Genomic DNA, 57,671 nt, shown 5'->3' on the forward strand with positions numbered 1-57,671 from the left:
AATACCTCCTGAAGAAAAATCCAAAGCTTTTGCAATAGCATTTAAAACATTTTCTTGATGCTCTTCTACAATAACCTTTGTGGCATCATCTAAGTCTACTTCCTGGTCAGCACTTAAACCAAACCATTCTTTTAAACGGATATTAGCTGAAAATTTATTAGTTATTGGATTATAATCAAATGTTCCTAGAGCTGCAGTTTCAATTACAAATTCTAATTCTTTTTTACTATCTTCGAGCGCCTGCTCTACAGCTTTTTGAGAGGTAATATTTGTGTTCGTACCGAACCATGTAGTAATTTCTCCCTCCTCATTTTTTACAGGAAGAGCTCTAGTTAAAAATTGCTGATAATTTCCATCAGCGCCTTTAATGGCATAACTCATCTCAAATGGTATCCCTTTTTCTAAAGAGAAGTTCCATTCTTGCAATATCTTTACCAATTCCTCTTCACGATAAACGGACTTCCATCCCCAACCTTTCATTTCTTCAAAAGTTGTTCCCGTATAATCATACCATTGTTTGTTATACCAGTATAGCTCCCCTTTTTCGTCTGCCATCCATGCCAGATTAGGAATATTATCAGCAATAGCTTTAAATCGCTTCTCGCTTTTATTTAGTTCCTCATCTGCTAGGTTCTTAGCGGTAGTCTCAAAAATGGTTATTAAAATTCCTCCTATGGATCGATCCTGCAAAAAAATAGGACTGTATGCTAAATCAAAATAACAGTTTTGAATCGAGCCCTCTCTTAATAATGGAAACATAAAGTTTGAAAAACCTACAGATTCTCCTCGTTCCACGGCTTTAAAAATAGGTTCAGTAATATGCCACACCTCTGAAAAGGTTTCAGAAGTACTTTTCCCTAAAGCATCTATCTCCTTTTGATGTCCTAAAATGGGCACATAAGCATCATTAAAAATTTGTCGATATTCCTTTCCCCATGCGATATACATTGGAAAAGGATTATTTAGTATGATAGAAACTGCAGATTGTAGGTTTTGAGGCCAAGTATCTGGACTTCCTAGCGGAGTTTGTGTCCAGTCTTTGTTGCGAATTTGAAGTCCCATTTCCCCTCCACCTTCCAGAAAATAATATGGATTGTTCAAATTGAAATGATTAAAAATGTATTAGCACTGAATAATAAATTTACTTCTTTCGGGTTGATTAATTTTGTCTACAGTTAATAATACTGTTGCCTGATTAATTGCCTTTTTTAATATGCCAAAGTCACCTGGCTTTCTAATATAATAATGGGCTCCCATTTCATACAGTTTATTTACCATATCAATATCCATAGATGTAGAGAATATAACAACCGGTATGAATTTTAATTCTTCATTACATTTTATCTCTAATAGACATTCACAACCTGTTTTACGCGGCATATTCAAATCAAGGAAAAGAACGTCAGGTAATTGATCTGTATTATTTGTCAAGAACTCCATTAGTTCAACTCCGTCACTAACGGTAGATAAAGTAGTGGTCGAAAATAAATCTTCAACAGCATCTTGAAAAAAAAGACGATCATCCATATCATCGTCGGCAAGCAATAAATTTTCCATAAGAATGACTATTCAGAATATTACTAAAGTAAAATCTTAGGTTAAGAAAAAATTTCATCTAAATCAACCCAAAAGTAAGAAAAATTAATTATAAAAAAGCAATTTTAAATTCGTGTAATTTGCAATAACTATGTAAATAAAATTGTTCCATTTAAAACCATGAATTTTTAATAAACTTGTTTAAAAACTGAAGATAAATTGAGAATAAATTAAAATTTATTCGAATGAAAAAATCATGTTATGATTAAACTACATGCATTTACTTGTATCACTACAAAGCGATTTTAAACCTAACGTAGATTTGCAGTGTTCAAAAGGAACAAAAAACAAAACACAAGAAATCAAACATATAGTATCATGAAAAAACAAATCGTTATCATTGCACTAGTTCTTGGAGCATTCTTCTTTGTAACATGAAACGCACAAGTTCAAGCTACTTAAAATGCGGCAAGCACAACAATTAATTTTATAATATCTGACCTTATTTCATTTGATGCTAGTTCTGTAGTTAGTAATGGAATCTTATCTTTTAATTATGTGACATCAGCTGACTATAACGCAGCAAAAAATGTAATAGTAGCAAATAGCTTGATTGTAACTTCATCTAAAATTTTCGATGTAAAAGTAAAATCTGGAGGTACTAATTTTTCAGAAGGTACAAATAAAATTCCTGTAAACGTATCGAAAATACAAGCGGTAATTGAAATGAGTATGGTAGGAATTTTAAATACTATCACTTTATCTACAACTCATCAAAAATTAATAACTAATGCGACTTCAGGGTTCAAAAATCACTGAGTATTGATTATTCTATCTCAGCTCTTAAAGCAAAAACCGTACTTCTTGGTAAGCCTGCAGGAACATATAAGCAGACCGTAACATATACTGCGACTGCTCTACAAATCGAAGAAAAAGTACTTTAGTAAGAAGGCCCTCAACCATTATGGTTGAGGGCCTTCTTAATTTTAAATCCCGTTATACTTTACTCTTCTTCGCCTTCATCAGCTGCGTCAAAATTAATTGTATTGTATGCTGCTTCTGTTAGCGTAACATCAGCTTCTTTTTCTTCAGCAAGTGTAACACTTAACAATTCAGCTGCTTCATCTTCTCCTAAAGTTTTAGCGAATGCTACTAAAGTACCATAAGTTGCAATTTCATAATGCTCAATTTTTTGAGAGGCAGCGATTATACCTGCATCACGTACAGCACCTATTTCTGTTTCCTCCATTATGCTTGCTCCCTCTTTAATTAAACCGTCCATAGCATCACATTTTTTTGCAACTGCTTTTTCTCCAATGATTTTAAAAACTTGTTCTAAACGGTCTACTTGAGTATTTGTTACATCTAAGTGATCTTCAATTGCTGCAATTAAATTTTCATTTGTTGCATTTTTCTGCATTTTTGGTAAAGCTTTAGTCAACGCTTTTTCTGCCCAGTAAATATCCTTTAGAGAATCAAGAAATAATTCGCGTAGTCCATCTGCGGCAGATGATTTTGCTTTTACTTTTCCAGCTGTAGATTTTTTATCAGAATCCGTTTTTTTCTCACCTGTACTTTTTGTGGCTTTTTTACTTTTAGTATCTTTTTCAGTAGTTTTCATAATATAATGTGTTTAATTTGATTGCTTTACAAATTTAAAAATATTTTAATATTTGAATGTTATATAATTCCTAGCTTATTTTTCAGAATTTTTTTAATTAACTTTCGTTTATAATTCTATAAAATTTACAGCTATAGATATAAATTTTATTTTGCAATAATTTTTAACTTTGATTATCACCAATAATTAATTTGAAGTATGGATTTGTTGAAGAAACGTATAGAATATAAAGTAGGCCAGAAGGTTAAATTACAGCTTAGAGATCAGGTAATGGAAATAATAGGATTTGAACCTGAATTTATTGAAAATGTAATAACGCAATGGGAAAATGAAGATGGCTCGATTGCTACTGGTAAGTTTATGGAATTAGAATTAGAACCTGTTAAATAATAGTTATTTCACTTTAATGGCCTTTAAATATCATCCCTATTATGAATCTGTGGATAAATGCACAATTAAATAAATTTAATAATTTAAATAGAATATCATGAGAGCAATTTGGACAGGAGCAATTAGTTTCGGACTTATAAATATCCCCATCAAAATTTATTCAGCTATTGAAACAAGTACTTTAGATCTAGACATGCTTGACAAAAAAGATCATTCTAATATTAAATTTAAGCGTGTTAATGAAGCTACAGGCAAAGAAGTTGCCTATGAAGACATAGTGAAGGGATTTAAAATTGAAGAAAAATATATTGTTTTAGATGACGAAGATTTTGAAGCTGCAGATGCAATTAAAAGTAAAACTATAGATATTTTAAGTTTTACTAATGAGCAAGAAATCGATAGCTTGTATTACGAACAACCTTATTATTTAGAGCCTGATAAAGGTGCGGCTAAAGCTTATGCGCTTTTACGTGATGCAATGCAAAAATCAGGCAAAGTAGGTGTGACTAGTTTTGTCATGCGTAGTAAGGAAGCTCTTGCTATTCTAAAGCCATACAAGAATGTTATTGTTTTAAATAAAATTAGATTCCAGCAGGAAATCAGAGATACTAAGGAATTAAAGTTGCCAGCCGTTTCCAAGAAAACTACAGAAAAAGAATTAGACATGGCAAATAAGTTGGTAGAGCAACTTACTGAAAAGTTCGACATTTCAATTTATAAGGACGAATATTCTGATAAATTAATGGAAATAATTAAAGCTAAAGCTAAAGGCACTAAAGCTAAAGCTCCTGCATTAAAAGTGGTTCACAAGCAAAATGATGATTTAATGGCAATGTTAAAGGCAAGCTTAGAAAAGAAAAAATCTTCTTAACTATTATACTTTTCAATAACTTTAATGATGTCGATTCCTGCACCAAGAACGGGTTTCCAAAGATCTCCTTTCCTTTCAAACCTTTTCAATGCATTCTTGATGGTAAAGTCACTAGGACGCATTTTAAGTTGAACTTCACTCCATTCTAATGGAGTAGAGACTGTTGCACCTGCATGTGGCCGTACGCTGTAAGGCGCAGCTATAGTTTGTCCTTTTCTATTTTGAAGATAATCAATATAAATTTTATGATTTCTCTTCTTTATACTTCTTTCTAAAGTAGTAGTTTCTGGTAATTTAGATTGAATTTCTCTCGCGATTATTTGAGCAAATATTTTTACGGATTCATAATTATACTTTCCTCCTAAAGGAACATAAACGTGCATGCCGGTAGCTCCAGAAGTTTTACAGTAACTTTCTACTTCTAAATTATCCAACACTTCACGAACCATTAAGACAGTTTTAATTACTTCTTCAAAATTACCATCATCCGGATCAATGTCAATAACCATCCAGTCGGGATTTTCAAGATTTTTAATAGTGGAATTCCAAGGATTGAAATCAATACATCCTAAATTTACCATGTAGATTAAAGTCTCTTTATCATTACATATTAAATAATCAATTTGTTTTTCGTTGGAATCAGAATATACTTTTTCAGTTTTTAACCATTTTGGTGATTTGTCAAGATTAATATCCTTTTGATAGAAATTAGTACTCTCAATACCATTTGGAAATCTATTTAGAGATTGCGGTCTATCCTTCAAATAGGGTAATATATAGTCACTTACTTCACTATAATAATGTATAAGCTCTCCCTTTGAAATCATATCACCTGTAAAATATATTTTATTTAAGTTTGTTAAAATGAGGTTTTGTTTGCCTATTTTAACTTTTAAATCTTCTTCTAAATTTTCAAACTTATTTACTGAAGAACTATTTTGTTGCTGCAACGAATTATCTTCCCTCACTACTGTTTTAAGCTTTTTATCATCACGAATTCGCAAAAAAACAGGATGTCTTAATCGCTTATCAGTAGTCCACTCTGAAAATTTAACTGTACAAATAAAGTGCGGTTTCATCCACTGGATAGTTTCGCGGAGCTTTATCTTTTCTGCTATGGGAGATTGATTTAAGAGGTAATCTTTAAACTTGTTATACAATGTTTTCAAACTTTCATCGGTAAAACCGCTTCCACATTTTCCTATATATCGTAAAACTCCATTATCATATTGTGCTAAGAGTAAAGCACCAAAGTAAGCTCGATTATCTTTTGGTTTAGTAATCCCTATTATGATAGCCTCCTCTTCTAGATAATTTTTTATTTTTAACCAGTCAGCAGAACGCTTATCTAATTGATAGGTACTATCAGCTCTCTTAGCCATAATACCTTCCTCATTATCCTTTTTACTTTTTTCAAAAAGTTTAATGCCCTTTTCAAAAATATGATTTGAATAAAAAGTTCTTTTAAATTTATATTGCTGAAGTAAGATTTCCAGCAATTCCTTTCTCTCTAATAATTTTAGATTAACAACTTCATTTTTATCTAAATTTAAGATATCAAAAATGTAATATTTAAGATTGCCTTCACCAGTTTTAAGAAAATTCTGGAGCATTTGAAAATCAGATTTACCATTTTTATCTTCAACTACAATTTCTCCATCTAAGATCACTTCATGATCAATTACTTTTAAATCATCAGCTATACATTGAAAATCCTTTGTATAAATTTGCTCGTTACGGCTGTATAAGGAAACTTTATTACTACTTATTAAAGCTTGAATGCGAAATCCATCATATTTCTTTTCAAATACCCATTCTTTATTATCAAATGCATTTTTACTAAGTGTAGCGAGCATAGGACTTTGAAATATAATTTCTTTATTTTTATTCTCTTGTGCGGTTTCGGTTTTTTCTAATGACTTACTTTGGATTTGAACTTCTTTCAAAGTTAATCCTGTTTGTACAGAAGCATCACTTTTCAAAATATCCTCTAGTGAAGCAAAAGAATCCTCTTTCTTAATTAACAGCCATGCATTATCCTGCTTGCCTTTTAATTTTACAAGTGAAAAATCTCCATTAAGTTTTTTACCATGTAATGTGAAACTAATATGTCCTTTATTGAAACCTTTTAAAAGCAGGTCTTCATCCTCTTTTAAATTCTTTTTTTCAGTTGAAGTGTAAGTGCCATTATCCCAAACTATCACATTGCCTGCGCCATAATTGCCTTTAGGTATTGTACCCTCAAAATCTCTATAACTATAAGGATGATCTTCAACTAGCACTGCTAGCCTTCTTACATCAGGATCTAAAGAAGGTCCTTTCGGAATAGCCCAACTTTTTAAAACACCTTCCATCTCTAACCTAAAATCATAATGTAAATGAGACGCGGCATGTTTTTGAACTACAAAAATAAGTTGACTTTTTGAATGTTCTATTTTGCCTTCAGGTTCCTCCGTTTGGTCGAAGTTGCGCTTATCTTTATATTTCTCTAATGACATATTGCTGGAGAATTTGATTTACTTCTATGCTAATTTATTAAATAGCAGTATTTAATACCTTATTCCAAATTTACAACTTCGCATAAAAAACAGCCTTACATAATTACATCATTAATTTCAGTTGAGAATTATAAAATTGCTACGTATTTGAATCTTCTAAAAGTCTTACTCTACTAGGAGCTTTTTCTGCAAAAGCGTTAATTACTTGAACGAAATACTGATTTGATGCATATCTAGTAATATGTTCTTTTACTTCTGATATTTCTGTAATTACTATGTCAGATGCAATATATCCCATTCCATAAAAGTGTCCTTTATCAACCCATATACAACTTTTTTCGTCTGGAGTTCTTCCCTTATCTAATATTGCAAAGCTTGGTAAACTACTTTTGAAAAAATCTAAGGCAGCGTCTATTTTATCATTATGGGTACTTAAATCTGGAAGGTCCTCTTTCAAAGTATCTAATAAATCTGCTTCTTGACAGTTAACTCCATAAATACAAAACCTATGATCTATTTCAAATTTTGTCCCTAACTCGCGTAATTTATTATTTCCATCATATAATGAACTGAATGTTTCAATACACTTTTGATTTTTTGTAATTTTTCCAATGGCTAAATACTGATATCCACTTCTTGCTTCATAATTAAAAAGTCCAAATTTTGGTTCATACTTTTTTAAAGCCTTATTATATTTAGGCCATAGTTTCTTAATTTCAGAACCTTCTAACAATAGTGCCATTAATTCTGTAGCACAAATTTCAAACGAAATAGAATAAGTGTCTTTTAAAAAATTTTGTCTTTGAGGCGTAATTTTATGACCTGTAAAGTGTGATGCAACTCTCTTTTTTAAATTGATTGCTTTACCAACATAAATCACTTTACTGTGTTCATCGTGAAAATAGTAGACACCTGGTTTCTCCGGTAAGTTCTCAAAATCTTGAGGAGGAAGATTTGGCGGCAAGCGCTGATCTTGAGCAGTATTCTTTATCATCTTGCTTAGTTCAGCGTCAGCATCCCATTCCAATAATCTTGAGAATAAAATTGCCGTCGCATCTGCATCACCTCCAGCGCGGTGCCTATTTTCTAAGATTATATCTAAAGATGTGCATAATCTACCTAAACTATATGAAGGCAGGCCTGGTCTTATTTTTCTGGTTGCACGAACAGTGCACAGTTTTCTTGCGGTCCATTTTAATCCTGCTTCACCTAATTCATGACGAACAAATGAATAATCGAAATTTACATTGTGAGCGACAAATACTCTGTTATTAAGCATTTCAAAAACTTGATCAGATATCAAGTCAAATGTTGGTGCATTCTCCACCATTTCATTTGTAATTCCTGTTAAGGCAAATATCGCCGGCGGAATATTCTTCTGCGGATTTACAAGTGTTTCCCAACGGTCAATTACTTTTTCACCATCGTGGATTACAATTGCGATTTCCGTGATCTTACTATAACTAGCATTACCACCTGTAGTTTCAATATCTACTATTGCGTATTCTTGTTTTTTCATTTAATTATTAAGATGTAATAATTTCTCTTTCGCAAGGACGCTATTACTTTGATTATTAATACTATTAATTGGTTAACGCTATTTTATTTTTTAAATCACCTATTTCATTCTTTAACTCGATAAACATATTTTTTATGCTAGTGCTTTCTAATGCTTCTGATTGTTTATCACTTCGACCAATATTGCATTGATATTCCCAAATTTCTAAAATATCAGAGGCTCTGACTTCATATGCAGGATAGAAAAAATTGTCTGACGAAACGGTCAAAGAATTTTCTATTTTCTTATTTAATCTTTTATAAACCATTCCCTCAGATCTTGTAATTATAATATAAGTTTTGCCGCTTAGGACTTCACCTAATTGCTCCAGATATCGTCCAACTATTATATCTCCATCTTGATGTGGTGGCATCGAATCTCCTTCAACTGGAAATCCTCTATATTTTCCATTTCCTAAAAAAGGTAAATATATCTGTTGCAATTGCTCGATATATTCCGGATCTCCATAACCACTTAAATATCCTGCTTTCACTTTTTGAGTCACTACTTCGATACGATTTTCGCCCAAACTATCTACTTGAATTGGCAAAATAATGCGATTATTATCTAATTTAAGAAGGGTATCTAAATTCACTGTTCTAACATCCACAAACAATAAAAGATCCAAACTAACTTGATAAAATCGAGCTATTTTTTTTAAAATTTCATAGGGTGGCTCCGAAGTTCCGTCCTCGTACTTTACATAGCGACCTCTAGTGATATCAAGGCCTTCAGCTACTTTCTCCTGAGATAATTTATACTTAGATCGCAAAGCTCTGATATTGTCTGAAAATAAGGACATAATAATTATGTTATAATTTATAACAACAAATATACTAAAAAATGTTATTATATGTACTAATTTTGAAATTTCAAATTAAATAAAATGAGACGCTCAATTGTACATATGGATCTAGATACTTTTTTTGTATCGTGCGAAAGGTTGAATAATTCTCAGCTGGAAGGAATCCCTCTAATTATTGGTGGAGGAGATCGTGGTGTTGTATCTTCTTGCTCTTATGAAGCAAGACGTTTTGGAGTGCGTTCTGCTATGCCTACAGCAATGGCGTTAAAACTTTGTCCGCAAGCCAAGGTCATTAAAGGAGACATGGAACGTTATTCTCAACTTTCCCATTTGGTTACAGAAGTAATTCAAGAAAAAGCACCAATAGTTGAAAAAGCAAGTATCGATGAGTTCTATCTCGATATAACAGGAATGGATCGTTTTCATGGTTGTTACCAATGGACAAATGACCTAGCACAGCGGGTATTGAAAGAAACTGGATTACCGATAAGCTTTGCTTTATCTATTAATAAAACAGTTTCAAAAATAGGAACTGGAGAGGGAAAACCAAAAGGAAATTTAGATATTCCTGAAGACCAAGTAAGAAACTTTCTGAATCCCTTATCAATCCAAAAAATACCTATGGTTGGTGATGTTACTTTTCAACTTTTATCACGAATTGGGATTAGAACTATACAAACTCTTTCTGAAATGCCTGCAGAAGTGTTGCAAAGAATGATTGGCAAAAATGGAGTAGAGATTTGGAAAAAAGCTAACGGAATTGACAATAATCCCGTGGAGCCTTATACGGAACGTAAAGCAATTTCAAGCGAGCATACTTTTACGCAAGACACTATTGATATTGTGCATTTAAAATCAATTCTTTCAGGAATGGTTGAAAAACTAGCATTTCAATTGCGCTCAGAAGAATGGCTTACTTCAACTGTTGTTGTCAAGATTCGCTATTCTAATTTTGATACAGAAACCAGACAATGCAAAATCGCCTACACATCAGCGGACCATTTACTTACTAAAAAAGTATTAGGACTTTTTGATCTTTTATATCAGCGGAGAATGCGTTTGCGATTAGTTGGAATCCGTTTTAGCGATTTAGTTCGTGGAACGTATCAAATAGATCTTTTTGAAGATACAGAGGAAATGCTTTCACTCTATGCTGCTATGGATAAAATGAAAAGTCGCTATGGTTATGACTCTGTGATGCGTTGTGCAGGAGCATCTTTGAAACCTAATTCTAAAGACATTATTTTAAAGCGTAAGTCATAAATCATGTATATCAATTGCCATTCTTATCATTCATTGCGCTATGGAACGATTCCTCTCGATGCCTTAATCGAGAAGGCGGTTGCTTGTGGGCTCACTGCATTGGCGCTTACTGACATTAATACCGTTACTGGAATCTATGATTTCATTACTGCTTGTAAAAATGTAAACATAAAACCGATAGTAGGTATCGAATTTAGATCAAATAGTGAATTTAGATATATTGGTTTAGCTCAAAATGCAAGTGGATTAGCAGAAATGAATCGCTTTTTAACCCATCACAATTTTACAAATATTGCTCTTCCAATAGAAGCTCCTGCTTTTGAAGCTGTACTAATTATTTATGCTTTTGAAAGTGCACCAGCAATTTTAAAACCAAATGAATATATTGGAATCAGGCCTGAAGAGGTGGGCAAGCTATTTGGATATAAAGGGGACTTTGACAAATTAGTAATTCTTCAGCCAGTTACTTTTAGAACCAAAAAAGAATACAAGCTCCATAAAATATTACGTGCCATCGATAACAATATTCTGTTATCAAAATTAGAACCATCTGATATTGCGACTACTTCAGAAGTGATGGTGTCGCAAGAGCGCTTAATTGCAGCGTATAAAGAGTACCCTCAAATACTTTCTAATACTAATGCTGTAATTGAGTCCTGCGATTTTCAATTCGATTTTGACACGCCAAAGAACAAAAAATATTACACCAATTCAAGAGAAAGTGATATTGCATTGTTAACCACTTTAGCGCATCAAGGTATGCATTGGCGTTATGGAAAAGAAAATCCTGCCGCTTTAGCTCGAGTAGAAAAAGAGTTAAAAGTTATTAATGAATTAAATTTTAGCGGTTACTTTTTAATCACTTGGGACATTATTCGATACAGTAACAGTAGAGGGTTTCTACATATTGGTCGAGGAAGTGGAGCTAATTCTATCATTGCCTATTGTTTAGGGATTACTGATATCTGTCCTATCGAACTAGACTTATATTTTGAACGTTTTCTAAATGAAAATAGGAAAAGTCCTCCCGATTTCGATATTGACTGGAGCTGGCAGGAAAGGGATATAATATTAGAATATATCTTTAACCGATATGGATATGAAAATGTAGCTTTCTGTGGAACCAATGTGGAATTTAAGTACCGCTCTATTTTTAGAGAAGTGGGTAAAGTTTTTGGTTTACCAAAAGACGAATTAGATCATCTTGCCAAGAATCCAATGCGTTTACAGCAGAATAATAGTGTGGTAAAGGAAGTACAGGAATATGGAATGTTATTAGAAAAATATCCTAACCAGCGCAGTATGCATTCGTGCGGAATCTTAATTTCTGAAGATCCCATCACCAATTACACGCCATTAGAAATGCCACCAAAGGGATTTCCAATTGTGTTATTTGATATGCACGTTGCCGAATCTATCGGTTTTGAAAAATTTGATATTTTAAGTCAAAGAGGAATTGGTCATATTGATGATACGGTGAAACTAGTTGCTAAAAATAGAGGGATACGCATCAATATAAGAGATACTAAAATTTCAAAAAATGAACTTAAAGCCAATTCCTTTTTATCACAAGGAAAAACAATAGGTTGCTTTTATATTGAAAGTCCAGCTATGCGTGGTTTACTTCGTCGTTTAAAGTGTGACAATTATAAAACATTAGTGGCTGCTTCTTCTATCATTCGTCCTGGAGTAGCTAAGTCTGGAATGATGAAAGAATATATTTTTAGACATAATCATCCTGACCAGTTTGAATATTTCCACAAAGTTTTTGAAGAGCAACTTGGAGAAACTTATGGAATTATGGTTTATCAGGAAGATGTAATTAAGATTGCTTTGCATTATGGCGGTTTGCCTGCAGCTGATGGCGATATTTTAAGAAGAGCTATGAGCGGAAAAGGACGATCCTTAACTGCTTTACAAAAAGTAAAAGATCACTTTTTTGAAAGCTGTGCTAAACAAGGTCATGCAGACGCGCTTAGTCAAGAGATTTACAGGCAAATAGAGTCTTTTGCAGGATACTCCTTTTGTAAGGCGCATTCAGCATCTTATGCAGTTGAAAGTTATCAAAGTCTATATTTAAAAGTATATTATCCTATTGAATTTATGGTTGCTGTGATCAACAACCAAGGAGGGTTTTATAGAACGGAAGTTTATGTTCATGAAGCAAGAATGGCTGGAGCAACTATCCACAATCCTTGTGTAAATAAAAGTGAGTTCACTACAACCCTTTATGGCGATTCGATTTATTTGGGATTTATGCATTTACAAGGTCTACCAGAGAAATTAGCTAATGCTATTTTAAAGGAACGCGAACTTCATGGAGACTATGTTTCTATGGAGGATTTTTGTAACCGAGTAAAAATAGGCTTAGAAAGTTTGAAGCTTTTAATATTTATTGGTGCTTTTCGTGAAACTGGAAAAACTAAAAACCAACTACTAATTTTAGCGAGCTTACTTTTTAACTCATCTGTAACTGACAATCAAATGTTGTTGCTGCAAGAAGCAGTAAAGGAATATAAATTACCAACTCTAGAACGCTCTCGTTTTGAAGATGCTTTTGACGAAATTGATCTTTTAGATTTCCCTACTTCGTTTACCGTTTTTGATTTATTGCAAAGTCCTTTTCGGGGTGATGTAATGGCTAAAGATTTAATCCTGCATCATAAAAAGCAAGTTCGCATGTTAGCATACTTGATTTCTAGAAAACAAGTTCCTACGGTAAGGGGAACTATGTACTTTGGAACTTGGATTGATCATGAAGGTAATTATTTTGATACCACCCACTTTCCAGATAACTTAATTCAATTTCCTTTTCAAGGTGGAGGCTGTTATTTACTATTAGGAATAGTCGAAGTAGACTATCATTTCCCTACAGTTACGATATCAAAAATGGCTAAAATGCCTTTTGTCCCTGATCCAAGATATTCTGATGCGAAAGATCATCAGTATATTACTCAGGAAAATATTAAAGAAGATGTAAGTAGCACTAGTAGAGATCCCTATCCAAGAGCTCATGAGATTAATTTACCAAGGAATAAGATGGTATAGTAAATAACTACTACTATCAGGTAGAGCAAAGGTAAATCAATTAGTAAAAATTTTGAATATCTCAGAAATTGAATTAACTACTGTACTCCTAGCAGGTCATAATATGATTTGATAAAAATCGAAAACACTGCCTTAAATGCTTTAAAAATTACCAAGGAAAATCTACTAAATGAATTAATGGGAAAGATGTTTAAAAAATCACTAACAGTCTTGTAAAATATTATTTTCTATAGATATAGAAAAAAAAAGTCATTTTTTTTATCATATTTGTATATGTAAATAAGTGAAATTTAATATTTTAAATCGACTTCTATGGTGCAACTATTAATTTACATTGTCACATGGGCTTCATTCTATATTGAAGCCCTGATAACATTTCTTCTAAATTTTAAATACTGAACGTAAATTTCAATGAAAATGCAAATCTTTACAGCCGTATAAAAATATTTTTTACTCTAAATGAGCAAGCTGCTTTCACTCGCACTAATTATTTCAGGTTATACATTTACTCTCGAATACAATTTTATAATCAAACCTTTAAGGCGATTTTGATAATCTTCAATTAGCCATTCCTTATAATTCTTGCTGGCATTGTCAAGATATTTTACATATTGCTTTACGCGCCATTCTATCTCAGGAAGTAGTTCTACTGCCAAAGCAATAGCTTGCGACAATGTTTCTGAATTATCTAAGCACATCTTTGTATGTTGTCTAATAGATTGTTGAATCACTGTTTTTGGTTTTCTAACGTTATCAATCGCTTCTTGATAATTTTCTTCTACATCATAGGCCATTTCTAATGTATTAGGAAAAAGCGCTCGCATTTCTGCTGTAATGGCACTCGATTGTGCAGCTGAAGTAGAACTTGCTTGATAGTTTAATTGTTTAGCAAAAGCATCTGGATGATTAAAAATGTAATTCCAATCTAAAGGTGCTTCCCATGGTCCAAATCGCTGAATGTTGTTTCCTAAATCAGTAATTCCAAATGATTTCTTTGAAGATAGCCTTCTTGCTCCTCGTCCTATCATCTGATGATATAAAGTGATCGATGTCGTAGCTCTATTTAATATTACATGCTTAATTGACGGTTCGTCAAAGCCGGTTGTAAGAATGGATACCGAAGTAAGAACGGCATCTTTAGTAGTTTTAAACCATTTCAAGATTTCCTTACGTTCCTCGTCAGATGTTTTATTATCTAAGTGTCTTATCGGTATTCCAGCTGCTTTGAAATTTTCCTCAACCTGTTTTGACACTGCAATTCCATTATTGAAAATTAAGGTTTTCTTGCCTGAAGCATTGTCTTTATAGGCATTTAATAATAGTTCCTGCATTGGAGCAGAACTATACAATTGGTTTGAGGAACTAACTGTAAAATCGCCATGAATTCCAGTTTTTAAAGAATTTAATTCTACTTCATAAATAAAAGACTTGGGCTTAGAAAGGAAACCTTTGTTAATCAAATTTCCAATGCTTTCACCAGTAAGAAGCTTACTGTAATACTGATTCATAGGTTTTGAAATATCAGAGCTGAAAGGTGTTGCTGTTACTCCAATTACAAACGCATTTTTAAAACTCTTAGTTAATTTTCTAAATGAATTATGATGCGCTTCATCAATAATGACAAGTCCTACCTCCTTAGTTTTAATTTTTTTTGCTTTGATTCTATTACGCAATGTTTCAACCATAGCTACATAACAGTTGGAACGATTTATAAAAGTATTACTCTTACTATTTATAATTCGATTGTGAACTGTAAGCTTTCTTAAAGTAGTTGAAGTTTGTCTAGAAAGTTCCTTCCTGTGGGTTATAATCATTACTTTTTGACCATATTGCTCAATAAATTGTCTGGCTATTTCAGAAAAAACCATAGTTTTTCCACCACCAGTTGGCAACTGGTATAATAGTTTACTTTTTGCTTCACTTTTTATTGTGTCAAAAATTATTGCAATATCTCTTTGCTGATAATCATAAAATGATGTTGCTGCTTGCGGTGTAATTTCCATATTTTAAAGTCTATTTAAACACTACTTTTATTAAAGATATAATGAAAATTTAGAAATATTTTTAAATGAATTAATTGATTTCTAAACAAGTAAAATACCTGTTTTCAGTAATGTAATTTTTTAATTTTTATGACAATAAAAGTAATACTACAACCTGTTATCAAATTTACATAATCGTTGTACTACAATTACATAATTGATCTAATGAAAGTACGTTAAAAGGACATATTTTAAATTAGTTTTAAGTGACATTAGAATGTTATAAAAATATTCAGTCTTTCCTTTCAAAATTATAAAAATTGTAATTAGATAATACATTTTATAAAAAAAGGCAGTCATTAATAACAGCCAAGTTATTACAGCGAATTTATAAATGCAAGTAAATCTTTTCGATTCTGTGCTGAAAGTTTTTTATAGCCGTCTTTACTTTTCTGCGCTTCACCTCCATGCCATAAAATAGCTTCTTCAATATTTCTGGCACGACCATCATGTAGTAAATTGGTATGTTTATTTACCGTTTGAATTAAACCTATACCCCATAGAGGCTGTGTTCGCCATTCGTTACCTGAAGCTTTAAAATCCTTTGCATTATCAGCTAAACCCGGACCCATATCATGCAATAACAAATCGGTATATGGACGTATAGTTTGATTTCTTAATGACACTATAGGGTGTGTATTTCCAGTTTTCATTTTGGGAATGTGGCACGAAATACATTGTAAAGTTTCAAAAGTTTTTTTACCAGCTAATACATTTTGATCGTTATGGTTTCTTCGTGCAGGAACTGCAAGTGTACTTGAATAAACGGCTACTCTATCTAAATTTATGTCTGTTATTTCTGGAGCTCCTCCATTTGGAATTTCGTCACAATTTACGCCTGGTGGACAGTTTTCATTGGGAAATAAATAGGACGTAATACCCATATCTCCAGAAAATGCTGCAGCAACTTGTTGTCTAACGTTTGGCTGATTTGATTTCCATCCAAAGCGTCCTATTTTGGTAGACTTTGTAAGTATATCATAAACATAATTTGGCCTTCCTGAAATTTCATTTTTATTATTGTCAATTGCAAAAGATAAAATAGTGTTTTCGTCAATCGCTTCTAGCAGTCCTAAGCCAGTCATTTGTGGCGCTATCCTAGGTGAAATTTTTGTAGAAGTTCCCAGACTTCCGTACCCTAAATCTCTAATTTGGTAACTAGGTTTTTGTAACTCAACCGTTGTTCCGTCGTCAAATTTCTCTATAATTGTTTGATATGAAACTGTATAGGAACCTTTAATAGAATGTCCTAAAATAGCACTATCCTGCAACTGCCCGCCATAAATAGGATCTACATAATCACTTCCATCAGGATAATTACCTTCCGTAGTTAAACGCAACAATAGTCCGCGAGATTTTTCACCATCAAATGCTGGTGGTTTACCTCTTCCGTCTTTAAAGTGGCAATTAGCACAGGAAACTGAATTAAAAAAAGGTCCTAATCCATCTCTAGCTGTTGTTGAAGCAGGTGCGGATACCCAACTTTGTCTAAAAAAAGAGTTGCCCACCCCAAAATCTATCTGTTCAATATTTGTCAAATTAGTACCTGCAAAACCAAAGGCTTCTTCTGAAGAATTAAAAACAGTAAAATCACCGCCAGAAAATTGCTCTTTCTCATCTGCTTGCAAATCAACATAAACTTCGTCTGTATCACTACAACCTACTAACGTTAGCAAAGAGATCGTTAGGAAAATTTTTAAAATCTTTTTCATAGTAAATAAAAAAAGTGCTCTATTTAAAGAGCACTTGATAGTTAAATATTAGATAATTAGCCATTAACAATTATTCCAATTTTAGCTGCTCCAGCAAGTAAATTTTTTCCAAAAACTTTAATCGCAGAAGAACCTGCTGTAACTTTTTTTCCTTCAGTTGATGCTGTCCCACCTGAGATTGCTAGATCAAAAGGAGTTTGTATTGCTGCAACTTTTGCTAGTGCGTCTTTTATTGAAGCAGCGGTGTCTGTAAAGCTAGTTTCATTCACGTGTTTAACTAGATCTTCTAAGGACGCTCCATCTATTGTGCCGTATTTTCCTTGATATACATTAATAACTCCTTGTAAATTTAAAGCAATATCTCTATGTGTATTGTCACTAAAACAAGAGTGTTCGTCTTCTTGATCTGCATTTTCTAATGCAACATCCATACGTTCAACGGGCAATTCTGCTAACGCTAGAGTAGTGATTCCTAAATACATGTTTTTTAAAGCCGTATCTTCTGCCAATGCTAAAAATTCTTTTCTATAATCATCTCCAACTTTCCATTGATTTACTAAGTAGTCTAAATTATCAGTTAAAACATCAGCACATGCATTCAAATAATCCGCTCTTCTTTTTTGATTTTTTGCAGTTCCAGCGACCGTTTGTAGATAATCAGTATAAGGTCTTAGTCCTGCTTTTTTCTCAGATGGGTCTGTCAAATCTTGTCCCCACAATAAAAATTCAATAGCGTGATATCCTACGGCTATATTCTTTTCGCCTGACTCCGTTTTACTAATTGTCAGCAGCACAGTTTTGTTAATTATAGGATAAAGCAGAGTTTGATTAATGATTCCATCTTGTGTCGTTGTTCCATTATTATCAACATAATCAATAAAGTTTTCATCTAATGGCCATGAGTTAATTAATGCTTCTGGACCATTATCTCCGGTGTCAATTGGTCCATTTGCAAAACGGTAAGCTTCAGTCGTACCATAACTTTCTCTTGAGACCTTCCATGCATTTTTTGCAGCTACAAAATTAGCCTCTGAAGGCGTGGTTGTAAAAGTTGTTACTGCTTTTTCTAAAAGTACGGCATCATCATAAGCTTGCTTGTAATTAGCATATGCTATCGTGGCATAATTTTCAATTACTTGCTTCTTTGTTACTTTCTGTTCAACTTCCGTAGACTTATCATCACTAGTACAAGATGCAACTGTCACACCAATTGTAAAGATAAAAACTGCTTTTAAAAATGCCTTATTCATATTATTGTTATTTAGATTAATTAAAAAGAAGAGCAAATATAAAAATATTTATTTAATAAATATTTCTTAGTTAGAAGAAATTTAAGATTTAACATTTGTCTAATTATCAGAATTTGCTACCATTTTTGAAAAGTTCGTTGAGCATAAAAAAACCTTAAATTAATTTAGAATAAATTCAAATAACTTATTTGACTTTTGTATTTTTGTAAAAAAATTTTTAATGAAGAAGCTATTATTTTTATTTTTCGGACTTGGGATTATTATATCTTGTTCGTCAAACGACTCAGATACAGACACTACCAGCAATCCTAATGCTTTTGATAGAGCGGCACTTTTGACAAATTGGGCAGATAATATTATCGTGCCACGTTACGAAATTTATAAACAGAAAACAGTTCTGTTAGAAAGTGCCACAACTTTATTTTTTAATACTCCAAATACTGTAAATCTTGATTTGTTGAGAAATGCTTGGTTCGAGGCGTATAAATCATATCAATCAATAGCGCTGTTTAATTTTGGTAAAGCAGAGGAAATTCGTTTAAATGAAATCAGCAATACCTATCCTACTGATGTTGCTGGAATCGAAAATAACATAGCATCTGGTAGCTATAATTTAAATTTGAATGCCCAATATGCAAAGCAAGGATACCCAGCAATCGATTATTTATTGAATGGATTAGGAACTGATGATGCTAGTGTTCTTAAGTTCTATACATCTAATGCCAACGCAGCAAAGTATAAAGACTATTTATCAGCAGTCGTAAAAAAAATTAATGATAATAACACAGTCGTCCTTAATGACTGGAAGACAAGTTTTCGAGATACTTACGTTAAAAACAATGGTACCTCCGTTACAAGTGCAGTAAATAGCACAACAAATGCATTTGTGAAACATTTTGAAAAAGATATCAGAACCGCTAAAGTTGGAATTGCTGCAGGTAAATTTTCAAATGAAATTAAGTTTCCTGAAAAAGTAGAAGGGTTTTATAAAAATGATATTTCAAAAACCTTATTAAAAATTGCTATTCAGTCTTCTAAAGATTTTTTTAATGGAAAAAGTACTACTTCTGAAATAAATGGATCAGGTCTGAAATCATTCCTTGACTATGTAAAAGCGGAGCGTGATGGTGTACTTTTAAGTAGCACTATTAATAAGCAGTATGATGTGGTATTAAATTCTACTACAATTTTGAATGAAAGTTTTTCCAATCAAGTAAATGCTGATAATTCAAAAATGTTACTTACTTATGATGCTATGCAGAAATTAGTTATATATACTAAGCTAGATATGATGCAAGCATTAAATATTTCTATTGACTATGTTGATGGAGATGGAGATTAATTATGAACAAAGCAATCAAAGATTATCTAAGTAAACAGTCATCAGCCGGAACGTTAGCTTTTTTTAGGCTGGCTTTTGGTTTAATGATGTGTTTGAGTTTACTTCGATTTGTTAGTTACGGATGGGTTGACAAATTTTACATTAAACCCTTATTTCATTTTACTTATTATGGATTTGAATGGGTTCGTCCTATTGGAATTTACACCTACTTAATATTTTTCATTGCATTTATCGCAGCACTAGGAATCGCACTAGGATATAAATATCGATTCTCAGCCTTAATTTTTTTTATGAGTTTTACGTATATTGAATTGATGGATAAAACCACTTACCTTAATCATTATTATTTTATTTCGGTAATTAGTTTTGTTCTTATTTTTTTACCGGCTAGCGCATTTTTTTCAATAGATGCTTATCGAAATGCACAGAAAAGATTTGAGTATATTCCACGCTGGACGACAGATGTTTTAAAATTATTATTAGGGATTGTCTATTTCTATGCAGGTTTAGCTAAGATTAATTCCGATTGGCTTTTTAATGCCATGCCCTTAAAAATTTGGTTGCCTACCAATTCAAATTTGCCCTTTCTAGGAGATTTATTAAACGAGAGTTGGGTTCATTATGCGTTTAGTTGGAGTGGAATGATTTATGACTTAAGCATTCCTTTTTTATTACTGTACAAACGAACGCGCTGGTTTGCATTTGTATTAGTTGTTATTTTCCATTTAATAACAAAAATATTATTTCCAATTGGGGTATTCCCATACATAATGATTGTAAGTAGTTTAGTGTTTTTTGAATCTTCATTCCATTTAAAAATATTGAGAAGAATTACCAAAGCATTGAACTTTAACATAGCAATGTTTCAAAATTCAAAAGTGTTAGTCGAAAATTTAAATTCATTTAGTCAAATAAAGCGTGTGATTTTGGGACTGTTTTTAGTTTTTCAATTAGTGTTCCCTTTTCGATACTTAGCCTATCCAGGTGAATTATTTTGGACTGAGGAAGGTTTTCGTTTCTCTTGGCGGGTAATGTTAATGGAGAAAGCTGGATATACAGAATTCAAAGTTGTTGATGCTCGTACAAAGCAAGAGATTTTGGTAATCAATCATCAATTTCTATCTGCTTTTCAGGAAAAACAAATGGCTTTTCAACCTGATTTTATTTTAGAATACGCACATTTTTTACATAATTATTACAAAAAAGCAGGTGTCAATAATCCTGAAGTGTATGTCGCTAGTTACGTTGCACTAAACGGTAGACTGAGTAAAACATATATAAATCCTTCCATAAATTTAGCTAAAGAATATGAATCTTTCCAACACAAATCATGGATTCTTCCATTTAATGACACTATCAAAGGTTTTTAAATTTTTTACAATTTTTTTATTTTCCACCTCGGTATTTTCACAAAATAAAATTTCTGGTTTTGTGCACGACGCGATGGGTAAAAAAATAGTAGCGGTAGAAGTCATTAATAGCAGTACCAATCAAAAAGGTACTACCGATGCTAATGGCTATTTTGAAATGATCGTTACAAATGAAGGATCTTACAATTTTCTATTTTATAAAGATAATTATGCTATTACAGATGAAGTGATTGTCGCACCTACCAATAATTTAGTAATTACTTTGCGTGCAATGAATTCACTTTCAGAGGTGATAGTAAGTAAGGAACGCGATAAGGTATTTACATTAAATAAACTAAAGGATATTGAGGAAACAGCTATCTATGCTGGTAAAAAAACGGAGGTTATAGCAGTTTCTAACCTTTTGGCTAATAAAGCAACAAATAATGCAAGGCAAATTTATGCACAAGTAGTAGGGCTTACAATCAATGAAAGCTCGGACGGAGGTTTGCAATTAAGCATAGGAGGAAGAGGTTTAAATCCTAATAGAACCTCTAATTTTAATACGCGTCAAAATGATTATGATATTAGTGCAGATGTATTAGGATACCCGGAAAGTTACTACGCTACTCCAACTGAAGCTTTGGAAGAAATACAAGTTATTCGTGGTGCAGCTTCCCTTCAATATGGAACACAGTTTGGTGGATTAGTAAATTTTAAAATAAGAAAACCAGTTGATAAACTTATTGAGTTTTTGACGAGAAATACAAGTGGGTCTCATGGGTTGTACACTAATTTTAGCAGTTTAAGTGGAACTTCAAAAAAATTCAGTTACTATACTTTTATAAACTATAAAAAAGGAGATGGTTTTAGACCAAACTCTGATTTTGAAAGTAAAAATTATTTTATAAACTTAAATTATCAATTCACTAAAAATACTTCTTTACACTTTGACTACACTTATTTTAATTACTTAGCACATCAAGCAGGAGGTTTAACAGATGAAATGTTTAATTCTAATTCAAATCAAAGCAATCGTGAACGAAATTGGTTTGGTGTAAATTGGAATTTATATGCGCTGCGATTCAAACATCATTTTGAACATAACGCTGATTTTTCTTTACAATTTTTTGGTTTAGATGCAAGCCGAAAAACAGTTGGTTTCCGTCCTAATAGAGTTTCTATTCCGGATGAGGTCGACACCGTACGAGATTTGATTACTGGAGATTTTGTTAACTGGGGAGCAGAAGCGAGATACCTTAAGAGGTATAGCATTAATGATAATTTAAGTGCTTTTTTGATAGGAGGTAAATATTACCAATCTAATAATACTGGCATTCAAGGACCAGGAAGTTCAGGAAGCAATGCTGATTTTAATTTATCTACAAATGAATTTCCTTTTTTCGAAAACCAATCTGATTATCATTATCCAAATCTAAATTTTTCCCTATTCGGTGAGAATATTTTTAAGATTAGTTCTAAATTTTCTATCACTCCTGGATTTCGAATTGAAAAAATTAGAACAGAGGCAAATGGTTCCTACAGAAAGATTAATCGAGATTTAGCAGGAAATATAATATTAGATGAAACTATTTTTGAAGAGAATGTCAAGGATAGAAATTTTGTTTTATTTGGTGTCGGACTAAGTTTTAAACCCAAAAATGGCATAGAAGTATATGGAAATATTTCTCAGAATTACCGATCTGTAACATTCAATGACATCCGAACTGTAAATTCTAATCAAGCAATCGCACCTGGCATTTCTGACGAAAAAGGATATACTTCAGATATTGGTATACGTGGGAATTTAGGAAATAAAGTAAGTTTCGATTCGAGTGTTTATGCATTGTATTACAATGACAAAATAGGAGAATATAATACTGAAATAGGTGGGCTTTTCTATCGTTATCGTGACAATATTGGAACGGCATTGACTTATGGCTTTGAGACCTTACTAAATTGGAATATAGCTGAAACATTCTTTGTGAAGTCAGATGATTTTTTGTGGAATGTTTTTACAAATGCAGCTTTTACAGGTTCAGATTATTTAAGATCAGAGCAAAAAGGAATTGAAGGAAAGGAAGTAGAATTTGTACCAATGTTAAATTTAAAGATAGGATCTGGTGTAGGATATAAAAACTTTATGGCGAGTATTCAATTTTCGTACGTTTCCTCTCAATTTACTGATGCTACTAATTCAAAGGTTGGTGCTAATGCAATAAGCAATGGTACTTCAGGGCAAATCCCATGTTACTATGTGGGCGATATATCTCTTTCTTATAAATGGAAGCAATTTAAGCTAGAAACGGGATTAACAAATTTTACCAATAATACCTATTTTACAAGAAGAGCTACTGGTTATCCAGGTCCAGGAATTATCCCCTCTGACCCCATATCTTTTTATACCACTTTAGAATTCAAGTTTTAATTTTAATGAAAATCTTGAATTAAGTATTAAAAAAAACATACCATCTAGATTGAATATCACTTTTTGTTACTTGTAAATAAATAGTAATTGTAATAGCAAAACTAAAAAAATAAGTAGCTTAAAGCTAAATGCGATTCACACGAAAAACTTAAAACTATCCTAAAATCCAATGGAAGATGAAAAATTGAAATAACTGAATTTTACTTAAATTCATTATGAAAAATTTTATTATAAAAATTGATCGATGCTTGGACTATTGTTGTGTTACTAATTCCCCTTGAACAATGGAGACGTGGGCTTTTTATGTATGCCCGAACGGGTGGAAAGGACATACGCCGTTACAGCTACTTCAACAACCTGACTACCCGTGACCTTCGTTTGCAACAAGCATCGATTCAATTTTTTATGTAAAGCTTAAAGCTAGACTTAAATCAAAATTCAATTTTTTCTTCATTTTTGTTTCTACAACGTAAAAATTAATTATTAAAGATTAGCTTGAATTCTGTTATGTAAATTTATATCATCCACATACTTATCATCTTACAGAATTTTAAGAGAAATTTATATTATTTTATATACAATAAAAAATAAATATATAATACTATATATCCAATTTAAATAAATTGTATATATAGTATTTTATAACTGATGCCCTTTACTATTTGAACGCATATGAAAATTACAGTAACTATATGAAGACTTATATAGCAAAAATTGACATAGAGATTTTAGAACAATTTAGTCGAAAGCTATAAGTCCTTTCTAAAGCTTTAAAATAATTTTACAATTATTAATTATGATAATGAAACAATGGAAAATAAAGATGATAAGTTTTTTATAAATTAATTTCTTTCCAACGAAAGAACTTTTCTATCGTGGATTCGTACTGCTGTAGGGATACTCGTTTTAGGTTTTGTTACTGTTAAGTTTTCACTGTTCTTAAAACATATTCCAACTAAGAATATTCAAGAAATACCAATACATATTAGCGACTATACCGTTTATATGGGTTTTGGCTTCTTAATTGCCGGAGCACTTATAATTTAGCTTATCTCCGATACATTCAAACAATCAAATTACTTAAGAAAGGGGAGTATAAATATTCCTCTTTACTTGTTACAATATTTTCTGTCATTCTTTTTATTATGGTTATTTCTCTTATCTCTTATTTGACTGCAAGCAATTATTAGAATGATGCAAATCCTACCTTTTATGTGCTAAATCAATTCGCAATCATCTTATAATTAATAAAGTATAAAATGTAATTATGTAAATGATAACGTGATTCTTTCACTAATTTTAATTTATTATTAATTCAAACATTCAACAAAATGGATAATTTAAGTAAAACAACAAGTGACATCAAAGAGGCAGCAAAAGAAAGTGTAGAAAACATGATAACTAATGAAAATGTGACTGACCACACAAATAAAAGAGATACCTACAATTCTCCTGACCATGATGACAATAGATTAAGTGATCAAGAAAATAAAGAACTTAATGAAGAGGAAGATAATGACGATTTCCTGAATAATGGGGAAAATGATTACGACATGGATGAAATTGACGAAATTGACGAAATTGATATCGATGAACAATCGGACAATGATACAAATGATGACGAAACTCCGCAGAACAACGAGCACTTTTTAAATAGCGCTGATCCTAATGATCCAATAGGAGACGGGTCAAATAGAAATGAAAATTATTAATTTAAAAGAAGAACATAATAATAGAAGGATTTGAAAAAATTCTGTAATAGAAAAATATATGATTCTTAATTATTTTGAAATTATAAATCTATGCTCCTGTTCATGTTTATCAATGATGAAACAGTTATAAGGATTTTTAAAAATTAAAAATTTGAAAATTATAAGTGGCTCCACAGTGGTTGTTTGTTTAAAAATGTAAAAAAAATATAATTGACATTATTATTTTATTTATCAATCTAAAATTAGTTATCATCGTCGTGGAGTCACTTATAACAATTAAATAAAATTTTATAAGAGGTAACATAAAAATATCGAAAAATGGAAAATAAAAATTCATCCCAACATTATGCATTAAGCAATATACTTCCTAAAAAAAATGTTCCTACAATTGAAAGGATATTAATGATTGCCGGTGGTGCTTATGTTCTTTATAAAGCGTTTTCCCAGAAGGAAAGTAGTACAGCAAAAAACACCGTTGGTGGAGCGATGCTACTACGTGGACTTTCAGGATATTGTCCAGCATATCATGCTGCAGAAACCTTTAGTGATGCTGATCCACATTACGTAGATATTACAGTCAGTACAACGGTAAATAAACCTATTTTACAAGTGTATTCTTTCTGGAGAAATTTAGAAAACTTACCTAAATTTATGAATCATTTAGAAAGTGTGCAAAATCTAGATCATGAAGTTTCTGAGTGGACAGCCAATGGCCCATTGGGAGTTGGAAAAATAAGATGGAAAGCAAAAATAAGCAAAGAAGAAACTGGTAAATTTTTGAGCTGGAAATCAGTCAATAATTCATCAATAGAGAACATAGGAAAAGTTTCTTTTAAACCAGTTGGTCAGGCTACTACTATTGACGTCACCATTTTGTATCGAGCACCATATGGCGTTTTAGGGGATAAAGCAGCACAATTATTTAATTCTTACTTTAAAAATATGGTTAAAAATGACATTGAAAGTTTCAAGTATTATATCGAATCAAATGGGTTAAATACCGATTAGAGAGAATAAATAATTTTACTAGGTAAAAGCAGATGTAATTCACTTTATAAAAGATAATACACAATTGGACATATGGTCTGCTACATACTTACACGACCTAGTTTCGCACTTGAAGATAGAATAAATTAAAATATGCGTGCAGTAGTTTGTATGTTTTAGTGTTTTCAAAATGAAATCTTATAATAGTTATTTACTAATAAAATAGCTATTCAAGAAAGAATATAATTTATAGTATGTCATTTCGAAATTCACTTTCAACTGCACTGTTAGTGAATATTTGTTCATTTTTTTAATAAAATTTATTACCTTTATTCATTACAAAAAAATCCAAAACTTTGGAAGTAACCCTATGGGTGTCCCTGTTCTTAAATAGTATATCGTAAACCCCTATAATCACTGGAAAATATTTAAAGGCAACGGAACCTCTTTCTCCGCGAGCTGAAAAGCAACTGGGAAGATAACCCCGTAAATCTTATGATTTATGGGGTTTTTCATTTTATATAGAATTTCAATTATTAAATAATTTTTGGATAAATCTCAAAAGTTGGGTAATAGCAAAAAATAAATTACTATTCTTTGTGTTCAATATCAAAATAATATAGCAAACTAGGCAGTACTATTAATAATAACGGCATCGCAATCAAAAAACCACCAATAACTGCAATTGCTAAAGGCTGATGCAATTCTGAACCTGTACCAATACCAATTGCCAAGGGCATTAAAGCAATGATTGCTCCTATAGCAGTCATTAATTTAGGTCTTAACCTTGTTGAGATCGCATATACGAGCGATTGTTTTTTATTATTCGAAATTTGATACGTTTCTTTAAATTGTAAATAGGTAAAAATAGCATTCTCACTAATAATTCCAACAATCATAATCAATCCGGTATAGCTACCTACATTTAGTGGTGTGTTTGTTAAAAATAGTAAGAGATAACTTCCTGAAATTCCTAAAACTGACACAAACAGCAAGATGAAAGCTACTTTTAGATTTCGAAATAGAAAGAGCAAAACTCCAAAAACTAGTAAACACGAAGCTACTAAAATTAGCAATAATTCTTTGAATGATTGTTGTTGGTCCTTATAAGCTCCCGCATAATCAATGTAATACCCGCTAGGAAGAACAACTTGGCTGGACACTTCCTTTTTTATATCCTTCATCACAGTTCCCAAATCTTTATTGTCTAGCCTACCCGTAACTACACACATCATTTGCAAATTTTCACGCTCAATTTCAGCGATTCCTTTCGAAATGGAGATGTTGACAAGAGTGCTAATAGGTATTGATTTTCCATTGGGTAAAAAAATAAAAATCTTTCTTATCTCTTCTAAATTTCTATTTTGAGTATTTGGATATATCAATCGAATTGGTACTGCTTTATCCAATTCTAACACCGAACCAATCACATTTCCTTCTAATAAAGTTTGGAGTTGAAACTGTAAATTGGCCGGAGTAATACCGTATTGTGACAACTGACTGTAATTTGGAGTAATACTGATAGAAGGTCCAGCATACACAACGCCATCAAAAACATCAGCAGTTCCTGGCGTTTTTTCGACTATATGAGCGACTTGTTTTGCTATTTTTTGAAGTTCAGCTTGGTTGTTTCCAAAAACTTTTACTTCAATAGGTGAAACTGAACTCATCAAGTCCCCTAACATATCACCAATTACTTGACCAAAATCAATTCGAAGAGCAGGTTGTGACGTTTCTACTTTTAATCTAATTTCATCAATAATATCATTACTAGTTTTGGATCGGTCTTTTTTAAGTTGAATTAAATAATCACCTCTATTGGGTTCTGTAATAAAAAAGCCCATTTGCGTACCAGTTCTTCTGCTATACGCTTCTACTTCGGGGATAGTATGAATTATTTTCTCTACCTCAACTAGCATTCTATCCGTTTCTTCTAATGATGTTCCTGGTGGCGATTCGTAATCTAAAACAATACTTCCTTCGTCCATTTCAGGAAGAAAACCAGTTTCTAATCGCGGGAGAATTAAAACTATTGAAACAATTAATAGCACACAAAAAACAAAACTCATGATGGGTCTTTCAATAAAATAAGCCACCCATTTTTGAGTTTTTACCTCATGATGCTCTGTTACTTCTTTTTCTTCAGAAATGACTTTTCCTTTTTTAGTAAGCAGTAAATAAACAACAGGCAACAATATCCATGTCACAAAAAACGAACAAACCAATGTGATAATCATGGTATCCGTTAGCACTTTAAAATAAGCACCTGCAACACCACTCATTAAAACAAAAGGAAGAAAAATAACAATTGTACATAATGAAGATCCTACCATTGCAGGAAAAAGATACTGAATTGCCTTTTGCAACAAAGCTGTAGTAGGTTCTTCAGGATGCTCTTCATGGGTTCTATGAATTTGCTCTACCACAACAATAGCATCGTCAATTATAAGTCCTAAAGCTGCCGCTATAGCTCCCAAAGTCATAATATTAAACGTTTGTCCTGTAAAATATAATACTAACAACGTAGCGCAGAGTGTAACTGGAATTATAATTAAAATAGTAGCGCTCGCTTTGACAGATTTCAAAAACAAAATAGCTACAATAATTGCTAAAAAGAGTCCAATCAGCAAACTATCGGTAACGCTTCTTACGGCATCTCCCACAAAACTAGCTTGTTCATAATACGGCTTTATTTTTAGATCACTTGGAATTATTTTTTGTAATTCTTTCAACTTCAATTCCATATCAGAAGACATAGTGATTAAATTGGCATTAGGCTGTTTTATAATAGCAATTAAAACACTTTCTTTTCCATTAGCATTGACTTTGATATATTCTTTAGCCTCTTGTAAAGCTACATTAGCCACATCTTTTAAGGTTATAATCCCTTTTCCGTTATTTAAAATTACAAGATTTTTTAAATCCGATTTTGTTGCAATTTGAGCGTCTGTTAATGTTAAATATAAAAAGCGATTATCAGCCAAATATCCATTGGAAGTAATAAAATTAGTTTGGTTCAACACCTGCGAAATGGCGTCTGGCGTGATTCCGTAGGCAATCATTTTATTCAGATTGAGTTCAATCCAGTATTCTTTTTCTTTTCCACCAACAACTCGGACTTCACTGACACCTTCTACCTGCGAGAGAAATGGTTTAATTGTAAAATTAGCTATCTTCTTAATTTCGATAGGAGATCTGTTTTTACTTTCGATAGCATAACCAATAACTGGCAGAATCGATGGGTTCATCTTTTCGACTGTTATTTGGATATTTGCCGGTAAATCGCTTCTAATTTGGTTAATCCTGGACTCAATTTGTTGTTTACCAACATCCAAATCAGATTTCCAATCTATAAAGGCTGAAATTTCACAACTACCTCTACTGGTGGTGCTTCGAACGGTTTTTAGATTTGGTATTTTCTTTATCGCATTTTCTAATGGCTTGGTTACAGTAACCATCATTTTATCTACGGGTTGTTGGCCTGCATCAGAAATCACTTTGATTTTAGGAAAAGTTATTTCAGGAAATAAACTGGTTTGCATTTTAGAATACGCAAAAATACCTCCTAACAATAGCAAGAAAATAATGGTGCTTAGTCCGCTTTTATATTTTACAAAAAAATTATTCATTACTTGCTACCATTTATAATTTTCACTTTAATAGTGTCCCCTACTCCATAATTCCCAGAAGTGACTATTCTATCTGTAACATTAAATTTAGGAGTTATAATCTCCGTTCTTTCTTGGTTTTTCAAACCTATTTGAACAGGAACTTTAATAGCGGTAGAATCATTTTTGAGTAACATAACCCAATATTCTGTTTCGATTTCATTACTTAAAATAGCAGATTTTGGCAACGTAATTATATCCGATTTATTCGATTTTGGGATACGTACCGAAATAATAAGGTTTTCAGGTAAAACTTGATTGGAATTCATTTTTAAAAATATACTTTGCATTTGAGACATTGTATCTACCGAAGGGATGAATTGCTTTACTGTTGCAGAAATTGATGTGCCATCAGGCAAATAAACCGATAATTGTTGGTTAATAGAAACATACTTTTTTAGTTCGAAAGGAACATTTATAACGACACCATAATTATCTGAATCATTAATTACTGCTAATATATCGCCCTCTTGAACATAGTTTCCTTTTTCAACATTTACAGCAGTAATAAAGCCATTGGAACTTGATGTAATTGAAACTGCTGTCCCAAAATGCAAATTCGGATCTAATTTATTCACATCATTTCCTAGTGCAATTGACTCTTTAGTTTTTATCGAAAACAGTCGCTTTCCTTTAGCAACTTTATCATTCGTAGTCGCATTGACAGCAGTAACATAACCAGTAATGATAGCCTTAATTGGTGTTTTGACAATGTAAGAAACCGTACCTGAAACCTCTTCAAAATCATCAATTCCTTTATTATCAACTGTAGTTACAGTAACAGGAATTATGGTTTCTGTCTCCGTTACTGCCGCTTCTTTTTTATTACAAGAATACAATAACATAGAAAAAAGCACCATGGAAAAAAGTATCGTTATCTTATTTTTCATTTGTGTTCCAATAATTAAGTTCATTAATCAATAGTAATCTTGCCATATTATTTTGAGCAATCGCATTTGTAATGGTTAAGGAATTACCTAACGCAATCACAAAATCAGGTATCATTGCATTTCCAGTCACTAATAGCTTATTAAAAGCGTCGAGTAATGTTTTATTAATTTTTAACTGTGATTGCAGTTGCTCATTCATCATTTCGTTTTGACTTAATTTCAATTCTAACTGCTGTTGCTGTTGTTTGAATTGTCGCTCAAATTGTCTTTTGTAAGCAATGTTAGTTTCTGAGACAAATTTGTTTTTAGTAATTTGCAGTTTTCTTTGATTTCCATCGTAAATAGGCACCGAAAGATTAAGACCAACAGCACTACCAAAATGCTTGTAATACTGCCCCGTTAAAGTAGAAATATAACCGGCATCTGCTAATATGGTTACAGACGGTTTATAGGTATTTGCAATATTTTGCTTTTGATTCTCAATACTTAAACTATCAATTTTAAATTGTTGATTGTAAATTGAACTCTCAGCATTAATGGCTTGTTTTAATTCGATTTGAGGATGAATTAATACTATATCTGATTTTTCATTGGTGCCTGATAGATAATTTAATATTTGCAAATCATTTTCAAATTGGTTTTTCATCTGCATCATCATAATTTCCTGTTGCTTCACTGTTGCTAAAAAAAGAAGATAATCCGTTTGTTTGTAAATCGATTTCTGAGTGAACTTTTTTAGAATTTCTAACTCATTATTCAATAAACCAAACTGTTGTTGAAGATTTAGATACTGACTATAATCAGAAAAAGTAACGATATATTGAAGTCGGATTGCTTTTGTAATATCATTTGCTGTGATTTTTTTATTAAAATCTACTTTGTCTTTTAATAAAGTAATGGCACCTAGCTGATTATTTTTTTGGCTTTTGCCAAATATCTTCTGAGAAAAACTTACTATTCCGTTTACGTTTTGACCATTAGTAATGGCGGTGTCATATCCGAAATTATTAATTACAGGCGCATAATTACCGGTTAAATTAACACTTAACTGTGGTTTTAAATTGGATTTATACAATAAACTATCTATTGACAAGGAACTAGATTGATTATTCAAATCGTTTAATAAAGCGGTATTCAAGAGTGCTTTTTCAATAAAAAAATCCACATCTCTTTTTTGAGAAAAAGATGTAATTGAAAATAGTGATGTTATGAAGAGTATAACAATTCGCATAGTTTAGTAAATATAAAAAATTAGAACATCTCATTTACAAGATGTTCTAATAATAAAAATTGTAGTAATAAAAACTATTTTCTTTTTAAGAAATTCCCAGAAGCATCAAAGATTAAATCACTGTCTTTTCCGTCAATTTTAACCTCTGCTTCGTATGTAATTACATTTTTGTTATCTGTAATTTTAGCCGTTTCTTTGATCTTTTTATTTGGATAAGTTGTTGCGATATAAGTCAACGCTTTTGCAGGGAATTCAGTTTTACTAATTTCAATTTCTGTAGCTAATTTATGTCCTGCTTTATCATAATCTGCAGAAGCTTCTTTGCCATTCATTTTAAATTCAGCTTCAAAACCATCTTTCTCCACATCCCATTTTACTTTGGTATTTGGATACTCCTTTTGAAAAGCCTCTTTAACAACTTTAGGCACTTCTTTCTTGTCTTTAGTTTGTGCGAATCCTACTGTACTCATTGCCATTGCGGCAACTAAAATTAGATTTTTCATAATTGCTCTTTTTTTAAATTATTAAGCAAATATCCAATAGGAATCTATTTCAATTCTGTATTTTTTTAAAACTGATGCAAATAAAACACGTGTTCTTTGTTTTCATACTTGTATTGAATATCAATTGAATTCGCTTCCGCTATTTGTTTTACAATTGCTAATCCTAATCCAATCGAATTGGTATTGGAAGATTTTTTTTCAAAACGCTCAAAAATTGTATTTTGATTCAGCGGTTCCAATGTGCCAGTATTGCTTATAACTAAGGTTTTATTTATTATCGAAATAGTAATTTTTCCATTTTCGATATTATGTCTGATTGCATTTTGCACCAAATTATTAATTAAAATAAAACATAGTTCAGAGTTAATATTGAAATCTAATTTTTCAGTCGTTTCATATAGAAACTTTGTATTTTTGTCTAAAATAAAGTCCTCATTTAGATTCTTTACTTGTTCAATTAAAGGAAGTAATTGTACCGTTTCTAATTTATCATATTGTTGATTTTCAATTTTTGAAAGTAATAATAATGATTTATTTATTTTGCTGAGTCGACTGGCTGCCTCTTCAATAGAAACTAATAATCGCATGGTTTCTTCATTCAATGTGTCCTCTTGGAGTAATAAATCTATTTTTCCTTTAATTATAGCCAGTGGAGTTTGAAATTCATGAGATGCATTCTCCGCAAATTTCTTTTGATTTTTATAATCAGTAATCATTTTTGAAGTCATCCCATTTATCGAGGAATTTAATGCACTGAATTCTGTGATATCATTGGATTCTAATTTTTTAAAATCATTAGTCTGAACATTAAAGTTCTTTATATAGGTTAAAGTAGTAAGAAATGGTGCCCAAATTAGTTTTGAAATTCTAATGTTTATATAAACAGTTATTAAAAGAAGGAATAATAACAAAATGATAAAGACAACAAATACAACCTCCATTAACTCATCAAGTTCTATATTACTTTTCCAAACTTTGATATGATAATTTTTTCCGTTGATGATTTTATTAACTTCAATCATTTTGTTCGAAATGTATTCTTTATCAATATCAGAATACATCAAAGTATCTTTAACGGTTTGCGTGATGATTTTATTTTTGTCAATTTCTTGAACATAAACTTCATTATTAGCTTCAAAAACAGTTAAAACCAAACTATTTCCTTTAGCTAAATAGTTTTCAATTACTTTAACCCTAGTCAACAATAAAGACTGATTACTTTCACCAATTTCATTTAAAAGAAAAAAATAAATGAACAAAGAAGAAAATAAAATTATCGGAATCGTATACAAGATATAATACCGACTGGTTTTGGTGAGTAGCTTCATAATTCTGTTTTAAAACTGTAACCAATCCCGTATATTGATTGAATATAATCTGTACAATTGGCCGCCAATAATTTCTTTCTTAAGTTTTTTACATGATTGTAAATAAAATCAAAATTGTCAAACTGATCGGCATTATCGCCCCATAAATGCTCTACAATAGCACTTTTTTGAATTACTCTATTTTTATTAGAGATGAAATAAACTAATATATCAAACTCTTTTGATGTCAAGTTTAGTGGTTTTTCGTTGATTAACACTTTTCTTTCCTCAGGGTATAATTTAATTTCATTGACAATTATCGCAGCCTCACCATCAAAATTATTACGTCTAATCAATGCTTTTATCCTCGCATTTAATTCTGGTAAATAAAAGGGTTTTGGCAAGTAATCGTCTGCTCCTAAATTTAAACCATCAATTTTATCATCAAAGGAATTTTTAGCAGAAATGATGATAATTCCTGTTTTCGATCTTTTATTTTTTATCGCTTTTATTAAGTCTAATCCGTTTCCGTTCGGCAAAGTGATATCTAGTAAAACGCAATCATATTCATACACTTGTATTTTTTCAAAAGCAGAATTAAAATCATTTGCCACCTCTACTCTATTTTTCTCTAATCCTAAGTAATGGCTAATGCTTTTCTGCATTTCTATTTCATCTTCAACAAGCAAGATTTTCATTAATGATATGATATTTGTTTAAACAAAAGTAATTTTTAAATCAAAAATAAATTGTTATTTATATTTTAAATCGAATCGTTTTTAAAATAAAAAAAGGGAAATTACTCTCCCTTTCTATTATAAATTTATTTAGTCACACAATCTACAGGATTGAGTTTGTATTTTACGCGATCAAAATCTATTGGTTCGCCGGAAACAAAATGACCAGCACCTAATGTAACTTCTATTTTTCCGTTTCCTAAAATAAGTTGATTGTCACGCTTTAAGAAAGCCATAGGATTTTTAAAAGTAGTCTCTTTATTATTCCCTTGGATGTATGTGTAGCTAACAAAAAGTGTATCACCACGAAATTCTCCGGCAACTTCACCAACATACTTAGGTGTATTTGCCATAACCATATCCATGTTTCCCGTTATGTGTCCATGTTTAAAAGTATTCATTTTCAATGCTATTGTATCTTTTTCGTAAAGTGCTGTATAACACTCAACCTTTACAGGCGCTTCTTCTGGAGTTGCTACAGGAATTTTTTCACTTTGATTATTTTTACAACTTCCAAAAATAACACAAGAGAACAATAAACAAAACACACCAAGATTTTTCATAATAGTCTTTATTAATTAATAATAGTATTAAGGTTTATGCTAATTTACAAAAGAAAAAGTATGTTTTTTACTTGTTTTTAAAACTAAAGTTTAAAATTTTAAAATTCAGACCTTTATTGCATGTAAGATTACAAAATTTTCAATCAATATTTTTTAAAATTAGATTTAAAGAATTACTGTTTGACTATAAATAATATAACTGAAATTTTTTTTACTAATTTGTTAAAAAGCATTCGCCTCTATTAAAATGCGAATATTTTCCCAAAACTGAACTTCTTAAAAGTATTTATAAACCTAAAAACATATTTTTGTAAGTACTGTAAAATCTGTAAAAAAAGAAAATGGACCAAGATAAATTTATTTTTTGCCTCGAAGCTGTTGCCGATATAGAAGTTCAAAATAGCACAGAAATAGTGAAACATTTAGAAGAACTTGCTTTAAATCACGGTGTATCTAGCATTTATAAAAATTGTGATACGATAGAAGGACTTGAGGAGAGTTTGGGTGCGTTACTTTATGACGATCACAATTTTAAAGATTATGAAATCATATATTTAGTAATGCAAGGTCAAGAAAATTCTATCTGCATACATGATTATTTTTATAGTTTAGAAGAGATTGCGGAACTTTTTGAGGGAAAAATGAAAGGAAAAATTGTTCATTTTGCCAATGAAAAAATTCTAGATTTAAGTTCAGAAGAAGCACAATACTTTCTAGATGTAACTGGAGCCAGAGCAATTTCAGGCTACGGAGCTACTTTTAATAATATTAGTAGCATTCATTTAGACAAAGTGTTTTTTAGTTTATGTCAAGAAGAATTTGATTTAGTAACAATCGTAGAAGAATTGCATCAGAAATTTTATGAGGCCTGTAAAGCTCTTGATTTTAGATTATACTATTAGAGTAATTTTTCAAATATAAAATCATTTTTATTAATTTTTATAAAACAGCTTTTCTATTGCTTTGCCTATTATTATAAGATTTATAAAATACTTGTAAATCATTTTGAGTTTGTTATAAAATGAAGTCTATAATGACTAAATTTGGTAATCCTGCGAAGGTTTTTAAATAATATTAATAAAAGCATATAACAACTCAAAAAATAAATATGGCTAAAGAATTAAAGAATTACGAAGTACATTTAGTCGAGGAAAATTTACTTGAAATTACAGGTAAAGGTGATAATACGTTATGGAAAAACGCCCAAGTCTTAACTGATTTTTGTTCTCCTTGGGATTCTGAAAAACCATCAAAAATTGAATTTAAAGCAGTTTGGGATCGTGAGAATTTATTTTTTTGTTTTACAGTATCGGACACTATGATACACATTGATAGAAAAGATGATAGCATTCATAGCATAGGAAGTTCGGATCGTGTAGAACTTTTTTTTAGATCTAATCATGCAATGAATCCATACTATTGTTTGGAAATTGATACTGCTTCAAGAATAATGGATTTTGTAGCCTATCCTAATAAAAAATTCGACTTTGATTGGAACTGGCCACAAAATAATATGGCGGTAAAATCCTCTATTGATGATAGCAGTTTTACCATCGAAGGAGCCATTAGCATCGTTTCACTTAAAATGCTTCATTTAATTAATGATAATAAAATTGAAACTGGATTGTTTAGAGCTAAATATAACGAAAAAGAAAAATCAATTTTTGAACCCGTTTGGATTTCTTGGGTAAATCCAGAAACTGAAACCCCAAATTTTCATACCCCATCCTCATTTGGAGTACTCCATTTAATAGAATAAAGCAGTACTTGGATTTTAAATAATAAAAAAGAGAAATTGGATAATAGTTTATATATCTATTACCCAATTTCTCTTTTTTGCTGTATATAAACATTTAATAATTTAAATGTAATTTTAGTGATTGATTGCTATTCTAAAATAAAACTAACAGTAACATTAGCGGTAATATTTATTTCTCCTACTGCAAGTGTTTCTCTTGGAGCACTCATATCGCTACTTTCCATCATTTTCATTGCTGCATATCTGGGTTGCGGGTAATTCGTCTGAGAATTATCAGATATGGTCATCGCACGTCCTATTTTTTGTCCTAAAACCGAAACATAATCTTGTGCTTTCATTTTCGCTTCTTTCATCGCTAATTTTCTAGCATCAGATTCATATTGAGCCATTTTAGAAGATTGAAATGTTACAGTATCAATTCTGTTAATACCATTATCAACTAAACCTCCCATTAACTCATCATACTTACTCAAGTCTCTTAATAAGATCTCAATAGTTTGAATAGCATTATAACTGTGTTTCTTTTTTTCATAATCATATTGCGGATTTAATGAAACGCGTTGTGTTTTATAATCTGCAGGAGCCAAATTCATTTTTTTAATATATTTCAAAACAGCGTCAATTTTTTCGTCATTCTGTTTCTTTACATCTTTAGCGTTGTTGCCTTTTGTTTCAACAGTAACAGCAATCGTTGCTTCATCTGGAACTACCTTAATTTTACCTTCTCCGCTTACATTGATTTGTGGAATTTGTTTTACTTCTTGACCATATGACATCGTTACGAATAATATAGACAATATAAATAGTGCTTTTTTCATTTTTTTATAATTTTAGTGTTTGTACTAATTCCTTTTCAAAAGTTATGCCAATTATAGTTTTCCTGTCTTTTGCATTACAAAAAGAATTACAATAGGAATCGCTAATAAAACCACCATCAAAGTATGATCGACAAGTAAAGAAGGTTGTTTTATCAATGTGATTAAATAGCCTCCTACTGCACCGCCAAAATGGGCTGTATGACCAATATTATCATTTTTTGCTCTCATACCATAAATAGAATAGAGTAAATAAAGTATTCCAAAAAGATACGCTGGCATAGGAATAATAAAAAATATTCCGAGCATCATATCTGGTTGCAATAATATTGCAGAATATAAAACTCCCGTTACAGCTCCCGATGCTCCTACAGCTCTGTAACCATAATCCTCTTTATGAAATGCCATGGTGAGTAAGCTTCCAAATATCAAACTTCCAAAATAAATTAAAACAAATGAAAAACTACCCATTAAATTAATGACCACTGGAGCAAAAAAGAACAGTGTCATCATGTTAAAAATCAGATGCGTTATATCAACATGCAGAAAACCAGAGGACAACATTCTTATTTGTTCTCCTGCTCTAATACTTCCTACATGAAACTCATATTTTCTAAAAAAAGAAAGGTCGTTAAAACCTTTATAACTAATCAAAACATTTACAATAATAATTGCTATCAAAAGGATATTCATAAAGTATGTTTATTGTGTGTTGTAAATATAGTCATTCTCAAATACGCACAGAGTAACTACTCAAAATTAATATCAGTGTAGATTTTTGACTTATATTTGCATAAAAAATAACGGCATGCAACTTCTTATTTTCCTCTTAGCCTTCCCGCTTTTATGGATTATCTCCATACTCCCTTTTAGAATATTTTATTGGTTCTCTGATTTTATTTACTTACTCGTTTATTACGTGATCGGTTACCGAAAGAAAACAGTTAAAGAAAATTTGGCTTTAGCTTTACCCCATTTAAGCGATAAGGAGCGACTTATTATTGAAAAAAAATCATATCATCACTTGTGCGATTTATTTTTAGAGATGATTAAAACCATGTCGATTTCTTCAGAAGAAATGAACAAAAGATTTCATATTACAAATATTGAATTGGTTAAAGAATATGAAAACAAAGGAAAAAGCACTGTCTTATTAGCCTCTCACTACGCTAGTTGGGAGTGGTTGTTATCTATAAACGCAAAAACAAAATTTAAAGGAATAGGTGTTTATAAAAAAATTGCTAATAAATATTTTGATAAACTCATTCGCAATATACGCTCTAAATACGATGCTGAATTAGTAGAAACTAAAAAGACAATCCCTTTAATGGCCGAGAATGAAAAAAATGGTGTTCTAGCTATGTATGGTCTTGCTAGCGATCAATCTCCAAAAATGAACAGAGCTTTTCATTGGGATAAATTTATGGGAATAGAAGTTCCCGTTCATACTGGAGCTGAAATGCTATCTAAAAAATATGATTTAAATGTACTTTTTGTTAAAGTAAAAAAGGTAAAAAGAGGTTTCTATGAAGCTACCTTCATCCCAATTACTGACAACCCGAGATCTATTCCTGATTTTAAAATTACAGATATTTTTTTAAGAGAAGTTGAAAAACAAATTCTAGAGGCTCCAGAATATTATTTCTGGACGCACAAACGATGGAAACACAGAAGATAAACTTATTAGTAAAATAAAAAAAAACACTAAATCTAAAAAAATAGACTTAGTGTTTTTTTTTATTTTTAACAATCAAATTATTAAAGAGAGAACCAATTTTTAACCAATTCATCTTCTAGAGGCTGCGCTTTTTTATTGATAAACTCATTGGTATTAGAGTTATAATCGTAATCCAATGCCCATGTTTTATGATTTTCTGCTAAGGATTTAATACCTTGACAAACATATTCTATTTCCTCAGTAGTTGTCGTAGGATGAATAGACATTCTAATCCAACCTGGTTTTCTAATCAAATCACCTAATGTAATTTCATCAATCAATTTACTAGAAGTTTCTTGATCTACATGTAGTAAAAAATGACCATAAGTTCCAGCACAACTGCATCCTCCACGTGTTTGAATTCCAAATTTATCATTTAATAATTTTACCCCTAAATTAAAATGCAAATCCTCTACAAAGAAAGATATTACACCTAATCTATCCTGATGCTGTCCTGCAAGTATTTTTATATTAGATATATTTCCTAACTCAGAGAAAATATAATCAACAATTTCGTGTTCTCTTTTTAAGATATTATCAATACCCATTTGATCTTTCAACTGAATGGCTAATGCGGTTTTAATCACTTGAAGAAAACCTGGAGTTCCACCATCTTCTCTATCCTCGATATTATCTATATATTTATGTTCTCCCCAAGGATTAGTCCAACTTACCGTTCCGCCTCCGGGATTATCCGGTACTAGATTTTGATATAACTTTTTATTAAAAATTAAAACACCACTTGTACCCGGACCTCCTAAAAATTTGTGTGGTGAAAAGAAAATTGCATCTAAATAACTTTCTGGATCTTTTGGATGCATATCGATACTTACATAAGGACCAGAACAAGCAAAATCTACAAAACAAAGTCCGTTATGTTGATGCATCATTTTGGCAACATCATGATAGGGAGTTCTAATTCCGGTAACATTTGAACAAGAAGTAATTGAGGCAATTTTAAAAGGGCGTTCTTTATATTTATCTAATAATATTTCTAAATTTTCAATACTAAACAAACCATCCTCAGAAGAAGGAATTACTTCAACATCAGCTATAGTCTCTAACCAGGAAGTTTGATTAGAATGATGTTCCATGTGTGAAATAAAAACAATTGGTTTTTTTTCGGCAGGAATAGTAATAAAGTTTTTTAAATTTTCAGGTACTTTTAAACCTAAAATTCGCTGAAATTTATTGACAACTCCAGTCATTCCTGTGCCATCAGTAATCAAAACATCATCGCTATTGGCATTTACATGATTCTTAATGATGTGACGTGCTGTATGATACGCTTTTGTCATTGCAGTACCCGAAATAGTAGTTTCTGTATGAGTGTTAGCAACGAAAGGACCAAATTCATTCATTAATTTTTCTTCAATTGGGCGATACAAGCGACCACTTGCTGTCCAATCTGTATAAACAATTTTTTTTGGGCCGTATGGCGATTCAAAATCCTGATCTATTCCAATTATGTTTTTGCGAAATTGTTGAAAATATTGTTCTAAAGCTGTAGTTGCTGTTTTGGTAATCATTTTATATTTAATTAGACCTCAAAGGTATTGATTTTTCCCAAATAGTCATTTTCAACTTTTGTTAATAGTAAAGAATCTTTATTTTCTTTGGATTATGGAGACCAAAATCACAAGATAAATACTCCTTTTATGATTTAAATATAAGATTAAACTACAGTTCTTAAAAGCAAAACTATTTATAAGGGATTTAGAAATAAAAAAACCTTCCAAAAAATATTTTGAAAGGTTTTATCTGTAGAGATTAAAGTGAGTTAAATACCCGCAATCGCTTTTATTTCATCAATAATACGCAAAGCTAAACCATCAGCTTTTTCTTGAGTAGATGCTTCAGTATAGATTCGAATAATAGGTTCTGTATTTGATTTTCTCAAGTGAACCCAATTTTCTTCGAAATCAATTTTCACACCGTCAATAGTGGTAATATCTTCATTTTTATACTTTTCTGTCATTGCAACAAGAATAGCATCAACATCAATTTGTGGTGTTAATTCAATCTTATTTTTGCTCATGTAATATTCAGGATAAGAAGCACGGAGAGCAGAAACACTCATTTTTTTGTTGGCTAAATGGGTTAAAAATAATGCAACTCCCACCAAGCTATCCCTTCCGTAATGCAATTCAGGATATATAATTCCGCCGTTTCCTTCACCACCAATTACAGCATTATTGGTTTTCATTAATTTTACAACATTCACTTCACCTACAGCACTCGCCTCGTAGCTTCCTTTGTGCTTATTAGTAACATCGCGCAAAGCACGTGAAGAAGACATATTAGATACTGTATTCCCCGGTGTTTTACTTAACACATAATCTGCACAAGCAACTAAAGTATATTCTTCTCCAAACATTTCTCCGTCTTCACAAATAAATGCTAAACGATCCACATCTGGATCTACTACAATTCCTAAATGAGCACCTTCTTTAACGACAAGTTCCGAAATATCAGTCAAATGTTCTTTTAAAGGTTCTGGATTATGAGGAAAATGTCCGTTAGGTTCGCAGTAAAGTTCTACTACTTCTACACCCATTAACTCTAGTAATCTCGGAATTATAATTCCGCCCGAAGAATTTACACCATCAACAACCACTTTAAATTTGGCGGCTTTTACAGCATCAACATCAACTAGTGCTAGGTTCAACACTTCATCAATATGTATGTCCATATAAGCATCATTGATCATTATTTCTCCTAAATGATCCACTTCTGAAAAATGAAAGGCTTCTGCTTCTGCAATTTCTAGAATTTTTAATCCTTGATCGCCATCCAAAAATTCCCCTTTTTCGTTTAGTAATTTTAAAGCATTCCATTGTTTAGGATTATGAGAAGCGGTAAGAATAATTCCACCATCTGCATTTTCAATGGGTACAGCTACCTCAACGGTTGGCGTAGTAGAAAGGCCTAAATCAATTACATCAATTCCTAAACCAATTAGCGTATTTACTACTAGATTATGAATCATTGGCCCAGAAATACGAGCATCACGACCTACTACAACTGTTAATTTTTCTTTTCCACTATATTGTTTAAGCCAGGTTCCGTAGGCAGATGCAAATTTAACAGCATCAACAGGAGTTAGATTATCTCCTACTGTTCCTCCTATTGTTCCACGAATCCCTGATATTGATTTTATTAATGTCATTTAATACGGTTTAATTTGTTCTAAAAAAATTTAAATATTTACAAATATAAGAATTGAAGAAGTATAAAAGTCACTTAGAATTTAAAAAATAGGATAAAAAACCCTAATTTAGGCGAATGAATTTTTTAGCCCATATATATCTTTCTGGTGATAACGATTTACTGAAAATTGGCAACTTTATGGCCGATGGAATACGCGGAAAACAATTTGAGACTTATTCTTTAGAAATTCAGAAAGGGATTATCCTTCACCGTGCTATTGATACTTTTACGGATGCACATCCAATCTTTAGGCAAAGTACCAAACGACTTCACGAAAATTACCATCATTATGCAGGGGTAGTTGTTGATGTATTATACGATCATTTTTTAGCCAAAAATTGGAAGAATTACTCTAATGAAAAATTAGAGGATTTTGTAGCTCATTTTTATAAATCTTTAGAAGAAAACAAAAACCTACTATCAGAAAGAGTGTTGCGAATAATGCCCACTTTATTCCAAGAAAATTGGCTTGTTAGTTATCAAACAGTTGAAGGAATAAATCATATTTTGACCCAAATGGATCGGCGCACTAAAAATCAATCTAACATGCGATTTGGAACACAAGATCTTACTGAATTTTATTCCGAATTTGAAGATGAATTCACTCGTTTTTTTAAAGAATTAATATTATTTTCGAACGAAAAATTAAAAACCTTATGAATAAGTTTATACTCTTAATTGCCTTAGCTTTTTTAAGCTGTAAATCCAATGAGAAAACAGTAACACCAACAGGCTTGGTAAGTAACAAAGCTATGGTAGTTTCAGCACGTGAAGAAGCTTCAGAAATCGGGGTAGCTATCATGAAAAAAGGAGGTAATGCATTTGATGCAATGGTTGCTACTGAACTAGCATTGGCTGTAGCGCATCCTCAGGCTGGAAATATTGGTGGTGGCGGTTTTATGGTTTTTAGAAAAGCTAATGGTGAAACAGGAAGTATTGATTATAGAGAGAAAGCGCCAATGGCTGCCTCAAAAGATATGTTTTTGGATAAAAATGGCAATGTAATCGAAGGAAAAAGTACCCAAACAGCTCTAGCCTCTGGAATTCCTGGAACTATCGCAGGAATATTTGAAGTACATAAAAAATATGGCTCTTTACCCATGAGTGAAATATTAAAACCTGTAATTGCGCTAGCAGAAAGAGGAGTAATTATCACTAAACATCAAGCAGAAAGTTTAAATAATAATAGAGAAACTTTTATCAAAAGAAACGGAAGAAATAGTTTATTCTCTAAAGTTTACAAAGAAAATGACACAATAAAATACACAGCATTAGCAGCAACATTGCAACGCATTGCTAAAAATGGTCGTGAGGAATTTTATAGTGGCGAAACGGCACAAAAACTAGTAGCATTTTTAGCGAAAAAAGGAGGAAATGCGACTCTAGAAGATTTTCAAAAATACCAAGCTAAATGGCGTACTCCAATTACCTTTCAATATAAAAAATTAAAAATTACCTCTATGTCTCCTCCCAGTAGTGGTGGAATTTGCCTGAATCAAATCATGAAAATGATAGAGCCTTACAACCTATCGCAAATGGGACATAATAGTTTAAAAACAATACAAGTTATTACAGAAGCTGAACGAAGAGCTTATGCAGATAGAAATTTTTATTTGGGTGATCCTGATTTTGTAAAACTGCCTATAAAAGAATTATTAAGCCCTTCCTATTTAGAAAAAAGAATGAAAGATTTTTCATTTGACGCAGCTTCTAAATCATCAGATATCGCAGCAGGTGAAATTAAAGGATATGAGAGTAACCAAACCACACATTACTCTATAGTTGATGCTGCAGGAAACGCTATTTCTGCTACCACAACATTAAATGATAATTATGGTTCTAAATTGTATTGTGATGAATTAGGTTTTTTCTTGAACAATCAAATGGATGATTTTAGTGCTAAACCTGGAGTTCCTAATTTGTATGGATTAACAGGAAGCGAGGCTAATAGTATTGCTCCTGAGAAAAGAATGTTAAGTTCGATGACACCCACTATTGTAGAAAAAGATGGTAAATTATATATGGTCGTTGGAACTCCTGGAGGTTCTACTATTATCACTTCTGTTTTACAAACCATCTTGAATGTATATGAATTTGGATTAAGTATGCAGGAAGCAGTCAATGCTCCTCGTTTTCATCACCAATGGTTGCCTGATGAAATCACTTTTGAACCTAACTCGTTCTCAAAAGAAGTTTTAGAAAATTTAAAGAAAAAGTCTTATATCATTAATGAAAAAGACAAAGAAATAATAGGTCAAGTTGATGCTGTTTTAGTTTTACCAAACGGAAAATTAGAAGGTGGTGCAGACCGAAGAGGAGATAATAAAGCGGTTGGTTTTTAGACCGTTTTATTTAAATAGAAAATTACTGAACTCAACAATTGAAATGCATTAGAACTATTTTTAAAACTAGGATTTATAAACATGTATTAAAAAAATATAAGAACAATTTAAAATAATACTAATTTTGCAGTCCCATTAAAAAATCATAATGTTCAAAAAATATATTTCTAAATTACAAATTATTATTGCCATTGCGCAATCCATATTAACGCCTAAGCAATTTATATTTCTATCAGCTGTATTAGTCGGTATTTCATCTGCTTTGGCCGTAATCGTATTAAAAACTTTTGCACACTGGGTCTTTTCATTTGCTACCTATGTGAGTAGCATTTCAAAACTGGGATTTATCAATAGTATTTTACCTATTATTGGAATAATGTTAACGGTGTTTGTAGTAAAAAGAGTTTTGGGAGGAACGATACAAAAGGGAACTTCACAAATTTTGTATGCAGTTGCTAAAAAAGCCAGCATAATTCCAAAAAAACAAATGTATGCTCAAATTATAACCAGCTCCTTAACTGTTGGCTTAGGAGGATCTGCAGGTTTAGAAAGTCCAATTGTTATTACGGGTGCAGCATTTGGTTCCAACTATGCTCAAAAATATAAATTATCGTATAAGGATAGAACCTTGTTAATAGGATGCGGAGTTGCTGCTGGTATTGCTGCAGCGTTTAACGCTCCAATTGCAGGGGTTTTGTTTGCTATAGAAGTATTGCTAGTAGATGTAAGTATTGCAGCATTTACACCCATTATGATTGCAGCAGCTACTGGAGCGCTAGTATCTGTTGTTGCGCTAGATGAGACCATATTACTCTCCTTTAAAAAACAAGAAGACTTTGATTATCATAATATAATTTTTTATATACTCTTAGGAATTTGTACTGGATTAATGTCCGTTTATTATTCTCGTAATTTTCAGAGAGTAGAGCATTTCTTTTCCAGTATGAAACTTTCACCTTACAAAAAGGCTTTATTTGGATCTTCTATTTTAGCGATTCTTATCTTTATGTTTCCCACACTTTTTGGAGAAGGTTACGAAAGCATCAAAACATTAGCAGACAGTGATTCTGGAAAATTTTTAGAAAACACCATCTTTAGTAGTTTTCAAAACAACAGTTGGGCACTTCTACTATTTGTAGGATTTACAATGATGCTAAAGGTTTTCGCCAGCGGTATCACTATAGGAAGTGGTGGAAATGGTGGAAATTTTGCACCTTCATTATTTCTAGGATCTTATCTCGGATTTTTCTTCTCTAAATTTATAAATCTAATAGGATTAGCAAAACTACCCATTAGTAACTTTACACTTGTTGGAATGGCGGGTATTTTGAGTGGTTTATTTCATGCTCCGCTAACTGCCATATTCTTAATTGCCGAAATTACAGGAGGATATAGTTTAATGATTCCTTTAATGATTGTTTCCTCAATAAGTTTTGCAATATCGCGTCGTTTTGAAAAACACTCGATTGATGTAAAAACATTGGCTCAAAAAGGACATGCGTTTACTAGTAATAAAGATTCTAATGTACTTTCTACACTCGAAACTAATTCAATCATACAGACCGATTTTCTTACCGTTACTGCAGACGAAAATTTAGAAAAATTAGTCGATTTAATCTCCCATTCTACGCAAGTTATATTTGCTGTTGTAAATACTGAAAATGATTTGGTTGGAATTGTACATTTTAACACGATAAGAGAAATAATATTTAACACTTATAGAGTCAAATACACAAAAATAAAAGACATAATGCTACCTCTTAGCGAAATTGTTACTCCTGATGAAAGTATGGAAACAGTGATGAATAAATTTGAAAAATCTAAAGTCGCATTTTTGCCCGTACTTAAAAATGATAAGTATTACGGTTTTATATCTAAGTCTGTTGCATTAGAAGCCTATAGAACAAAACTAAAATCAATGACAATAGAATAATTTTTTTTTTTGTGGTTTAAAAAAAAATTTGTCAATTGTAAAAAATCCACCAATTACAAAAAAAAGGCCTTTATTGAATCAAAATAATTTAGCTAAAGTTTAAATTTAATTTGCAATTCCATAGCTAGACACAAATACATTTAAATAAAAAAAAACAGACCTATAAGCCGGATTCTGTCTCCAATAAATTGGAGCCTTATCATTTATCTAGATCACATATTACTATGTGACTCAAGCTATCTACCCTTCAACAACGGACGAGAAGCCCTTAAATGCTGATATACTTGATATTTCACCGCATAGAGTTTACCTGGTTTCACTACAGCATTACCTGTACATACTTTCTGTTGCACTTGTCCTAATTCGCCGTGGCGAACCGACGGGTGTTACCCGCTATGCTTCCCTTTGGTGTCCGGACTTTCCTCCACGCATATAACGTGGCGATAAGGCGGTCTGTGCCGCAAATTTACACTATTTTTCTCTTCTCATAACATTTTAAACCAATCTACTTTAACATGAATTTTGCAACCACTTAGCCATAAATCAGTTATCTTTATAATGAACGTTTAAATAATATCACTATGTCTAATATGTATCACTACACCACCGTTTCTCAAGCATTAGAAGAACTCTCCGAAATGGGATTTAATTTTGATTTTAACATCGACGATAGCGAAATAACCACAAATCCAGATCACTGCGAAATTCAGCACATATACCGTTATGAAGGAGATAGCAATCCAGATGATGAAGCTACTGTTTATGGCATTAAGTCTAAATCGGGTAAAAAAGGAGTTTTTGTAACTGGTTTTTCTGCCAATTCTGAAAATGATGCAGCACGTATTTTAATTGACATAACTATCAAAGGTAGAGCCGAATAAACAACTGCAAACAAAATTTCATCTGCTCTTTTTATGGAGCTATTTCCAGCTATACGTTGCAATCTTAATTACTATCCCAAAACTCCAGGGCTAGTAATTAAGGATTTTCACTTCTATCTGGGCTATAATTTAGCTACTACAAAGACGCTTTAGCTAATATAAAATCTTTCAATATTTAAATTTTTCCATATTTAAATTAAAGCTTATATTTGCTTTCGAATAAAAATCCTATGGAACAATTTGTAGTATCGGCACGTAAATATCGTCCTCAAACATTTAAAGATGTTGTTGGACAAAAAGCAATTACCAATACTTTACTAAATGCCATAGAAAGCAATCATCTTGCTTCTGCATTACTATTTACAGGACCTCGCGGCGTTGGTAAAACAACTTGTGCACGAATTTTAGCCCGAAAAATAAATCAACCGGGTTACGATGATCCAAACGAAGATTTTGCTTTCAATGTATTTGAACTAGATGCCGCTTCTAACAACTCTGTTGATGACATCCGAAGCTTAATAGATCAAGTTCGTATTCCACCACAAACGGGGCAATATAAGGTGTACATCATTGATGAGGTTCATATGTTATCTTCAGCTGCTTTTAATGCTTTCTTGAAAACATTAGAAGAGCCGCCAAAACACGCTATTTTTATTTTAGCAACTACTGAAAAACACAAAATTATTCCAACGATTTTATCTCGTTGTCAAATATTTGATTTTAAAAGAATTACCGTAAAAGATGCCAAAGAACATTTAGCAGAAGTAGCAACAAGTCAAGGTGTTATTTTTGAAGATGATGCGTTGCACATAATTGCTCAAAAAGCTGATGGCGCAATGAGAGATGCTTTATCTATTTTTGATCGAGTAGTTTCTTTTTGTGGTAAAAATTTAACACGCCAAGCGGTAACAGAAAACTTGAATGTGTTAGATTACGAAACTTACATTAATATTACCGAGTTGATTTTGGAAAATAAAATTCCAGAATTATTGATGGCTTTCAATGAAATATTGGCAAAAGGTTTTGATGCACATCATTTTGTTTCCGGATTAGCTTCTCATTTTAGAGATTTATTAGTTTCTAAAACACCTTCTACGCTATCGTTATTAGAGGTAGGAGAACAAGCACAACAAATGTATGGAGTTCAAGCACAAAAATGCAATCCAGCATTTTTATTAAAAGGAATTGAAATTGCCAATGATTGCGATTTAAAATATAAGTTGAGTCAAAACCAGCGACTTCTTGTAGAATTATGTTTAATGCAGCTTGCCTCTATCACCTTTGATGGAGAAAAAAAAAAGTTGAGCAATTTATAATTCCACCTACGTACTATAGAAAAAATGATTATTCTATAGTTGACACCAATAAAGCACCCGAAAAACAAAAAGCAGTAAATGAATCTGCTTTATTGAAAACAGAAATTGATACAGTAGCGCCTGCTTTAAAATCAAATCCTATTTCAAAACCAATCCTAAAAGATAGTAATTCAGAATCTTCTGCACCAAAAGTTTCTGCCTTTTCACTAGCTAGTATTCGTGCGAAAAAAGCATTGGAAGAAAGCAGTAAAGGAATTGTAAAAGAAGCAACCCATTTGCCTACAGAACCCTTTACCGAAACAGAAATGTTGTTGCAATGGAATAAATACGCCCAGCGTTTAGGAGACAAAGGATACAAAATTATGGAATCTTTATTATTAATCAACGATCCCAAACTTAATGGAACCGCAATAACATTAGAGTTACCAAATGAAGGTTCTAAATTAGATTTTGAAAAGGAATTAAATGGTCTTTTAGGGCATTTAAAAGGGCATTTACACAATCATGACATTACTATAGAAATAACTGTAAATGAAGCTGTGGAAAACAAAAGAAGTTTTAACGATCAAGACCGTTACAACAGACTACATGAAATAAATCCAAATATTGAACTCTTACGAACAACATTTGGATTAGATATAGATGCCTAGAAAAAAATTATATTTTGTTGAAATACATCGCTTTTACAATTCCGTCAGAAAGCCCAATTTTAGGCACATAAATATTTCTTGCACCACTCCATTTCATCGCATTTAGGTATATTCTTGTGGCTGGAATAATTACATCGGCACGATCAGGATTCAATCCCAATTCAGAAATCCTTTGTTCGTAAGAAAGTGAATTTAAAAACGCATATTGAGAATTCACATAAATATAGGAGAGCGGTTTGGCTTGTAATTTGCCCGACATTTTGAACAACTTATTGATATTTCCTCCAGAACCGATTAATGTAACTTCTTCATAATCTTGTGTATTAGCCTTAATCCACTTTTCAATTTCTTCCCAAACCACATCGCAAACCATATCATTTAATAAGCGAACAGTTCCTGCTTTAAAAGATCTTGAGTTTATAATTTTACCATTTGAAAATACGGTAAACTCAGTACTACCACCACCAACATCTACAAAAAGATAGGTTTGATCCGTCTTTAATAAGTGATGTAAATCTGTTGATGCAATAATAGCGGCTTCTTTCTTACCATCAATAATTTCTATTTTTATATCTGCTTTTTTCTTAATGATGGCTACAACTTCTTTTCCATTATAAGCTTCACGCATTGCTGAGGTTGCAAAAGCCATATATCGTTCTACTTTATGAACTTTCATCAAAAGATTAAAAGCCTTCATCGCATCACACATTCTCTCGATATTCTCTTCTGAAATTTCTCCTACGGTAAAAGCTTCCTGCCCCAGTCTAATAGGAACACGAACTAAGGAGCTCTTGTTAAATTGAGGCTCTTTACCTTCTTGCTCCACAATATTTACGATTAGTAAACGCATGGCATTAGAACCAATATCTATGGCAGCATATTTCTTTATTTTAATCATGTTCTTTCAATTGGTTTATTTCTTAGTACCATAATACATCATCACAATTTAGCAGATAGTTATAGAATTTGTTCTTTTTGCGTAGCAGCATTAAGTTTATTGGCATAATACCTATAAGTCTCAAATTGAGCTCTAAAAATAGGATTATGATTTCGAGCTTTATATTTATTATCTAACTTATGAGAATGCATACGTACTTTTACATTTCCTTTCCAACCAATATCAAAATTGTCTATAAGTTCATTTTTTATACCTTGATCATAAATAGGACAAGTTACTTCGACACGTCCATCTATGTTTCGTGTCATAAAATCAGCAGATGAAATATAAACTTCAGTTTGTCCCGCGTTACCAAAAATATAAACTCTCGAATGTTCTAAATAATGATCTACAATACTTATCGCTTCAATATTTTCACTCATACCGGGAATCCCTGGAATTAAAGAGCAAATTCCCCTAATTTGCAAACGAATTTTAACTCCAGCTTTACTAGCTTCGTATAACTTATCAATCATTTCATAATCAGACAAGCTATTCATTTTTAATTTAATTTGAGTTTTTCTTCCCGCCAAGGCATGTGTAATTTCTCTATCAATTAATTTTATAAATCGCGTTCTGGTGTAATGTGGTGAGACAATTAGATGCTTGTAACGGTGCACTCTATAATTGACATCAAAAAAATCAAATATCTTTACAATATCTTTAAGAATTTGTTGGTGACTGGTAAAAAGAGTAACATCAGTATAAATTTTAGCAGTAGATTCATTAAAATTTCCTGTCGATACAAATCCATATCTTTTTACTTTATCGTTTTCAGTTCTCTCTATTACACATATTTTACTGTGCACTTTTAGTCCTTTTATACCAAAAATCAATTCAATTCCTTCCAACTGCATTTGTTCAGCATACGAAATATTTGATGCTTCATCAAAACTGGCTTGCAATTCTATTTGAACCGTTACTTTTTTTCCGTTTTTGGCAGCATTTATAAGAGAACTAATAATCTGAGAATTTTTGGCCAATCGATACAATGTGATTTTAATTGAAATCACTTTTGGATCTAAAGCTGCTTCTCGCAAAAACTTAGTTAAATAAGAAAAAGATTGATAAGGTGCATTTAGCAAATAATCTTTTTCACTAATTTTTTCTAATATGCTACCCTCTAGACTTAATCCTGGAATAGGTAATGGAACATTTGTCTCATATAGCAAATCATATCGACCTAGGTTAGGAAAACTCATGTAATCTCTTCTATTGTGATATCTTCCGCCAGGTATGATACTATCTGTAGAAACGATTTTCATCTTTTCTAGAAAAAATTGTAATGTATCTTCTTCGATTAATTGATCATAAATAAAACGTACCGGCTCCCCTATTCGTCTGTCTTTTACACTTAGTGATATTTTTTCGATCATACTTTTACTTAAATCACTGTCGATATCCAATTGAGCATCTCTAGTAATTTTTATCATGTGCGCCGAAACACTTTGATAATCAAAAATATTGAATATATTTTCTAGATTGTGTCTAATAACATCGTCTAAAAGTATGATATATTGTTTTTCATTATTAGAAGGTAAAACAACAAAACGATTAATTGCTTTAGGAATTTCGATGACTGCATAACGCACCTCTGCATCTTGATTCATTACCAATTTTACAGCTAAATAGCCAGAAGTATCCTTTAAAACAGGGAATTCTGCTAAATCATTTAAAATAATCGTTACTAATTCAGGACTTACTTTTTGAATAAAAAAATCTTTAAGAAAAATTTCTTGTTCAATAGTAATGTCAGCTTCTGTTATAATAAATATATTTTTTGTTTCTAGTTCGCTTTCTATAATGTTCAAAATTCGTAAACTTTCTGATTGCTGCTGAATAACAATTTCGGTAATATCTTTTACTAATTGTTGAGCCGAGATTCCTCTTAAATACTTTTCTCCTGAAATTCCTGAAAGGCTTAAACGTCTAATTGCTGCAAAACGAACTCTAAAAAACTCATCTAAATTATTAGAAAAAATTCCTAAAAAACGTAATCTTTCTAATAATGGAACCGTTGTATCACCAGCTTCTTGAAGTACTCTGGCATTAAATGCTAACCAACTTTTTTCTCTATCAATGTATTTATATTCTAACACTTTATTCATCTTAGATTTTTGGGAAATATTATTTTTTTTGTTTTACCTTTTTTGATTTTTTTCCAATTATCTGTTTCAAATTTCAAATATACAAAACCCGATGTAGGAACATTTTCTATAAATTCATCCCCAAATTTATTAACAAAATCTGTAATTGCCCCGTTATGACCAAAAAGAATAACATTTTCGCAACTATTTGTACATGATTTTATAAGTTCCTCGAGTTTATTATCGTCAAAAGTATAAAGGTCGTCTTTGTAAATGATACTTTCTACAGGATAGGCTATATTTTGAGCAAAAATCATTGCTGTATTAGTAGCTCTTTTTGCTGAGCTACTCCAAATAATATATGTTTTAGGAATGAAATCCTTAATATAATTTGAAACTAAGTGAGCGTCTTTTATACCTTGAGAAGTCAAACCTCGATCTTTATCATGCATCGGAACTTCCCAACTTGATTTTGCATGTCTAACTAATATTAAGTTTTTCATATAGATAAAATTTTATTTCCAATTAATAGAAAATTAAAATATTCAGATACAATTTACAAAACATAAATACAAACTGATTTTCTTTTAACTTTTAATTTTATAAATGCATATTTTTAAAGATAACAAGAAATCAGACATAGTCGACTATAAAATATAATATTCAAGAATATTATGTTAAAAACATATAAATAAATCTTAATTTATAAACTAAAAAGCCCTGTTTTTTTTCTAAATTATAAAAAAACTTAAAAAAAAGAACCTTTTAACGAGTATTTAAGTTGTTTGTAGATTTTAAAATCAACAACTCATCTATTTTAATAAATTTATAATTAATTAGCTACTAAACAGATGATTAGACTCTAATTAAATATTATTGTTGTATAAATAATTTGACTTGTTTTCCACCAACAATTCAACAACAACACCAACTATTACTTTTTTTATTGTCATTAACATGCAATCAAAATTGAATTTTTATAAATGACTTTTTAATATGTTTTTGCATAAAAATCATTAGTTACTATTTCTTAAAAAACCAATTTATTTTAAAAAAAAGTACAAAACCTTAAATTATAAAATTATGAATATATCTTTTACTCAATTAAAAAATAATATTCCTACTTACTTCATATTATATATTTTCTTTGAAAAATGGTTTTCAAGCTATTTTCCTATAGAGAACATAGAATTAATTAGAAGCTCTAGGTATTTAAAACCACAAAAAGAATCCAATAAAAACAAACGAAAGTTTCAGTATTTAGTTTTCAAACCTCAGTCTTTAATGTGTCTTACAAATAGAACATTAAAAGTTTTTAATCATAATCTTTCTCAAATATTCTTCACTATCCAATCACTGAGAAATAAGATTATGATTAGGAAAATAAGAAATAGGCATAATTTAAATAATTCCTTTATTAAAAACTATCCTAACACAACCTAGCCAATAAAATTAAATTGATTTGGAAGTATTTAAAAAAAAATATTTTTCTAAACCTAATGAAGGAAATTAGTTAAATGATTTACTCTTTAGATAATTCAATTCCGATCTCAGTCTTTTAAATAAAGGACCTCGTTCAAAATTACAGTTTTGTTTCTCAACTTATTGACAGTTTTATTACTTCTAAAGTAGTAAAACCGATTGCTAATACACTGTATTTAAGAAATCTTAAAAATTTCTTTTGTATTGGTTTCAGATGCTTGTACACTTTTGTGAAAGAAAATAGCGTACAAACAATCCTAAAAAAATTACCTATTAAAAGTTTAAAATCAACTCTATGAAAACTAAAATTACTGTTTTTGTACTTACATTTTTTTTATTTGTTAGTACTTTATATGCTCAGCAAGATCCAGACAAACTTGGTGGACCAGTACTAATTGGTCAAGTAGCCCCTTTTGCTTTACCTGTAGCTATTGGTAGTAAAAAACTCAAATCAGACACATTTGCCTTGAGATCACTCGCATCACCTAATTCTCTAGAATGGCCAAATCCAGGTGCTGTACATATTGAAAAAACTGCTGAAGCGGTAGAAAGCGGAAAATGGAAAATTAATCTTATGGTTGAAGGAAAAAACATTCCTAAATCTACCGATCTAATTTTAGTTATTGATGATTCTGGGAGTATGAACGGTACCAAAATAACTAGTGCTAAAGAGGCAGCAAAAACATTTGTTAACCAATTACTAAATGGTTCTACCGATATAAGAATAGCAATTGTAACACTAAATCCTGCTTCTGGAGGTACAACAGGAAACCCACAAATCGATCAAGTATTTACCAATAACACTTCTTCATTAAACACAGCCATTGACGCAATTGTTGCCAATGGTGGTACAAATATTCAAGGAGGTTTTTATGCGGCCAGACTTTTAGTAGAATCAAGCACTGCTGATAAAAAAGTGGTGATATTATTGTCAGATGGTGACCCTACTTATAGTTATAATTCTAATATAGCACCACCTGCTTTTACTGTAGGATGTGGCAGTATATCTAATTTTAATATTTCAAGAAGTGATTATGAAAATAATTATTTAAAAGTTTCATCAAGTATTTATACAAATGTTGTTGGTGATGGAAACAATTTTAATTTCACCTTATTTACTACAACTTGTGGCAATAAAACCTTCAATGCGGGAAATCATGGTATACCAACGATATATGAAGCTAAAAAGATTATTAGCGATGGTGCAGATATTTATACCATTGGTTTTGAAGTCCCAGCAAACGGAGCTGCAGAAAGTACCTTAATGGGTTCTCAAAACAAAGGCTATTTTCCAGCAAATTCTAGTAATATATCTAATATTTATTCTCAAATAAGATCAAATATTTCGTACGCTGCGACTAATGCTGTTTTAACAGACCCAATGAGTACGTTTATACTTTTATCTGCCAATGTTACACCAACCTATACTGTTTTGCCCATCACTACTGGAAATGTTGTGGTATCAAAAGGAAGTGTAAATTTTAGTAATAACGGTTTTGTTTTAAATGATCCTGACAACCCCGCAAGTGGAAATAGTAACATCGTAAAATGGAAAATAACATGGAATATAGGTACTGTTTCTGAATTGGGAGACAATATGTATTATTTTGTTACAATGGCACCGAATACCGATACAACTATTCTTTATGATGCAAATGAAAAAACATTTATGGATTATACAGATGTAAACGGTAATACGAATGCACATCAAGAAACACCAACCAATTTTACAGTACCTAAAGTCAGCGGTGGAAAAGGATCTATAGAAATTATTTACTATACCGTAAACGATGCAGGAGAGCCTATAAATAGTGTTGGAACTGTTGTTACTAAAGAAAATGCCGTTAAGTTAATACCGGGAAATAGCAAATATTTCGAAATTAATGGAAGCACAGCTTTAGAGGTTAATCAAAATTATACTGTAGTACCAGATATAAATTATCTTTCTAACAGTATCTTATATAATTTGTATTGTAATTTAGGTAGTATAATAGTTACTCCAATTCCAAGTGATCCTAATAAAAAAGTATGGTTTGGTTATGTAGTTAACTCCACTCCTAAAGTTACCAATGTTGAATACTGTATAAATAGTCCTGCAGTACCATTGACAGCTACTTTTTCAGCTGGCCATACTTCACCAACTTATACTATATATTATTTTGATTCTCTTACTGGAACTCCAAAAACAAGTATAACACCCTTAACTACTACTTTAGGACAATATACTTATTATGTAGCCGAAGGAAAAACAACTTCCTGTATAGGATCAAAAGTACCAATAGTAGTTTCTGTAAATGCATTACCTATTGCCGCTATTGCATCGGATAACGGACTGGCTTTGAGTTGCACGACTCCAAATACGACTTTAACAGCTAGCGGTGGAACCAGCTATTTATGGTCGAACGGAGCAACAACTCCTGCTATTACGGTTTCAACTGCGGGAACATTCTCGGTAACGGTAAAAAATGCTAATGTTTGTTCATCGACTGCTTCGGTAAATACTACGCTTGATAATACTCTTCCTATTGCCGCTATAGCATCAGATAACGGATTGGCTTTGAGTTGTACCACTCCAAATACGACTTTAACAGCAAGTGGTGGAACCAGCTATTTATGGTCAAACGGAGCAACAACTGCTTCCATTATTGTTACAACTGCGGGAACATTTTCGGTAACGGTAAAAAATGCTAATGGTTGTTCATCGACTGCTTCGGTAAATACTACGCTTGATAATACTCTTCCTATTGCCACTATTGCATCGGATAATGGATTGGCTTTGAGTTGTAACACTCCAAATACGACTTTAACAGCAAGCGGTGGAACCAGCTATTTATGGTCAAATGGAGCAACAACTCCTGCTATTACTGTTGCAACTGCCGGAACATTTTCGGTAACGGTAAAAAATAGTAATGGTTGTTCGGCGACTGCTTCTGTTAATACTACGCTTGATAATACTCTTCCTATTGCCGCTATTGCATCGGATAACGGATTGACTTTGAGTTGTAACACTCCAAATACGACTTTAACAGCAAGCGGTGGAAGCAGCTATTTATGGTCGAACGGAGCAACAACTGCTGCTATCACTGTTGCAATTGCGGGAACATTTTCGGTAACGGTAAAAAATGCCAATGGATGTTCAGCAACTGCTTCGGTAAATACTACGCTTGATAACACTCTTCCTATTGCCGCTATTGCATCGGATAATGGATTGGCTTTGAATTGTAACACTCC

At 31.6% G+C, this 57,671-nt stretch carries 42 protein-coding genes, 1 other RNA gene and 1 pseudogene (2 of these 44 cut by a window edge); 20 read left to right on the forward strand and 24 right to left on the reverse strand.

The genetic code is table 11. The annotated features are described in order from the left end of the window. Window positions 1-1,101: the start of a PAS domain S-box protein gene (locus H2650_RS10835; protein WP_188050820.1), read on the reverse strand. It extends 2,481 nt beyond the left edge of the window; 1,101 of the gene's 3,582 nt are visible here — the first part of the coding sequence; its start codon is at window positions 1,099-1,101; its stop codon lies off the left edge, out of view. A 21-nt stretch (window positions 1,102-1,122) separates the two neighbouring features. After that, window positions 1,123-1,557, reverse strand: coding sequence for a response regulator (locus H2650_RS10840; RefSeq protein ID WP_188050821.1), 435 nt, complete (start codon window positions 1,555-1,557; stop codon window positions 1,123-1,125). Window positions 1,558-2,094: 537 nt separating this feature from the next. On the opposite strand from H2650_RS10840, the gene H2650_RS15890 reads away from it, so the two are divergent. Then, window positions 2,095-2,355, forward strand: coding sequence for a hypothetical protein (locus H2650_RS15890; RefSeq protein ID WP_255462872.1), 261 nt, complete (start codon window positions 2,095-2,097; stop codon window positions 2,353-2,355). Window positions 2,356-2,539: 184 nt separating this feature from the next. On the opposite strand, the gene H2650_RS10850 is transcribed toward H2650_RS15890, so the two are convergent. After that, window positions 2,540-3,157, reverse strand: coding sequence for a ferritin-like domain-containing protein (locus tag H2650_RS10850; protein WP_188050822.1), 618 nt, complete (start codon window positions 3,155-3,157; stop codon window positions 2,540-2,542). A 487-nt stretch (window positions 3,158-3,644) separates the two neighbouring features. On the opposite strand from H2650_RS10850, the gene H2650_RS10855 reads away from it, so the two are divergent. Further along, window positions 3,645-4,418, forward strand: a complete 774-nt coding sequence (locus tag H2650_RS10855; RefSeq protein WP_188050823.1) for a Ku protein — start codon at window positions 3,645-3,647, stop codon at window positions 4,416-4,418. On the opposite strand, the gene ligD is transcribed toward H2650_RS10855, so the two are convergent. The 3 genes from ligD to H2650_RS10870 form a co-directional block, all read right to left on the reverse strand. Beyond that, window positions 4,415-6,916: a DNA ligase D gene (gene ligD, locus H2650_RS10860; RefSeq protein ID WP_188050824.1), complete on the reverse strand. Its 2,502-nt coding sequence runs from the start codon at window positions 6,914-6,916 to the stop codon at window positions 4,415-4,417. The genes H2650_RS10855 and ligD overlap by 4 nt on opposite strands. Window positions 6,917-7,055: 139 nt before the next feature. Beyond that, entirely contained in the window at window positions 7,056-8,435 is a 1,380-nt protein-coding gene (locus tag H2650_RS10865; RefSeq protein WP_188050825.1) for an exonuclease domain-containing protein, read from the reverse strand. A gap of 64 nt (window positions 8,436-8,499) precedes the next feature. Continuing rightward, complete coding sequence (locus H2650_RS10870) at window positions 8,500-9,276, reverse strand: LexA family transcriptional regulator (RefSeq protein ID WP_188050826.1); 777 nt, start codon at window positions 9,274-9,276, stop codon at window positions 8,500-8,502. Window positions 9,277-9,360: 84 nt separating this feature from the next. Between H2650_RS10870 and dinB the strand changes: the two genes are divergently transcribed. Together dinB and H2650_RS10880 are read left to right on the forward strand one after the other, a co-directional pair. Further along, window positions 9,361-10,542, forward strand: coding sequence for a DNA polymerase IV (gene dinB, locus H2650_RS10875; RefSeq protein ID WP_188050827.1), 1,182 nt, complete (start codon window positions 9,361-9,363; stop codon window positions 10,540-10,542). A gap of 3 nt (window positions 10,543-10,545) precedes the next feature. Next, entirely contained in the window at window positions 10,546-13,590 is a 3,045-nt protein-coding gene (locus H2650_RS10880; protein WP_188050828.1) for a DNA polymerase III subunit alpha, read from the forward strand. Between the two features lie 497 nt (window positions 13,591-14,087). Here the strand turns inward: H2650_RS10880 and H2650_RS10885 are convergent, their stop codons facing one another. The 3 genes from H2650_RS10885 to H2650_RS10895 all read right to left on the reverse strand — a co-directional run bounded on the left by H2650_RS10885 (window position 14,088) and on the right by H2650_RS10895 (window position 18,594). Further along, entirely contained in the window at window positions 14,088-15,593 is a 1,506-nt protein-coding gene (locus H2650_RS10885; protein ID WP_188050829.1) for a DEAD/DEAH box helicase, read from the reverse strand. A gap of 356 nt (window positions 15,594-15,949) precedes the next feature. Further along, window positions 15,950-17,344: a di-heme oxidoredictase family protein gene (locus H2650_RS10890; RefSeq protein WP_188050830.1), complete on the reverse strand. Its 1,395-nt coding sequence runs from the start codon at window positions 17,342-17,344 to the stop codon at window positions 15,950-15,952. Between the two features lie 56 nt (window positions 17,345-17,400). Continuing rightward, window positions 17,401-18,594: an imelysin family protein gene (locus tag H2650_RS10895; RefSeq protein ID WP_188050831.1), complete on the reverse strand. Its 1,194-nt coding sequence runs from the start codon at window positions 18,592-18,594 to the stop codon at window positions 17,401-17,403. A gap of 220 nt (window positions 18,595-18,814) precedes the next feature. Between H2650_RS10895 and H2650_RS10900 the strand changes: the two genes are divergently transcribed. The 6 genes and pseudogenes from H2650_RS10900 (at window position 18,815) to H2650_RS10925 (ending at window position 26,433) form a co-directional block, all read left to right on the forward strand. Then, window positions 18,815-19,936 (forward strand): imelysin family protein, encoded by a 1,122-nt coding sequence (locus H2650_RS10900; RefSeq protein ID WP_188050832.1) that lies wholly within the window; start codon window positions 18,815-18,817, stop codon window positions 19,934-19,936. 2 nt (window positions 19,937-19,938) lie between these two features. Continuing rightward, window positions 19,939-21,306, forward strand: coding sequence for an HTTM domain-containing protein (locus tag H2650_RS10905; protein ID WP_188050833.1), 1,368 nt, complete (start codon window positions 19,939-19,941; stop codon window positions 21,304-21,306). Window positions 21,307-21,367: 61 nt separating this feature from the next. Then, window positions 21,368-23,713, forward strand: a complete 2,346-nt coding sequence (locus H2650_RS10910; protein WP_370566855.1) for a TonB-dependent receptor family protein — start codon at window positions 21,368-21,370, stop codon at window positions 23,711-23,713. 858 nt (window positions 23,714-24,571) lie between these two features. Continuing rightward, a pseudogene (locus tag H2650_RS10915) lies at window positions 24,572-24,760 on the forward strand (DUF202 domain-containing protein); the annotation flags it as partial. 284 nt (window positions 24,761-25,044) lie between these two features. Next, window positions 25,045-25,425 (forward strand): hypothetical protein, encoded by a 381-nt coding sequence (locus H2650_RS10920; RefSeq protein ID WP_188050834.1) that lies wholly within the window; start codon window positions 25,045-25,047, stop codon window positions 25,423-25,425. Between the two features lie 318 nt (window positions 25,426-25,743). Continuing rightward, window positions 25,744-26,433 (forward strand): YgaP-like transmembrane domain, encoded by a 690-nt coding sequence (locus H2650_RS10925; protein WP_188050835.1) that lies wholly within the window; start codon window positions 25,744-25,746, stop codon window positions 26,431-26,433. Between the two features lie 569 nt (window positions 26,434-27,002). Here H2650_RS10925 and H2650_RS10930 read toward each other — a convergent pair. The 7 genes from H2650_RS10930 to H2650_RS10960 form a co-directional block, all read right to left on the reverse strand. Beyond that, window positions 27,003-30,041 carry an efflux RND transporter permease subunit gene (locus tag H2650_RS10930; protein ID WP_188050836.1) on the reverse strand — a complete coding sequence of 1,013 codons (3,039 nt, stop codon included), beginning with the start codon at window positions 30,039-30,041 and terminating at the stop codon, window positions 27,003-27,005. Then, window positions 30,041-30,970, reverse strand: coding sequence for an efflux RND transporter periplasmic adaptor subunit (locus tag H2650_RS10935; protein WP_188050837.1), 930 nt, complete (start codon window positions 30,968-30,970; stop codon window positions 30,041-30,043). The genes H2650_RS10930 and H2650_RS10935 overlap by 1 nt, the downstream gene beginning before the upstream one ends. Continuing rightward, window positions 30,960-32,135 carry a TolC family protein gene (locus H2650_RS16020; protein WP_188050838.1) on the reverse strand — a complete coding sequence of 392 codons (1,176 nt, stop codon included), beginning with the start codon at window positions 32,133-32,135 and terminating at the stop codon, window positions 30,960-30,962. Before H2650_RS16020 ends, H2650_RS10935 begins: the two co-directional genes overlap by 11 nt. 140 nt (window positions 32,136-32,275) lie before the next feature. Beyond that, on the reverse strand, window positions 32,276-32,704 hold the full coding sequence (locus H2650_RS10945; protein WP_188050839.1) for a PepSY-like domain-containing protein: 429 nt from the start codon (window positions 32,702-32,704) through the stop codon (window positions 32,276-32,278). A 65-nt stretch (window positions 32,705-32,769) separates the two neighbouring features. Beyond that, entirely contained in the window at window positions 32,770-34,032 is a 1,263-nt protein-coding gene (locus H2650_RS10950) for a HAMP domain-containing sensor histidine kinase (protein ID WP_188050840.1), read from the reverse strand. Next, complete coding sequence (locus H2650_RS10955; RefSeq protein ID WP_188050841.1) at window positions 34,029-34,709, reverse strand: response regulator transcription factor; 681 nt, start codon at window positions 34,707-34,709, stop codon at window positions 34,029-34,031. Before H2650_RS10955 ends, H2650_RS10950 begins: the two co-directional genes overlap by 4 nt. Before the next feature lie 125 nt (window positions 34,710-34,834). Next, window positions 34,835-35,311: a hypothetical protein gene (locus H2650_RS10960; protein WP_188050842.1), complete on the reverse strand. Its 477-nt coding sequence runs from the start codon at window positions 35,309-35,311 to the stop codon at window positions 34,835-34,837. Between the two features lie 341 nt (window positions 35,312-35,652). Between H2650_RS10960 and H2650_RS10965 the strand changes: the two genes are divergently transcribed. Beyond that, window positions 35,653-36,213, forward strand: a complete 561-nt coding sequence (locus tag H2650_RS10965; RefSeq protein ID WP_188050843.1) for a DUF6642 family protein — start codon at window positions 35,653-35,655, stop codon at window positions 36,211-36,213. A 206-nt stretch (window positions 36,214-36,419) separates the two neighbouring features. Further along, window positions 36,420-37,070 (forward strand): sugar-binding protein, encoded by a 651-nt coding sequence (locus tag H2650_RS10970; protein WP_188050844.1) that lies wholly within the window; start codon window positions 36,420-36,422, stop codon window positions 37,068-37,070. 128 nt (window positions 37,071-37,198) lie between these two features. Here H2650_RS10970 and H2650_RS10975 read toward each other — a convergent pair whose 3' ends face one another. Then, on the reverse strand, window positions 37,199-37,888 hold the full coding sequence (locus H2650_RS10975; protein ID WP_188050845.1) for an SIMPL domain-containing protein: 690 nt from the start codon (window positions 37,886-37,888) through the stop codon (window positions 37,199-37,201). A gap of 51 nt (window positions 37,889-37,939) precedes the next feature. Further along, complete coding sequence (locus H2650_RS10980; RefSeq protein WP_188050846.1) at window positions 37,940-38,578, reverse strand: rhomboid family intramembrane serine protease; 639 nt, start codon at window positions 38,576-38,578, stop codon at window positions 37,940-37,942. Window positions 38,579-38,693: 115 nt separating this feature from the next. Between H2650_RS10980 and H2650_RS10985 the strand changes: the two genes are divergently transcribed. Next, window positions 38,694-39,563, forward strand: a complete 870-nt coding sequence (locus H2650_RS10985) for a lysophospholipid acyltransferase family protein (RefSeq protein ID WP_188050847.1) — start codon at window positions 38,694-38,696, stop codon at window positions 39,561-39,563. An 80-nt stretch (window positions 39,564-39,643) separates the two neighbouring features. Here the strand turns inward: H2650_RS10985 and H2650_RS10990 are convergent, their stop codons facing one another. Next, window positions 39,644-41,131, reverse strand: a complete 1,488-nt coding sequence (locus tag H2650_RS10990) for an aminotransferase class V-fold PLP-dependent enzyme (protein WP_188050848.1) — start codon at window positions 41,129-41,131, stop codon at window positions 39,644-39,646. A 251-nt stretch (window positions 41,132-41,382) separates the two neighbouring features. Next, the gene (gene glmM / locus H2650_RS10995; protein ID WP_188050849.1) at window positions 41,383-42,771 is read right to left on the reverse strand and encodes a phosphoglucosamine mutase; all 1,389 of its coding nucleotides are present in this window, start codon (window positions 42,769-42,771) and stop codon (window positions 41,383-41,385) included. Window positions 42,772-42,887: 116 nt separating this feature from the next. Between glmM and H2650_RS11000 the strand changes: the two genes are divergently transcribed. The 3 genes from H2650_RS11000 to H2650_RS11010 all read left to right on the forward strand — a co-directional run bounded on the left by H2650_RS11000 (window position 42,888) and on the right by H2650_RS11010 (window position 47,087). Then, entirely contained in the window at window positions 42,888-43,472 is a 585-nt protein-coding gene (locus H2650_RS11000) for an ACP phosphodiesterase (RefSeq protein WP_188050850.1), read from the forward strand. Continuing rightward, complete coding sequence (gene ggt / locus H2650_RS11005; RefSeq protein ID WP_188050851.1) at window positions 43,469-45,154, forward strand: gamma-glutamyltransferase; 1,686 nt, start codon at window positions 43,469-43,471, stop codon at window positions 45,152-45,154. Before H2650_RS11000 ends, ggt begins: the two co-directional genes overlap by 4 nt. Window positions 45,155-45,302: 148 nt before the next feature. After that, entirely contained in the window at window positions 45,303-47,087 is a 1,785-nt protein-coding gene (locus H2650_RS11010; RefSeq protein WP_188050852.1) for a chloride channel protein, read from the forward strand. Between the two features lie 147 nt (window positions 47,088-47,234). Here H2650_RS11010 and rnpB read toward each other — a convergent pair. Then, an RNA gene (gene rnpB, locus H2650_RS11015) (RNase P RNA component class A) lies at window positions 47,235-47,547 on the reverse strand. Window positions 47,548-47,668: 121 nt separating this feature from the next. Here rnpB and H2650_RS11020 point away from each other — a divergent pair. From H2650_RS11020 to H2650_RS15900, 3 genes are all read left to right on the forward strand, one after another. Continuing rightward, window positions 47,669-47,968, forward strand: coding sequence for a hypothetical protein (locus tag H2650_RS11020; protein WP_188050853.1), 300 nt, complete (start codon window positions 47,669-47,671; stop codon window positions 47,966-47,968). Window positions 47,969-48,198: 230 nt separating this feature from the next. Next, the gene (dnaX, locus tag H2650_RS11025) at window positions 48,199-49,284 is read left to right on the forward strand and encodes a DNA polymerase III subunit gamma/tau (RefSeq protein WP_188050854.1); all 1,086 of its coding nucleotides are present in this window, start codon (window positions 48,199-48,201) and stop codon (window positions 49,282-49,284) included. Between the two features lie 92 nt (window positions 49,285-49,376). Then, window positions 49,377-49,934 (forward strand): DNA polymerase III subunit gamma/tau, encoded by a 558-nt coding sequence (locus tag H2650_RS15900; protein WP_255462873.1) that lies wholly within the window; start codon window positions 49,377-49,379, stop codon window positions 49,932-49,934. Window positions 49,935-49,941: 7 nt separating this feature from the next. Here the strand turns inward: H2650_RS15900 and H2650_RS11035 are convergent, their stop codons facing one another. The 3 genes from H2650_RS11035 to H2650_RS11045 are packed head-to-tail and all read right to left on the reverse strand — an operon-like array spanning window position 49,942 to window position 53,461. After that, window positions 49,942-50,832, reverse strand: a complete 891-nt coding sequence (locus H2650_RS11035; RefSeq protein WP_188050855.1) for a Ppx/GppA phosphatase family protein — start codon at window positions 50,830-50,832, stop codon at window positions 49,942-49,944. Between the two features lie 59 nt (window positions 50,833-50,891). After that, window positions 50,892-52,979, reverse strand: coding sequence for a polyphosphate kinase 1 (ppk1, locus tag H2650_RS11040; RefSeq protein WP_223151098.1), 2,088 nt, complete (start codon window positions 52,977-52,979; stop codon window positions 50,892-50,894). After that, the gene (locus H2650_RS11045) at window positions 52,976-53,461 is read right to left on the reverse strand and encodes a histidine phosphatase family protein (protein ID WP_188050856.1); all 486 of its coding nucleotides are present in this window, start codon (window positions 53,459-53,461) and stop codon (window positions 52,976-52,978) included. Before H2650_RS11045 ends, ppk1 begins: the two co-directional genes overlap by 4 nt. A 1,274-nt stretch (window positions 53,462-54,735) precedes the next feature. Here H2650_RS11045 and H2650_RS11050 point away from each other — a divergent pair. Then, window positions 54,736-57,671 carry the beginning of a gliding motility-associated C-terminal domain-containing protein gene (locus H2650_RS11050; protein WP_188050857.1) on the forward strand. 3,370 nt of this gene lie beyond the right edge of the window, so the window shows 2,936 of its 6,306 coding nt (coding positions 1-2,936); it begins with the start codon at window positions 54,736-54,738; its stop codon lies beyond the right edge, outside the window.

This window comes from Flavobacterium sp. GP15, from assembly GCF_014281985.1.
Classification (GTDB): Bacteria; Bacteroidota; Bacteroidia; order Flavobacteriales; family Flavobacteriaceae; genus Flavobacterium; species Flavobacterium pygoscelis.

Coding starts and splice junctions, on each gene's coding strand:
- H2650_RS10840 (WP_188050821.1), bottom strand. CDS start 1,557: ATGGAAAATTTATTGCTTGCCGACGATGATATGGATGATCGTCTTTTT.
- H2650_RS10850 (WP_188050822.1), bottom strand. CDS start 3,157: ATGAAAACTACTGAAAAAGATACTAAAAGTAAAAAAGCCACAAAAAGT.
- H2650_RS10855 (WP_188050823.1), top strand. CDS start 3,645: ATGAGAGCAATTTGGACAGGAGCAATTAGTTTCGGACTTATAAATATC.
- ligD (WP_188050824.1), bottom strand. CDS start 6,916: ATGTCATTAGAGAAATATAAAGATAAGCGCAACTTCGACCAAACGGAG.
- H2650_RS10865 (WP_188050825.1), bottom strand. CDS start 8,435: ATGAAAAAACAAGAATACGCAATAGTAGATATTGAAACTACAGGTGGT.
- H2650_RS10870 (WP_188050826.1), bottom strand. CDS start 9,276: ATGTCCTTATTTTCAGACAATATCAGAGCTTTGCGATCTAAGTATAAA.
- dinB (WP_188050827.1), top strand. CDS start 9,361: ATGAGACGCTCAATTGTACATATGGATCTAGATACTTTTTTTGTATCG.
- H2650_RS10880 (WP_188050828.1), top strand. CDS start 10,546: ATGTATATCAATTGCCATTCTTATCATTCATTGCGCTATGGAACGATT.
- H2650_RS10885 (WP_188050829.1), bottom strand. CDS start 15,593: ATGGAAATTACACCGCAAGCAGCAACATCATTTTATGATTATCAGCAA.
- H2650_RS10890 (WP_188050830.1), bottom strand. CDS start 17,344: ATGAAAAAGATTTTAAAAATTTTCCTAACGATCTCTTTGCTAACGTTA.
- H2650_RS10895 (WP_188050831.1), bottom strand. CDS start 18,594: ATGAATAAGGCATTTTTAAAAGCAGTTTTTATCTTTACAATTGGTGTG.
- H2650_RS10900 (WP_188050832.1), top strand. CDS start 18,815: ATGAAGAAGCTATTATTTTTATTTTTCGGACTTGGGATTATTATATCT.
- H2650_RS10905 (WP_188050833.1), top strand. CDS start 19,939: ATGAACAAAGCAATCAAAGATTATCTAAGTAAACAGTCATCAGCCGGA.
- H2650_RS10920 (WP_188050834.1), top strand. CDS start 25,045: ATGGATAATTTAAGTAAAACAACAAGTGACATCAAAGAGGCAGCAAAA.
- H2650_RS10925 (WP_188050835.1), top strand. CDS start 25,744: ATGGAAAATAAAAATTCATCCCAACATTATGCATTAAGCAATATACTT.
- H2650_RS10930 (WP_188050836.1), bottom strand. CDS start 30,041: ATGAATAATTTTTTTGTAAAATATAAAAGCGGACTAAGCACCATTATT.
- H2650_RS10935 (WP_188050837.1), bottom strand. CDS start 30,970: ATGAAAAATAAGATAACGATACTTTTTTCCATGGTGCTTTTTTCTATG.
- H2650_RS10945 (WP_188050839.1), bottom strand. CDS start 32,704: ATGAAAAATCTAATTTTAGTTGCCGCAATGGCAATGAGTACAGTAGGA.
- H2650_RS10950 (WP_188050840.1), bottom strand. CDS start 34,032: ATGAAGCTACTCACCAAAACCAGTCGGTATTATATCTTGTATACGATT.
- H2650_RS10955 (WP_188050841.1), bottom strand. CDS start 34,709: ATGAAAATCTTGCTTGTTGAAGATGAAATAGAAATGCAGAAAAGCATT.
- H2650_RS10960 (WP_188050842.1), bottom strand. CDS start 35,311: ATGAAAAATCTTGGTGTGTTTTGTTTATTGTTCTCTTGTGTTATTTTT.
- H2650_RS10965 (WP_188050843.1), top strand. CDS start 35,653: ATGGACCAAGATAAATTTATTTTTTGCCTCGAAGCTGTTGCCGATATA.
- H2650_RS10970 (WP_188050844.1), top strand. CDS start 36,420: ATGGCTAAAGAATTAAAGAATTACGAAGTACATTTAGTCGAGGAAAAT.
- H2650_RS10975 (WP_188050845.1), bottom strand. CDS start 37,888: ATGAAAAAAGCACTATTTATATTGTCTATATTATTCGTAACGATGTCA.
- H2650_RS10980 (WP_188050846.1), bottom strand. CDS start 38,578: ATGAATATCCTTTTGATAGCAATTATTATTGTAAATGTTTTGATTAGT.
- H2650_RS10985 (WP_188050847.1), top strand. CDS start 38,694: ATGCAACTTCTTATTTTCCTCTTAGCCTTCCCGCTTTTATGGATTATC.
- H2650_RS10990 (WP_188050848.1), bottom strand. CDS start 41,131: ATGATTACCAAAACAGCAACTACAGCTTTAGAACAATATTTTCAACAA.
- glmM (WP_188050849.1), bottom strand. CDS start 42,771: ATGACATTAATAAAATCAATATCAGGGATTCGTGGAACAATAGGAGGA.
- H2650_RS11000 (WP_188050850.1), top strand. CDS start 42,888: ATGAATTTTTTAGCCCATATATATCTTTCTGGTGATAACGATTTACTG.
- ggt (WP_188050851.1), top strand. CDS start 43,469: ATGAATAAGTTTATACTCTTAATTGCCTTAGCTTTTTTAAGCTGTAAA.
- H2650_RS11010 (WP_188050852.1), top strand. CDS start 45,303: ATGTTCAAAAAATATATTTCTAAATTACAAATTATTATTGCCATTGCG.
- H2650_RS11020 (WP_188050853.1), top strand. CDS start 47,669: ATGTCTAATATGTATCACTACACCACCGTTTCTCAAGCATTAGAAGAA.
- dnaX (WP_188050854.1), top strand. CDS start 48,199: ATGGAACAATTTGTAGTATCGGCACGTAAATATCGTCCTCAAACATTT.
- H2650_RS11035 (WP_188050855.1), bottom strand. CDS start 50,832: ATGATTAAAATAAAGAAATATGCTGCCATAGATATTGGTTCTAATGCC.
- ppk1 (WP_223151098.1), bottom strand. CDS start 52,979: ATGAATAAAGTGTTAGAATATAAATACATTGATAGAGAAAAAAGTTGG.
- H2650_RS11045 (WP_188050856.1), bottom strand. CDS start 53,461: ATGAAAAACTTAATATTAGTTAGACATGCAAAATCAAGTTGGGAAGTT.